Source organism: Roseovarius sp. MMSF_3359 (genome assembly GCF_030733385.1).
Classification (GTDB): Bacteria; Pseudomonadota; Alphaproteobacteria; order Rhodobacterales; family Rhodobacteraceae; genus Roseovarius.
In genome coordinates this window covers 331,972-389,042 of the sequence record NZ_JASHJC010000002.1, presented here as the reverse complement: position 1 = coordinate 389,042, position 57,071 = coordinate 331,972, and the positions used below count along the sequence as shown (strand labels likewise).

The following is a 57,071-nucleotide window of genomic DNA, read 5'->3' as shown; positions in this document are numbered from 1 at the left end:
TGAAGTGTTGGAGACGCTGACCGTTGATGCCCTGCGAGCGATGGAGGCGCAGCACCCGTATTCGATCTCACTCCTCAAGGCGTCGGTGGTCTGACCCGGCAGTTCTTTTGTCAAACGACCGACCGTCCCACGTGGCGCTGTGATTGGATCGTCTTGCGTAACGAACAGGTCTAGTTCGTCAGGACAACCCGCCCCGTCACCCGGCCTGCGTGCAGATCAGACAGCGCATCATTAATCGCATCCATCGGGCGGCATTCGACCGGCAGCGGTTTGACCTTGCCGCTCCGCACCAGGGCGATCAGGTCCTGCAATTGCGCGCGGGTGCCAACATGGCTTCCCATGACGGTCATCGCCTTCTGCGGCAGCCAGGGTTGCGGCATCTTGAAATCGCCGCCATGCAGACCGACGACCACGTATCGCCCGCCCTTGATCAACCCGTGCACGGCGAGGCGGGCGGTTTGCGGCGCGCCAACCGTATCCAGCACGTCGGTGAGCTGGCCACCAGTCAGTTCACGCAGCCTGTCGAGCGCGTCATCCGCCCGCGTGTTCAGGGTAACGGAGGCGCCGATATCGCGGGCGGCCTTGAGGTTGGCCTCGTTGATATCGGCGGCCAGGATGTTCCGGTATCCCATGGCTGCGGCGATCGCGACGGCGTTCAGGCCCAACCCGCCGACACCAAGGATCGCGAGCCAGCTTTCGGGATGGGGGGGGTCGAGCTTGCCGAGCGCATTGTAGACGGTCAGCCCGGAGCAGGCGTGAGAGGCGACGGTGGCCGGATCAAGCCCGTCGCAATCCACGAGGGCTTCGGCATTTTCCACCAGCATATGCGAGGCATAGCCGCCATCCTGCACCAGCCCGATGATCCGCATTGCCATGCAATCATTGCTGCGCCCCTCGTGGCAGGGTCGGCAGGACCCGCATCCGAGCCAGGGAAAGACCAGCATCTTTTGGCCAATCATCGATGTGTCGGCATCAGGACCGACGGCACTGACCCGCCCGACGGTTTCGTGACCTAGGGTGCGCGGCAGTTTCATGCCCCGGTCCGCCATGCGCATCACGCCCTCTTCGCCCAGGTCGAATTCCCCGTCGATAATGTGCAGATCGGAATGGCAGACCCCGGTGCAGATCACCTCAAGCAGCACCTCTTCGCCTGCGGGCGCGCGCAAAGGGGTTGTCCGTTCTTCCAGCGCGGCGCCGAATTCCACGAGGTCGTAATGGGTGCAGTTGGTCATATCCCGTGGTCCTCAGGCGGCGGGGGCAAAGGTGCGGGCGATACCGGCGGTGCCGAGCCGGCCCTGCAAGGGTTCATCCGGCAGCCAGCCGGCGAAATCCTCGCGCAGGCGCAGGAGCGCGTCGAGATCGACCCCGGTGCGCAGCCCCATGTTTTCAAGCATGTAGACCGTGTCTTCGGTGGCGATGTTGCCGGTGGCGCCGGGCGCGAAAGGGCATCCGCCGAGGCCTGCAAGCGCCGCGTCGAACTTGGTGATGCCGCAATCGAGCGCCGCCAGAACATTTGCCAGCCCCATCCCGCGCGTGTCGTGGAAATGCGCGGCCAATGGCACCTCGCCCACCTCGGCGGCGACGGCGCGAAAGAGGCGTTTCACCTGGTGCGGATTGGCATAGCCCACCGTGTCGGCGAGGGTGATTTCGGCCGCCTTGGCCTCGGCCAGCTGCGCGGCAATCGCGCAAACCTGTGCCTCCGGCACGTCGCCCTGGAGCGAGCATCCGAAGGATGTGGCAATGGCCACGGTGACACGGGTCTGCGGCGCGTTTTGCCATTGCCAGTCGAGCAAGCCACGGAAAGCTCGGATTGATGCCTCGGTGCTGCAGCGCACGTTGGATTGGTTATGCGCCTCCGAGGCCGAGAGCACGAAGTTGACGACTTGTGCGCCCGCCTGCAATGCGCGGATGCCGCCCTTGAGGTTCAATGCGAGGGTCGACGCGGTCAGGCCGGGGACAGCGTTGGCGCTCATTGTGACCTCCGCCGCATCGGCAAATTGGGGCATCAGTTTGGGTGGGACAAAGGATGTCACCTCGATCTCCTTGAAGCCCGCTGCGGCCTGCCGTGTGATCCAATTGAGTTTGGTTTGCGTGGGCATGACTGTTCCGACCAGTTGCAGGCCATCGCGCGGGCCGACCTCGCGGACTGTAACTGGCTCTGACATGCCCTATCGCCCCTCGAATTTCGGTGTGCGTTTCTCGTTGAACGCGGTCACCCCTTCGCGCCGGTCGGCGGTGGGAATGGTGCGGTTATAGGCCTCGATCTCGAACGCCAGCCCGTCGGCCAGGCCCATCTGCAACCCCTTGTGAATGGCCTGCTTGGCCTGCCGCGTGGCGATCGGCGCGTTGGCCGCGATGTTCTTGGCGGTCTCTATGGCCGCGGGCAGGAGGTCGTTCTGTGGATAGACCGCGTTCAGCAGACCCCATTCCAAGGCCTGCGCGGCGGTAAAGGGGGTGCCGGACAGGATCAGCTCCTTGGCGCGGCGTTCGCCCACCGCGCGCGCCAGCGTCTGGGTGCCGCCGGCGCCAGGGATAATGCCGATCTTCACCTCGGTCTGGGCGAATTTCGCGCCCTTGGCGGCGTAGCAGAAATCAAGTGCTGCGACCAATTCGCATCCGCCGCCATAAGCCGCGCCATTGATCGCACCGATGGTCGGCACCGGACAGCCGATGACCGCGCGGACCATGCGTTCATATACCAGATGCTGCGCACCCCAATCCGCGTCGCTCATACCGTGGCGTTCCTTGAGATCGCCCCCGGCGCAGAACGCGCGGGTGCCGGCGCCGGTCAGGACGATGGCGCGGATATCGTCTGTGTTCAGCGAGAACGCTTCGAAAAGCGTTATCAGATCCTGCGCCATCTGCGTGTTGAACGCATTCGACGCCTCGGGCCGGTTCAGCGTGACCAGCAGGACATGTGGCGCAGGGATTTCCGTCAGAAGGGTTTCGAAATCGTGGTTCATGATGTGCTCGTTCTCGGGGTCTGAGGGCGGGTTGGCCAATACAATCTAGTGAATATTTCTATCGCATCCGGGCATAGACATCAGTTGACGTCCAGGGTCGTGCGCCAGTTTCCATCGGCGCGCATGGCCGATAGGACGTCACAGACCGCATCCTGAACCGCGCCGGTTGCGCGGGTCTGGGGCCGCATCGACGAACGCGACAGGATCAGTTGCCGTTCGGCGGGTCCGGGCAGGATCCGGCGCAATTCGAGCTTGCCCTCGACCTCCAGCGCGGAGACCGATGAGACCGGCATGATCCCGTGCGACAAGCCTGAAACGGCCATGGCGACGGCGATGCCGAAACTGTCGACGGCATATTTCGGCGTCAGTTGCACCCCGGCAGCCCCGGCCAGTTTGTCAACGATCAGGCGCGGGCCAAAGGGGCGGTTGGGCATGGCCAGCGGCAACCCGGCGAGGTCCTGGACATGGATGGTGGTGCCTGCGTTCAGGATGCCGGGTGGGCTGAAGAGGACGATCTCGTCAGTGACGATATCGATTGACTGAAACTGGTAGGCGCGCGCGGGGCCATAAAGGAAGCACAGGTCGATCTCGCCCGATTGCAGCCATTCAATGAGATTGATGGAATAGGCCTCTTTCACATGCAGTGAAATACCGGGGTACTGCGTTTTCAGATGCTCGAACAGGCGAATGCTGAAGCTGTCCGGTACGGTCGGCAGCACGCCCAGCTTGACCTCGCCACTGATCTCAGCCTGAAGGGATTTGACGTCCAGCACGGACTGCTCCAACTGGTGCAGCGGCCCCGAGATACGCTCCAACAGCGCCTGGCCGGCCTCGGTCAGGACCATGCCGCGGACATGGCGGCTGAACAATTCTGCCCCGACGGTATGTTCCAGCAGCTTGATCTGCCGCGACAGCGCCGGTTGGGCAATGCGCAGCCGTTCCGACGCCCGGCTGATCGAGCCGCATTCCGCCACGCAGATGAAGGTTTTCAACTGTTTGAATTCCAACGCGACACCTTTCGCAAAACGGCATAGAAGCCATAGTATCATTTTTCTTTCTTTATAGTGAGTGCAAGATAGATTTTCGCTATCTGCCAATGGTGACGTAGAAAGGCGCAAGATTGGGGCTATCCCGGGAACTTGACGGATTACTGGTTGTCTCGCTGGAGCAGGCGGTGGCGGCGCCCTATTGTGGATTGCTTCTGGCAAACTCCGGCGCGCGGGTGATCAAGGTCGAACGGCCCGAGGGCGACTTTGCCCGCGGATATGACGCAGGCGCGGACGGCCAGAGCACGATTTTCGCCTGGCTCAACCGCGGCAAGGAATCAATCTGCCTCGATCTGAAATCACCCGAAGACATGGCGCTGATGCACGCGATGCTGGCCCGTGCGGATGTGTTCGTGTCGAACCTCGCGCCGGGGGCCGTGGCGCGGATGGGCTTGGATCATGAAACGCTGCGCGGCCCTAATCCGGGGCTCATAAGCTGCACCATCACCGGTTATGGCGAGGGCGAGGTGGCCGCCAAAAAGAAGGCCTATGATTTCCTTGTGCAGGCTGAAAGCGGTATCTGTTCGGTCACCGGCAATCCCGAGGCCCCCGCGCGTGTGGGCGTATCGCTGACCGATCTTTCTACCGGGCTCACCGCCTATTCCGCGATCCTCCGGGCGTTGATCCAGCGGGGCCGGACGGGAAAAGGAACCGCGCTCAGCCTGTCGATGTTCGACGTGATGGCCGACTGGATGAACATGCCGCTCCTGGCGCATCGCTACATGGGTGGAGCGCCGGCGCGGTCGGGTCTGCAACACAGTTTCATTGCGCCCTACGGGGCTTTTACCTGCAAGGGCGGCACGCAGGTGCTGTTATCAGTCCAAAGCAACCGGGAATGGGCGGTGTTTTGTGCGGACGTGCTGGACCAGCCAGACCTGATCGACGATCCACGGTTCCGCGACAATCCGGATCGCTATGCCAACCGCGCCGCACTTGATGCGCTGGTGAACGCCACCTTTGGCCAGTTCGATGCGACCGATATCATTGCCCGGCTGGATGCCGCCAAGATCGCCAATGCGGCGCTGAATTCGGTGGCGGACCTGTCGGATCACCCGTTTTTGCGGAATACGCAGGCGACATACAACAGCGTCGAGATCGACATGGCAGGGTTGCCGATGCCGGATAGTGACGGCGAACCTCGACAGGTGCCAGACCTTGGCGCACACTCCGATGCGATACGGCGCGAATTTGAAGCGGGAGAGCCATGAAAACCTACGATCACTATATCGGCGGGGCAAATGTGGCCCCGGCAGCGGGCGCCTATTTCGACACCGACAATCCCTATACCGGGGAAATCTGGGCGCAGGTGGCGCGCGGCACCGCAGAGGATGCGGACCGCGCGGTCCAGGCGGCCAAGGCGGCATTTGACGCTGGTGAATGGGCCGAGATGCGCCCGACAGCACGGGGCAAACTGCTGGTGCGTCTGGCCGAAATCATTGAACGCGAGGCACCGCGCCTGGGCGAGCTGGAAGTGCGCGACAATGGTAAGCTGATCGCCGAAATGGGCGCGCAGGCCAAGTACCTCGCTGAATGGTACCGCTATTTCGGGGGGCTGGCGGACAAGGTCGAAGGTGCGGTTCTGCCCTCGGACCGGCCCGGTATCTTCAACTTCACCCGCTACGAGCCACTGGGCGTGATCGCGATGATAACCGCCTGGAATTCGCCGCTGCTTTTGCTGGCGTGGAAACTCGCTCCGGCGCTGGCGGCGGGCAACACGGCGGTGGTCAAGCCGTCGGAATACACCTCTGTTTCAACACTGGAATTCATGGATCTGGTCAAGGAGGCCGGGTTTCCGGACGGGGTGGTGAACTGCATCACAGGTTTCGGTGCAGAGGTCGGGCAACCGCTGGTCGATCACCCGGACGTGGCCAAGGTCGCCTTTACCGGATCGGACATGGCCGGGCAGCGGATCTATGAAAGTGCCGCGAAAAAGATCATGCCCGTGACGCTGGAACTGGGGGGGAAATCACCCAATATCGTGTTCGACGATGCGGATTTCGAAGCGGCTGTGATGGGCGCTATCTCGGGCATCTTCGCCGCCACCGGGCAGACCTGCATCGCGGGCTCGCGGCTCTTGGTGCAACGCTCCATCCATGACCGCTTTGTGGAGCGACTGGTCGAGGTGGCAGGTGCGGCCAGGATCGGCGACCCGATGTCGATGGACACCCATGTGGGCCCCGTGACCACCGCGCCGCAATACGAAAAGATCCTGCATTACATGGATGTCGCCCGCGAAGATGGTGCCACCTGCGTGCTGGGCGGCAAACCCTATACTGGTGAGGGCGCCAAGGGTGAGAGATTTGTTGAACCCACGATCTTTACCGGCGTGACCAACGACATGCGCATCGCGCAGGAAGAGGTGTTCGGCCCTATCCTGTCGATCATTCCCTTTGACACCGAAGACGATGCGGTGGCGATCGGCAATGACATTGTCTTTGGCCTCGCTGCCGGGGTCTGGACCTCGGATATTGGTCGCGCGCTCAGGATGTCCGAGCGGCTCAAGGCGGGCACGGTCTGGGTGAACACCTACCGCGCGGTCAGTTTCATGTCGCCCTTTGGCGGCTACAAGCGGTCCGGTCAGGGGCGCGAAAGCGGGCAGCAGGCGATCAAGGATTTCATGCAGATCAAATCGGTCTGGATCGCTCATGAAACCAGTGCTGCCAATCCCTTCATCATGCGTTAGGAGCCGCCATTGAGCTATGACCTGGATCACCCGGAAATCCGCGAAGGCGTTTCGCGCCTCTGTGCCGATTTCCCCGGGACCTATTGGCAGAAATGCGACCGCGAACAGGCGTATCCGGCGGAGTTCGTAAAGGCGCTGACCGAGGGGGGTTACCTTTCGGCCTTGATCCCCGAAGCGTATGGCGGGCTGGGCCTCCCGATCTCTGCGGGCGCGGCGATCCTGGAAGAAATCCATCGCGCGGGCTGCAATGCGGCGGCCTGTCACGCGCAGATGTACACGATGGGGACGGTGCTCAGGCATGGCTCGGACGCGCAGAAATCGGCGTTCCTGCCGGGTATCGCCGAAGGGTCTCTCAGGCTGCAAGCCTTTGGCGTGACCGAACCGACCAGCGGCACCGATACAACATCCCTGCGCACCACTGCGCGGCGCGACGGCGACCGCTATATCGTCAACGGTCAGAAGATCTGGACCAGCCGGGCGGAATATTCCGACCTGCTGTTGCTGCTGGCCCGAACGACGCCGCGCGATCAGGTGGCGAAAAAGACCGACGGGCTGTCGGTCTTTCTCGTGGACATGCGGGCTGTCCGCGGCCTGACGATCCGGCCCATTCGCACGATGATGAACCATGCCACGACCGAGCTTTTCTTTGACGACATGGAAATCCCGGCCTCGTCGCTGGTGGGGGACGAGGGCAAGGGCTTTCGCTACATCCTGTCGGGGATGAATGCCGAGCGGTTGTTGATCTCGGCGGAATGTATCGGCGATGCCAAGTGGTTTATCGAAAAGGCGTCGGGTTATGCCAGTGACCGCGAAGTGTTCCAGCGCCCCATCGGCCAGAACCAGGGCATCCAGTTCCCCATCGCCCGCGCCTACAGCCAGATGCGCGCGGCGGAGTTGATGCTTCGAGAGGCGCTAAAACTCTATGAAGCGGGTGAAAATCCAGGCGAAGAAGCCAACCTGGCCAAACTTCTCAGTGCCGATGCAAGCTGGGCCGCGGCCGAGGCCTGTGTGCAGACCCATGGCGGTTTCGGTTTTGCCGAAGAATACGACGTGGAGCGCAAGTTCCGCGAGGCGCGGCTTTACCAGGTGGCGCCCATTTCGACCAACCTTGTACTCAGCTACATCGCCGAGCATGTGCTTGGCATGCCGCGATCATACTGATGCCGGTCACCGATAGACTTGTCGAGTTTATCACGGCGCGGCGTGCCCCACCCCCAGACGTGACCCGGATTGTCGATCTGTGTCTGCTGGATTGGTCCAGCGTGGCGATTGCCGGTCGGAACGAACCCGTGGCGCGCTTGGTGCGAGAAAGGGCCGCGCAGGAGGGCGGCGAGGCCGAGGCGGAGGTCTGCGGGACAACGCAACGCTTGCCCGTGCGGGCGGCGGCGCTGGTCAATGGTGTGACCTCCCATGCGTTGGACTACGATGATACGCATTTTGCCTCGCTCGGTCATCCGTCGGTGACGGTGATCCCGGCGGTCACTGCACTTGCGGACCGGACCGGCGCGTCGATGGATGAGGCCAAACAGGCTGTGCTGACCGGTGCCGAGGTGGCGATCAGGTTGGGCGTCTGGTTGGGGCGCGATCATTATCGGACGGGATTTCATGTCACCGCGACGGCAGGCGCGTTTGGTGTGACAGCGGGCGCCGCACGGCTTCTGCAATTGAACGCGGTCCAGACCCGCATGGCCCTCGGCCTCACCGCGTCGCTCGCAGGTGGCGTCAAGGCACAGTTCGGCACCATGGCCAAACCGATGCACGCAGGGCTGGCCGCGGCCGCGGGTGTGGACGCGGCGCTCTGGGCGGAGGCGGGGATTGTCGCGGCCGAGGATGGGCTGGAAAGCACCCAAGGATTTGCAGCGACCCACCATGCCACCCGCGATGACCGTGCGTTTGACGGGTTCGGCCGGGAATATCTTCTGCCCGAGGTCAGTCACAAGTTTCACGCTTGCTGCCATGGCACCCACGCCATGCTCGAGGCGTTGCGGCGCTTGCGCGATGCACACGAACTGACCCGCAAGACCGTCGATTCGATTGAGATCACCGTGCATCCGCAATACCTGGACATCTGCAACATTCCCGATCCCCGGACCGGTCTGGAGGCCAAGTTCAGCTATCGGCAACTGGCCGCCATGATGTTGAGCGGCGTGCCGACGGACAGGCTGGAAAGCTACAGCGACGACATGCTGGCCGATCCCGATCTATCGACCTGTCGCGCACAGGTGCGCGTGCGGACCGACGGATCAATGCGCGAAACCTGTGCCCGGGTGGAAGTCTGGACACATGGTGGCGATCATCTGGTTGCCGATCACGATCTGGCCGCACCTATGGGGAATGACACGCGCCTGGCGCGGTTGCTGGCCAAGTCGGCGGCACTGATTGGAGAAGCGCGCAGCCGTGAGTTGTGGTCTGACATCGTGGCGTCACCCGAAACACCCGACCGAAGCCCGGGGGCCGTTCTGCTGACCCTATGAACCCGCTTGGCCAGGCATCGCAAATCGGTATGGTTCGCATAGTTCTATTCTATTTTTTGAAAGACCGGGTCCGTGCAACCCTGTGCCCGGCTGCTGCAAGGCTGTAGGGGAAACTTTACAAATAGTTCCAACTGGAACAAGAATGGGTAGTTCCAAAAAAGACAATCCAGCCTGGTGTGCGCGCCGGGAAACGGGATTGCCAACAGAGAAAACGGGAGGATGCATATGGAAACGCATTCAAGGATCACGGCATTCGCACTGTCGCTCGCCGTGGCGGGCAGTATGGCAATGGCCGAGGAAAACTGGTCGATGGCGACGTCTTGGGGCGGTGGGCCGCCGCTGGAAACCGCCGCCAAGGGCTTTGCCGAGATGGCCGAGTTCCTGACCAACGGCGAAATCAAGATCGAGGTGTTCCCCGGCGGTACACTGGGCAGCGCGCTGAAGGTGACTGAAACCGTGTCGAGCGGCGTGGCTGAGATGGGCCACCATTGGGGTGGCTATGATTGGGGCGTGGACAAGACCACCGTCCTCTTCGGCGGCTGGACCGGCGGGCTGAACGCCGAAGAGATGCAGCACTGGATCTACGAAGGTGGCGGTCTGCAGACATGGATGGACTACCGGATGGAGAAGTTCGATGTTGTGGCTTTCCCCTGCGGTCAGTACCCGCGTGAGGTGGGCTTGCACTCCACGAAGAAGGTGCAAAGCCTCGCGGATTTCAACGGGCTGAAGCAACGTACCGCGGGCGCCTGGGCCGAGATCTCGGCCGAGCTGGGCGTGTCCACCGTGATCCTGCCCGGGGCCGAGGTCTATCCGGCGCTCGAGCGTGGCGTGATCGACGCGGTGGAATGGTCGACGCCCTATCTCAACAAGTCGGCGGGCTTCTACAAGATCGCCAAATACATCGTCCTGCCCGGGTATCATCACCCCACGACCGTTCTGGAATGTGAGGTCAACAAAGAGGCCTGGGACCGGATCGGTGAACGCAATCAGGAACTTCTGCTGCTGGCGGGCAAGCTGACCACGATGAAGGTGTATCAGGAAACCGGGCATGAAGATGCTGGCGCCTATGCCTTCTACGAGGAAAGCGGCAATGAAATCGTCGTTGTGGACGATGAGGTTCTGGTCAAGACGCAGGAATTGGCGCAAGCCTGGGCGGACAAGACCGCCGCGGCTCAACCCGACGACTGGTTCAAGAACATCCTCGCGGACCAGAGGGCTTACAAGGAGCTTTGGGCAAGCGCCCATAAGTACCGCGACAGCAAGGAACCGAACTAGTTCTTTTGATAAGGTCAGGGGGATCGACGGGTTCGCCCGCCGGTCTCTTTTGTCTGGAGAGGTGAGATGCGTTCCATCCTGATCGGCATGATCCGGATCATCGAGGCGGTGACCGTCTGGGCTGGCTGGCTGGCGGCCGTCACGACCGTACCCCTGGCGCTCTTCATGGTTTACGAGGTCGTGGCCCGCTATGCGTTCAACGCGCCGACCTTTTGGGCCTATGAACTCGCCTATATGCTGATGGGCGGTGGGCTGATGCTGGGCATCGCCTACACGATGAAGATGCGTGCTCATGTGCGGGTGGATTTTTTCTATGCCTCCTTACCAAAGCGGGGACGGGCGGCGATCGACCTGCTTGGGTACCTGGTCCTTCTGCCTATGGTGCTATGGCTGTGCGTCGGCCTTTGGGAGTACCTGATGCGGGCCTACATGAGCGGTGAGGTGTCGGGTGAAAGCGCGTGGAACCCGGTGGTCTGGCCCTTCCGGGTGACCTTCGTGGCCGGTTTCGGGCTGTTCGCGGCGCAGACATTGGCTGAAATGCTGAAATCGGGGGCGGTGTTGTTCACCGGGCAGGCCTTGGTCCCGGAGACTGCTGGGGGTCACGCCTGATGGATATCGCGCTGATGATGTTCCCGGCGCTGCTGGTGCTGATTTTCCTGGGCATCCCGGTGGCCTATTCGCTGATGGGGGTGAGCCTCGTTTTCGGGATCATGCGGTTCGGCGACAAGGCCGTGTTCCAGTTCGTGACCAAGGTGCAGGACGTCGCGGGCAACTACGTTCTGGCCGCCCTGCCGCTTTTCATCTTCATGGGCGCGATGCTGGAGAAATCCGGCATCGCCGAGCGATTGTTCGAAGCCATCCATATGTGGACGCGCCGCCTGCCGGGCGGGTTGGCGGTGGGGTCGATCCTGATGGGCGTGGTCTTTGCCGCTGCGTCGGGGGTCGTCGGGGCCACGGAAACGGTAATCGGGCTGCTGGCGATCCCGATCATGATGAGCCACAATTACGACAAGTCGCTGATCTCGGGCACGATCTGTGCGGGTGGCTCGCTCGGCACGATCATCCCACCCTCGGTGCTGGTCATCATCCTCGCGCCGGTGGCCGATGTCTCGGTCGGGGATCTTTTTGCCGGGATCATGTTCCCGGGCTTCATTATGGCAGGTCTCTTCATTCTCTACGTGTTGGTGATCTGTACCATCGACCCGTCACGCGCACCCTACAAGGCGCCGGACGGTCCGCTTCCGACGATGGGGGAGAGGATCGTCAAGACCCTTGTCGCGCTGGTGCCGCCGCTGATCCTGATTTTCGTGGTGTTGGGCACGATCCTGCTGGGCTGGGCCACGGCGACGGAGGCCGCGGCCTGCGGTGCGGTGGGGTCGGTCCTGCTGACGGCGCTTTACGGCAATTTCAGCATCCGCACGCTGCTGACCGCCCTGCGCCAAACGGTGCTGATTACGGTCATGGTGCTGACGATCCTGCTCGCCGGGAACATGTTCGCGGGGGTCTTCATCGCCTCGGGCGGTTTGGGCGCCACGAACAGCATCCTTGCGGCGGCCGAGCTTGGCCCTTGGGGAACGCTGGCGCTGATCCTGTTTATTACCTTCCTGGCGGGGTTCGTGCTGGACCTGGTTTCGGTCATCCTGATCGTTATCCCGATCGCGATCCCGATCATCAAGATCGCCGGGTTCGATCCGATCTGGTTCTGCATCCTCTTCCTGGTGATGCTGCAAACCAGTTACCTGACCCCGCCGATGGCGCCGTCAATCTTTTACCTGCGCGGCATCAGCCCACCGGAAATCACGCTTCGGCATATGTATTGGGGTGTGATCCCCTTTATCGCCATGCAACTGGTGACCCTGGCGCTGGTGCTGGCCTTCCCGCAACTGGCGCTCTGGCTGCCGTCACAATTACTGGGCGGTTTCTAGGGTCAGGTGGATACCGCCGCCTTGCGCAACAACCGGGCGAGGTCTTCGCGCTCCCGGGCCGTCAGACCCGAAAGCACATTTTCCTGCCGTTGGCGGATACGCTCGGAAATCTGGGCATGCAACGCCCGGCCCGATTGTGTGATCGTCAGGCGTGCCTGGCGCCCGTCGGACGGATCGGGCGCGCGTTCGATATGGCCCACCGCCAGCATCCGGTGCACCGCCCGGCTGATCGAATTTCGGGGCCGGCCGGTCAGGCGGGAGACGTCCTGCGCGGTCAGCACCGGATAATGCGACAGGCACAGGAGCAGCATGTATTCTGGCCGTGCGATGCCCAGGTCACGTTTGACCGCGTCATAGGCCGGGACAATGATTGAACTGGTCAGGAACGACAGCAGCGCAGCATCGCGGAACTCGACACGGGCTAGAAAATCCTCGGGTTCGGGTCTCGGTCGGTTTTGCTTGTTCATGCGGTTCGCTTCTTGTCAGGGCATCGGACAGGTCCCGGAGCCGCAGGGTAAAAGTTTCTCTTGAAGATGAAAAGAACTCGAGTCAATATTGTTCCAAATGGAACAATAAGCGCGATATGACTGACAGGGTAAAACTGACGATCCCCGACCTTGCGGCAAGGAAGGCCGCGGGTGAACGGCTGGTGATGGTGGCCGTGGGCGAGGCGATGACCGCAGCCTGGGCCGAACGGGCGGGCGTCGATATCATCGGGGTTGGCGACAGCCTGGGGATGACGCTGCACGGGCATGAAAACACGCTGGCGATGACCGTGGACCAGATGATCGACCATTGCCGCGCGGTGCGCCGCGGGGCGCCCAACACCTTCTGCCTCGTGTCGATGCCTTACGGTTCCTACGCGACGCCGGACATGGCGGTGCTCAACGCAATTCGCCTGATGAAGGAAGGCGGGGCCGAGGCGGTCAAGCTGCAGGGCGGGCGCGAGATGTCTCATATCATCAAGGCCGTGGCCGATGCCGGCGTCCCGGTGATGAGCCATGTCGGCCTCTTGCCGCACCGGGTGCATCTGGCGGGCGGTTTCAAGATGCAGGGCCGCACCGCAGACGGGGCCATGACCATCATCGACAACGCCCGCGCCATCGAAGAAGCCGGGGCCATCGGGCTTGAGATCGAAGCGATGCCTTACGAGGTTGGCAAAGCGGTGGACGAGGCTGTCGGCATCTTCACCTTTTCCATCGGTGCGGGCGCGGCAGGCACCTGCCAGCTTCTGAACGGCTATGACCTGATCGGCGCGTTCGACACGTTCAAACCCAAGTTTGCCAAGCGTTATGGCAATGTCGCCGAAGTTGCCACCAGGGCCTTCGCCGACTTCGCCGCCGATGTGCGCGCGGGCAGTTTTCCCGATGCCGATCATTCGTACCAGATGAAACCCGAAGAGGCCGACGCCCTCAGGCGGCGCCTTGCAGAGGAGGAATGACATGGACGGTCAGGACCAGACCAGGAACGGCCAGCGCATCCCGAACGGCATGCTGCAGGACAATTACCCCCGCAACATGTGGTGGTGCGCTGCCCGCGCCAATGAGGTGACGACCAAACCGCTGGCGCGCTGGCTCTTGGAAACGCCGGTAGTGCTCTATCGGCTGGAAGATGGCACACCCGCCGCACTTTACGACCGCTGCCCGCATCGCTGGGCGCCGCTGAGCGAGGGGCATGTCACCGGGGACAAGATCATCTGCCCCTATCACGGGATGGAGTTCAACACCGGCGGGCACTGTACCAAGGCCCCCACCCAGACGATGATGCCGAAGACCGCGCAAATCCCCGCCTTTGTCGTACGCGAAGCAGGCGCGTTCATCTGGATCTGGATGGGCGATCAGGAGGCCATCGATTGCGACCCACCCGATGTCGCCTATCAGACCGATCCGGGCTGGTCGTTCATTACCGGCTATTACGAGGTGGCGGCCAACTGGGTGTTGATCCGCGAAAACGTGCTGGACCTCACCCATATCGCGTTCCTGCACAAGAACACGTTCAAGCAGGATGATTGGATCACGGCACCCGATACCTACATGGAGGGGGAAACCGTCTGTTACGAGCAGGAATTTGACCTGGCCCCGCTGTCGCCACTCTTTTGTGCCGGTATGGGCCTGCCAGAGGACAAGCCGATCAAGCGGGTGCAAAAGGGCCGGATGCCGACGCTGGCGATCTCTTTTTCTGACTGGAACGTGCATGATCCAAACCCCGATGCCGGTGCGCGATCGGATTTCATCATGCGCGGCTGCCATATCGTCACGCCCGCGCAACGCGGCAAAACCCACTATTTCTGGGGCGCGGCCTTTGACGTGCCTGAACTGAGCGAAGATGTGGCCACCAAGACCAAGGCCAGCGTCACCGCCGCCTTTGACGAGGACAAGCACCTGCTGGAGCGGATGCAGGCGCAGATCGAGGCAGATCCGCGCGGGCTCGACTTTCTTGAAGTCACGCTGGGCGCCGATGGTGCGGGCATCAAGGTGCGCCAGATCCTCAACAAGAAACTGGCCGCCGAAGGGCGGTCTTTGACCTAAGGGAGATCAAGATGACACCGGAAGACATTCTGAAAGAACCTGCCCGCGTGCTGACGCAGGCGCAGCGGGAGAAGTATTTCGAAGATGGTTTCGTGAGCGTCGAAGAGCTGGTGCCCGCAGATGTGCTGGCTGAGCTGCAACGGGTCACGGCAGAGTTTCAGGACAAAAGCCGCGCGGTCAGCGCGTCGGACGATACCTTCGATATCGGCCCGGGCCACAGCGCCGATGACCCCGTCCTGCGCCGCCTGAAAAGCCCCGATATTCAACACGATGCCTATTGGAATTTTTCGACCGGCCTGATGGCCGATGTGGCCGCCGACCTGGTGGGGCCGAACGTGGTGTTCCATCACTCGAAACTGAACTTCAAATGGTTCGATGCCTCGGACACGGTGAAATGGCACCAGGATATCCAGTTTTTCCCGCATACCAATTACAACGTCCTGACCATCGGCTGCTACCTTACCGATACGGACATGTCCAATGGCCCGCTTGCGGCACTGAAGGGGTCACATAACGAAGACCTGTACAATCAGTACGATGCCGACGGGAACTGGACCGGGATGCTCTCGGACGAAGATGCGGCGGGCGTCGATACGGGCCGCGTGGAATACATGACCGGCAAGGCGGGCAGCATCACCGTGCACAACGCCCGCACGCTCCATTACTCGCCCGCTTCGAAAAACCCGGTCCCGCGGCCGCTCTTGCTGAACTGCTACACATCCTCGGATGCGAAGCCCTACACCGCTCATCCGCAACCGACGCGCAACACCTACAAGGTGGTTCGGGGCGCGCACGTGATCTGGGCCGAACATGACCCGCGCCCCTGTCAGATCCCGCCCAACTGGTCGGGTGGCTACACCTCGATCTACGCGGCGCAATCGGGCGAGGACAAGACGGCGGGCGGCATGATGTGAGCCTTCGCGAAACGGCATGGGTGGCAGAGCCATATGATATTTGGCGGGCTGCCCGGGAAGGTGCATGACAATGCCATGAACCACCAAACACGAGATTTTGCGATGCGTGATATCACTACGACGATGCCGCTGACCGTGCGGATGCGGCGGTCACCCTTCTGGGCGCGCAGCCATGCCGCCGGGGCGCAGGGGTATATCGTTTACAACAACATGCTGATCGCCACCGGTTTCGCGTGCGGCGAAGAGGATTACCGCCATCTCAAATCCGCCGTGCAGCTCTGGGATGTGGGTTGCGAACGCCAGATCGAGATCAGCGGGCCGGACGCCGCCAGGCTGGTGCAGATGTCGACCCCGCGCGACATCTCGAAGATGGTGGATGACCAGTGCTTTTATATTCCGACCGTGGATCGCCGGGGGTACATGACCAACGACCCGGTTCTGCTGCGCCTCGACGAGGACCGGTATTGGGTCTCGATCGCCGACAGTGACCTGATCCTTTACTACAAGGGGCTGGCCGCAGGTCTTGGCCTCGACGTGTCAGTCCACGAGCCGCAGGTGGCGCCTCTGGGCATTCAAGGGCCAAAAGCCGACGAACTGGCCGCCCGGATCTGGGGTGCGCAGGTCAAGGATATCCGGTTTTTCCGTCACGCCCGCGTCGACGTGAACGGCACGCCCATGGTGCTGGCGCGGTCGGGATATTCGGTGCAGGGTGGGTATGAGCTTTATTTCGAAGGGGAAACAGGTGGCGATATCCTGTGGGATCAACTGATGGAAGCGGGGCGAGACCTTGACGTGTGCGCCGGGTGCCCGTGTCAGGCAGAACGGGTCGAGGCGGGGCTTTTGTCGTATCTGAGCGATATCACCCCGGACATGACACCCTTTGAGGCGGGTCTTGGTCGGTTTTGCGACATGGAGCGCGATCCGGGATGCCTCGGATGGGATGCCTTGCAGGCAAAGCAAACCCCGACACGTCAGATACGCCCGATCGAAATTGCCGGTGATCCGCTGCCACCGCAGGGCACTTTCTGGCCGGTCGAGGCGGAAGGTCAGCGCGTGGGGCGGATTTCCTCATCCTGCCGCGCCTACGACTTTGATTGTAATGCCGCGATCGGCCTGATTGATGCGTCCCATTGGGAGCCTGGCACGGCGGTGCAGGTTCATACTCCGGCTGGTATGCGCGAGGCTGAAATCAAGGAAAAATTCTGGGGAAAGTTTTGATGTCTGACCGTATGTTTCGCCCAAGGCGCAGTTTCATTTTCACGCCTGGTCTGCGGCCTGAGATGTTTCCCAAGGCTTTGGCGAGTGGGGCGGATATTGTTTGTGTTGAGTTGGAGGATGGGATTGCGCCGAAGGACAAGGCGGCGGCACGGCGCAGTGCCTTGGCGTTGTTCGAGCAGCCGCAGGCGGAGGATGGGGTGGAGCGGATTGTGCGGATCAACTCGATGCGCGAGCGGTTCGGGATCGAGGATGTGAATGCGGTGCTGGCCACGCAGACGCCGCCGCCGGCGCTGATGATGCCCAAGGTGCGCACGCCCGATGAGGTGGTGATGCTCGACCAGCTTCTGACCGAGGCGGGCCATGCGACGCGGCTGCATGTCATCATCGAGACCAACGAGGGGCTGGAGGCGGCGTTCGAGATCGCGCGCTGTTCGCCGCGGATCGACGCGATGTTCTTCGGCGGGGTCGACATGGCCGCCGAGCTCAGGTGCCAGAACAGTTTTGACGCGATGATCTATGCGCGCTCCCGCGTGGTGCATGCCTCGGCGGCGGCGGGGCTTGATGTGATCGACGTGCCGTTCCTGGACCTCGACGACCCCGAAGGCATGCGGATCGAGGCGGAGAAGGTGCGCGACCTGGGTTTTGCCGGCAAGGGTTCGGTGCATCCCAAGCAGATCGCCGCGCTGAACGCCGTCTTCACCCCGAGCGAGGCGCAGATTGCCCGCGCCCGCCGGATCATCGCCGCGTTCGAGGCGGCGGATACCGGCCTTGTGGTGATCGACGGCAAACTGATCGAAAAACCGGTTCTGCGCGACATGTACCGCATCGTTGCCATTGCCGACCGGATGGGAGGTGAGCAATGACGGATTGTTGCGGACCGGGCTATGCGAGCCCGCAGGCGGCGATTGAGGCGCCGCGGGAAAAGCTGCTTTATACGATCGCGATCTATACCGGGACGGGCATCCAGAAGCCCGATTACCTGGCCACCGTGGATGTGGACCCCGACAGCCCGACCTATGGCCAGGTCATTCACCGGCTGGAGATGCCGGGGATCGGGGATGAGCTGCACCATATGGGCTGGAACGCCTGTTCGTCGTGCCATGATGACAGTTCGATGAGCCGCAGATACCTGATCCTGCCGGGGGTGCGGTCGAATAACCTGCATATCGTCGATACCGCCACCGACCCGCGTGCGCCACGGCTGCACAAGGTGATCGAGGGTGCCGAGATCAAGGCCAAGGCCGACCTAAGCGGCCCGCATACGGTGCATTGCCTGGGCAGCGAAATCATCATCTCTTTCCTCGGCAATGCCAAGGGCGAGGCGCCCGGCGGCTACCTGCATCTCGACAAGGCGTTCAACATCGTCGGCCGGTGGGAGAGCTCGATGGGCGAGATCAAGTTCGGCTATGACTTCTGGTACCAGCCGCGCCACAACGTGATGGTTAGTTCCGAATGGGCCGCGCCCAACACCTTCATGCCGGGGTTTGACCTGGAGGAGGTGGGGCACCTCAAATACGGCCGCGAGCTGCACTTCTGGGACTTCGAGAAGCGCGAACCGGTCGAGAGCTTTTACCTGGGCGAAGACGGGCTCATCCCGCTGGAGGTCAAGTTCCACCATGACCCGGACAGTACGCACGGGTTCTGCGGCGCGGCGCTGAGTTCGAACGTCATCCATTGGTGGAAAGACGACGGTGGTAAATGGCAATGGGAAAAGGTGGTCGATGTCGAGAACGAGATGCATCCCGAATGGCCGATCCCGCTGCCGGGGGTGATGTCGGCGATCCTGATCTCGATGGATGACAGGTATCTCTACCTCAACAACTGGCTGCACGGGGACATGCGGCAATATGATATCACCGACCCGCATAACCCGGTGCTGACGGGGCAGGTCTTCATGGGCGGGCTTCTGGGCAAGGCGCCGGTGGTGAACGGGGTCGAGATGGCCGGCGGGCCGCAGATGTTCCAACTGAGCCTCGACGGGCGCAGGCTCTATGTGACGACCTCGCTCTTCTCCACCTGGGACAACCAGTTCTATCCGGAGATCCGCGAGAAAGGCGGGGTGATGGTGATGATTGATTGCGACCCGGAAAACGGCGGGATGAAGATCAACGAGGATTTTATCGTGGATTTTGGCCAGGAGCCGGGCGGCCCGGCGCGGTGTCACGAAATGCGCTATCCCGGCGGCGATTGCACATCGGATATCTGGCTGTGACGCCCGTGTGTTTTGCAAACCTTCCGCCCGGCAGTGCCGGGCAGCCCCCGACCGCCCCCATGGGCGGGGGCGTCTCCCCCGCCCGCGACCGGGGAATGCCCTGTGTGGGAAAGGGGTGGCGATGACAACCCACACCGTCACCATCGCCAATCGCGGCAATGCCACCTACGTGGTCGATGCCCGCCGTCCGTTGCTCGATGCGCTGCGCGACCAGGGGGTCGATCTGCCCTATGGCTGCAAATATGGCGGCTGCATCACCTGCGCGGCCAGGCTGACCGCCGGTGAGGTCAATCAGCGCCGCCAGGTCGCGCTCAACAACCGCCAGATCGCCAACGGCTACGTGATCCTCTGCGTTGCGCGGGCCATCTCCGATATCACCCTCGAGATCGGCGTGGAAAGCCACGGGGACCTCTACCGCAATCCGTTCCTCGACCCTTTGAAACCCCATGAGCTCAAGGCGGATATCGCCACGCCCAAGCCCTCAGGCCGCGCCGCGGCAGGGCAAGGAAAGAAAGCACAAGACAATGCCTGAAGCAGATATCGACCGCCTCTATGATTACGACCCGAAATACCTGGCCGACATCCTGAGTTCGGTGCGGTCCATCGCCATGGTGGGCGCCAGCGGCGACAAGACCAAGTTCAGCTATGGCGTGCTGCGGCAACTGAGCGAAATCGGTTATGACATCCTGCCGGTGAACCCCAATCCGAAACTGACCGAAATCCGCGGGTTGAAAGTCTATCACAGCCTGGAAGAGATCGACAAACCGGTCGACATGGTCGACGTCTTCCGCCCCAGCGAAGAACTCTACGGCATCACCGAAAAAGCCATCGCCATCGGCGCCCGCGTCCTCTGGGGCCAAATCGGCGTCTACGACGACAAAGCAGCCAAACTGGCCGAGGACGCCGGCCTCAAAGTCGTCATGAACCGATGCCCCAAAATCGAACTCTTCAGACCATTCTGGAAACCAAGACTGGATTTGAAAATATGAGCGAACGCTCAAAGCATATCTGCGGTTGGGCAGGTGATCGGACCGCTGGGTAATGTCACGCGATCATCTTGGCCGGCATCGAAAAACGAAAAACCCCGCCGAAACAGGCGGGGCATTTCTTTCTTCACAAAAGTGACGGCGGTTCAGCCTTGGCGGGCTTTGAACCGGCGTTGGGTTTTGTTGATCACGTAAACGCGGCCTTTGCGGCGCACGACGCGGCAATCACGGTGCCGGCTCTTGAGCGAGCGAAGCGAGTTGCGAACCTTCATGGTCCTCTCCTTAATGTCGCGGCGCGGGCCAGCGCCTGGGGTTGCGGGTGCGCCACCGGGGTGACGCAACGAATATGGTGGGCGATACAAGGATCGAACTTGTGACCCCTTCGATGTCAACGAAGTGCTCTACCGCTGAGCTAATCGCCCGTTAAACCCACGCGTCAGGTGCCCCCAATAAATAGGGGCGCGGAATCCCGCGCCGGTTCGGAGGTGTCTATAAAAGGAGTCGGGTGAGGGATCAAGGGCTTTTAGAATGCCAATTTGCCTCTATGATAATCTGCAACAGGAGGGAAGATGCCCAAAGTTGCCTATCAGTTGATCCACCCCGAGCGGCGCACCACCAGCGTGGTCTTCGCCTCGCCCCATAGCGGGCGGGATTATCCCTGGCATTTCATCCGGCGCACCAACCTGAACGAGCATACCGTGCGCAGCTCGGAAGATGCATTTGTCGACCAACTCTATGATTGCGCGCCACAATTCGGCGCGCCGTTTCTCAAGGCCGGTGCGCCGCGGGCCTTTGTTGACCTGAACCGGAGCCGAGATGAGCTTGATCCGGCGTTGATCGAAGGGGCGCAGCGGCAGGGCCATAACCCGCGTGTGGCGTCGGGTCTGGGGGTGGTGCCGCGGGTCGTGGCCAATGGCAAGGCGATCTATTCCGGCAAGATTACCATGGCCGAGGCCGAGCGACGGATCGACCAGTACTGGCGCCCGTATCATGAGGCGCTGGAAGCGCAGCTGGATCAGGCGCATCTGATGTTTGGCGAGGCGATTCTGATTGATTGCCATTCGATGCCCCATGAGGCGATGGACACGGTGGCGCGGTCGGGCATTCGTCGCCCCGAGGTTGTCTTGGGCGACAGGTTCGGAGCTGCTGCCGAGGAGAGCGTCGTGGACCGGATCGAGGCGGCATTTGTCCGCGCGGGATTGGCGGTGACCCGCAACACTCCCTTTGCCGGCGCCTATATCACGCAACATTACGGCCGCCCGATGCGACGCCGTCACGCGGTCCAGATCGAGATTGATCGTGCACTTTACATGAATGAACAACTGATCCGGCCGAACAGCAGTTTCGAGAGTTTCCGCACACTGTTGCAAGGGGTCGTGGCCGAGATCGCAGATATTGGCCGGCCTGCCGAGAAGTCTCTGGCGGCTGAATAGCCTTTTCCCGAGCACGTGAGGCACAACGGATGCCCAAAGGCACGACGGGCCTGATACCTACTGCGCGTAGAACTGAAAATGTTCGCTTTGAACCCAAAGCAGCCAAGGGCCAATATGCTTGGAGTTTGTAGCAAAAGGTATAAGTTGGCACCGAAATGGACAAACGGCTCGTAAAGATCAGCAAGTACCTGGCCAAAGTTCTCCGTCACAACCCAGAGAGAATAGGCCTAATGCTGGACGCCCAGGGTTGGGCGAAAGTCGACGACATCATCCGGTTATCGAACAACATGATGACGCGCGATGAAATCGAAGATGTCGTCGCCATGAATGACAAAAGAAGATACGCCCTATCCGAAGACGGTCAGTTTATTCGAGCAAATCAAGGACACTCCATTGCCGTTGACCTGCAACTCAATCCGGTAGCACCTCCAGAAATTCTGTACCACGGGACGGCTTCAAAGAACTTGGAGAGTATCCGGGAAACCGGCCTTGTAAGAATGAGCCGCCAGTATGTGCATCTATCTTCTGACCACAACACGGCAATCAAGGTGGGCGGCCGCCATGGTAAGCCAATGGTCCTGTCGATGTATGCTGGCAGAATGCAAGAAGCCGGGCATGCATTTTATCTTTCGGCCAACGGTGTCTGGCTTACCGAAATTGTGCCGGCCAACTTCATTGAGTTACCCAGCAAACGTTCAGTGTAGAAAGACCGCTTGGTCAGCACTGCTCCCAATTGCAGCTTAGAGTGCACTTTGGACGTTCAGAATTTCTAACCGCGCGGAATCAAGGCGCGTAGCGCCGCCGCGCGATCGCCAGACCGCCCGCAAGGGCTGGCGATTGGGAGAGGTTGCGCACCGATCAGAGGTCTTCCGGACTTGGCAAAGATAAAGTGTGCCTAAGAACGGTTGATCGCCATCCCGCGGTCTGGCCATCGCGCGGCTCGTGCATGGATGTCCGCTTCGTCCGCTTAGCGGTGATTTGATGTTGGACGGTAGTGTTGTTCCTCTTTGATATGTCGACATGCATTCGCTCCGAGCGAACAATTGGCCAGATCCGAACCATCACGACATTACCAAATCCCTGGAGGCCGACACTAGCGCAGGGATCGCCCCTTGAGGATCGCGTCGGGGCCGAATTTCTGGCGGATGCTGTCGGTGGCGCGTTCGGCTTTACTGCGCTGGTTGGCCTGCGGATCCAGCAGGTCGCCGGAACGGTCGGCGCCGTCCTCGGGGATCAGGTCGGAGATGCCCACGCCGATCAGGCGAAACGGTGCCTCGCCCTCGACCTGGTCAAAGAGGTTGCGCGCGGTGCGATAGATCGTGTCGGCCATTTGCGTCGGATCGCGCAGCGAAAGGCGGCGGGTGATCTGCGAGTGATCGGCGCGCTTAAGCTTCAGCGTGACAACCCGCCCTGCGATCCCCTTGGCCTTGGCGCGGTCCGATACTTTTTCCGAGAGCCGCCAGATATGGCCATCGAGAATTTCGGCATCGCCGGTATCCTCAAAGAACGTCGTCTCGCTGGAGATCGACTTGACTGGCGCGTGGGCCGAGACGCGGCGTCTGTCCTGTCCGCGGGCGAGATGCCAGAGCCGGTCGCCCATCGACCCGAACCGCGCGATCAGGTCTTCGCGCTCCCACCGCAGCAAGTCAGCGAAGGTGCGGATGCCCGCCTTGTCGAGCGAGCTGCGCGTGGCCTGACCCACGCCCCAGATCAGGCTGACTGGCTTGTCGCGCAAAAACGCAGCGGTCTCGGCCTGGCCGATTACCGAAAACCCATGCGGTTTGTCGAGGTCCGAGGCCACCTTGGCCAGGAACTTGTTATGCGACAGGCCAATCGAGCCGGTGAGGCCAAGCTCGGTCTTCATCCGTCGCACAAGACCGGCCAGCATCACCGCAGGCGGCACACCGTGCAGGCGTTCCGTCCCGGTGAGGTCGATAAACGCCTCATCGAGCGAGAGCGGTTCGATCACAGGCGTCAATTCGTCCATCATCGCGCGGATGGCGCGGGACGTGTCGGCATAGACATTCATCCGGGGCTTCAAAACGACCGCATCGGGGCAGAGTTTGAGGGCCTGGAACATCGGCATGGCGGAGCGGACGCCGCGAATGCGCGCGATATAGCAGGCGGTCGAGACCACGCCGCGCCGTCCGCCGCCGATAATCAGCGGCTTGTCGGCGAGTTCTGGGTTGTCGCGTTTCTCGACACTGGCGTAGAAGGCATCGCAATCCATATGCGCGATGGTTAGGTCAAAGAGTTCGTCATGCGCCGTGATCCGCGGGCTGCGGCAGGCGGGGCAGCGCGGTCCGGCATCGAACTGGGTCAGGCAATCGCGGCAAAGGGCAGGCATGGGACGGGACCAATGAGTGAGAGTGCAAGTGTATCACCGGCAGAGACCGAGCGCAGCCGTTTTCACGGTGCCAAGCTGGCCTTGTTTATCGGTGACGATCTGGCGGTGATCCTGCGCGATGAGCGGCGGGATATTCCCTGGCCCGGGCATTGGGACCTGCCCGGTGGCGGGCGCGAAGGGCAGGAGAGCCCAGAGGCCTGCGCCCTGCGGGAGTTGCGCGAGGAGTTGGGGTTGCAGCTTGCGGTGTGTGATCTGCACTACGCGCGCGCCTATCATCGGGACGGGCATGTCTTCTGGTTCTTCGTGGCGCGGATGCCGGCGGTTCTGGTCGATGACGTGATCTTTGGGGCCGAAGGGCAGTTGTGGAAACTGATGCCCGCGGCGGAGTACCTGTCGCACACAAAGGCTGTGCCGCAGTTTCAGACGCGGTTGCGGGATTATCTCGATATCTGCGGTTGAGCCGCCTTAACGGTTCGGGTGCAGCGCCTGCGGTGAGGCGATTTCCGACAGGATGCTTTGTGCAGCCACACGTGGATCGTCGGCGCGGTGGATCGGGCGGCCGACAACGACGTGATCGGCCCCGTCGGCAATCGCCTGCGCCGGGGTTGCCACCCGTTTCTGATCGCCGAGATCGGCACCTGCGGGCCGCACCCCGGGCGTCACGATCAGCCGGTCCGCCGCATTGGGCAGCGCGCGGATCATCGCGGCCTCTTGCGGTGAGGCGATGACGCCATCGGCACCTGCGTCAAAGGCGCGTCCGGCGCGTTCCGCGACGATATCCGGAATGTCACCTGCGCGGATCAGACCGGCATCAAGGTCGGCGCGGTCCAGCGAGGTGAGGATCGTGACCGCAAGGATCTTGAGGTCCTTGCCCGCGGCCCCTTCCTTGGCGGCGCGGACCACGTGCGGATCGCCATGCACGGTCAGGAAATCGAGATCGAACTGCGCCAGCCCGCGCACGGCGCTTTCGATCGTTGCGCCAATGTCGAAGAGCTTCATGTCGAGGAAAATGCGCTTGCCATGCTCCTGCTTAAGCTCATTGGCCAGCGCCAGCCCGCCCCCGGTCAGCATCCCGAGCCCGATCTTGTAGAAGGACACGCTGTCGCCCAGCTTCTCGGTCAGTTGCAGCCCCTCAAGGGCGTTCGGCACATCAAGGGCAACGATCAGGCGGTCATCGGACATAGGGTGGCCCCTTTGCAGCAGGATTTCGGCCCTTTTCGCGGCAGCATCCCGCCCCGTCAAGCACCTATCGCCATGGGGCGTGACCATCGGAGCGGCCGGGTGTTCACGAAGTCCTCACGAAGCGATCAACCACTGGCACAGGAATGTCAGGAGACGTGTTTTCCGAAGTCCTTGAAGACAAGGCAGGTTGCCCCCAGCCGCCGGACTTCTCCGGCGGTGTTACATGGAGAGGAGTTTGTTTATGAAAGTTCCAAAGATATCGGGTCGCGGGATCGTCGCCTCGGTGGTGGCCAGCGTTTCCTTCGCGGCTGCCGCCCAGGCCACGACGCTTGAGATCACGATCACAAATACCGCCCAGATCGGCGGCTTTGCCATCACGCCGGTCTATTCCGCGTTCCACGATGGCAATTTCGATGCCTTCGACGCCGGTAGTGCGGCAAGCGCGGGTGTCGAACTGATCGCGGAAACCGGCAGCCCCGGTGGCCTGCCGGCAGAACGGTTGGCGGTGTCGCCTGATTCCGTCGCGACGGTTGTGGCGGCTCCGGGCAGCGGTCCACCCACCATCGACCCGGGCGAAACGACCACGGCCACGATTGATGTGGACGGCTCGATCAACCGCTACTTCACATTCCTGTCAATGCTGGTGCCGTCCAATGACACCTTCCTCGGTAATGATGATCCGCTGGCCTATTCGCTCTTTGACGATTTCGGCAATTTCAGCGGTGAGCGGGTGATTGACGTGACCGCATCGCTCCTTTGGGACGCGGGGACAGAGGTGAACGATCCGCTGGGTGGTCCGGCCTTCGTGGCGATGCAGGACGCGGCGGATGGCGTTGCGGAAAACGGCGTTGTCCACGGTGTCGAATCCTTCGCGGCTTTTGCGGGGGTCGAGACACCGCTTGGCATCCTTGATGGCAACCTGATCGACTTCGGCAACGATCTCAGTCAATTTTCGGTTGCGACGATCACGATCCGTGAAGTGTCGGGCGTGGTGCCGCTGCCGGCTGCGGGTCTCTTTGGTCTGAGCGGGTTGCTTGGTCTGGGTGGCCTCAGCGTGTTGCGCAGACGTAAGAAGGGCAGCCAGTCTGCCTGATCTGGTCCCGCCATGATGAAAGAACGGCCCGCGTCAGGCGGGCCGTTTGCGTCTTGACTGAAAAGTGGCTCGGGTAGGGTTATGCGGCCAGCGCGCGCAGCATCCGCATCATCAGGGGCGTTTCGCGCAGTTGCGGTGCAGGGCGATTGACGGTCTGCACCGGTGCGACGGCTTTGCGCATCCGCAGGGCGGGTGACGCCGATTTGTGCGCGCGATGTGCCTTTTCCACCAGTCCGCGGGCGATCAGGGCAAATTCGGCCTGTAACGGCGCCACGAGGTGGGTCGGATATTCATAGGTTTCACCGCGATCGTGAACGCGGATGATCGCCTCGAACGCGCTGCGCTCGGGATTGTAGCGGACGTCGGAAAGCTGAAGTTTATCAGTACGCATAAAAAACTTCCTTCTGCTCGAGCCTCTGATGGGCCTGTGGATAACTATGGGGATAACTATGACAGGATCATGAAGTTCCAAGAGGCTTCACGAAAATGTTTGAGGCTGCAATTTTTTGTCGCATCGGGCGGTTGAAGATAACGGACCCGTTACCCATTTAGATCATAAGGTTCCCGACCGGCATATGCCTATCGAAGGGTGTGCCATCCGGGGTAACGCTTGCAGTAAGGAGAAGGCCCATGGACTTGTCGAAGTTCACGGAGCGGTCGCGCGGTTTCATTCAGGCCGCCCAGACGATCGCCATGCGGGAAAGCCATCAGAAACTGGCACCCGAACATATACTCAAAGCATTGATGGATGACACCGAGGGGTTGGCGAGCAACCTCATCAAACGCGCGGGCGGAGCGCCCGATCGCGTGGTCGAGGCGCTCGATGCCGCGATGCGGAAGATCCCGCAGGTGAGCGGCGATGCCGGTCAGACCTATATGGATCAGCAGACCGGCAAGGTGTTGGACGAGGCCGAGAAGCTCGCCACCAAGGCCAAGGACAGCTTTGTCCCGGTCGAGCGGATGCTGACCGCGCTGGCCATCGTGAAATCGCCTGCCAAGGACGCGCTGGAGGCCGGTGCGGTTTCGGCCCAGAAGCTCAACGAGGCGATCAACGATATCCGCAAAGGGCGCAAGGCCGACAGTGCCAGCGCCGAGGATACCTATGAGGCGCTTGAGAAATATGCTCATGACCTGACCCGTGCGGCCGAAGAGGGCAAGATCGACCCGATCATCGGCCGCGATGATGAAATCCGCCGCGCCATGCAGGTATTGAGCCGCCGGACCAAGAACAACCCTGTTCTCATCGGCGAGCCGGGCGTGGGCAAGACCGCGATTGCCGAAGGGCTGGCCCTGCGTATCGTGAATGGTGATGTGCCGGAAAGCCTGGCCAACAAGCGGCTCTTGTCGCTGGACATGGGGGCGCTGATCGCCGGTGCGAAGTATCGCGGCGAGTTTGAGGAACGGCTGAAAGCGGTCCTGAACGAGGTAACGTCGGCTGCCGGAGAGATCATCCTTTTCATCGACGAGATGCATGTGCTGGTGGGTGCCGGTAAGGGCGATGGCGCGATGGACGCGGCCAACCTCATCAAACCGGCCTTGGCACGGGGCGAATTGCACTGCGTTGGGGCGACCACGCTGGACGAATACCGCAAGCACGTGGAGAAAGACGCGGCGCTGGCGCGGCGGTTTCAGCCGGTGCTGGTCGAGGAACCGACCGTCGAGGATACGATTTCGATCCTGCGGGGCATCAAGGAGAAATACGAGCTGCACCACGGGGTGCGGGTGAGTGATTCCGCGCTGGTGGCGGCGGCGACGCTGTCGCATCGGTATATCACCGACCGGTTCCTGCCGGACAAGGCCATCGACCTGATGGACGAGGCCGCGAGCCGGTTGCGGATGGAAGTGGACAGCAAGCCCGAGGAATTGGACGCGCTGGACCGTGAGATCCTGCAAAAGCAGATCGAAGCCGAAGCTTTGCGTCGTGAGGATGACGCGGCGTCGAAAGATCGGTTGGAGAAGCTGGAAAAAGAGCTATCGGATCTACAGGAACGCTCAAGCGAGATGACCGCGCAATGGCAGTCGGAACGTGACAAGCTGGCCTCGGCCCGTGACCTCAAGGAGCAGTTGGACCGCGCCCGCGCGGAGCTGGAGATTGCCAAGCGAGAGGGGGATCTGGCCAAGGCGGGGGAGCTGTCTTATGGCGTCATTCCGGGGCTGGAAAAGCAGTTGACCGAGGCCGAGCAGGCCGAGGAAGACGGTGTGATGGTCGAGGAGGCCGTGCGGCCCGAACAGATCGCGCAGGTGGTCGAACGCTGGACCGGTATTCCGACGGCCAAGATGCTGGAGGGCGAGCGCGAGAAGCTGCTGGGTATGGAAGACGGGCTGCACAAGCGCGTCATCGGGCAGAACGCCGCCGTGAAGGCCGTGGCCAATGCTGTGCGGCGCGCGCGCGCGGGGCTCAATGATGAGAACCGACCGCTGGGTTCGTTTCTGTTCCTGGGGCCGACCGGCGTGGGCAAGACCGAATTGACCAAGGCGGTGGCCGAGTTCCTGTTCGATGATGACGCCGCGATGGTACGGATCGATATGAGCGAATTCATGGAGAAACATGCGGTTGCGCGTCTGATCGGTGCCCCTCCGGGCTATGTCGGTTATGACGAAGGCGGTGTGCTGACCGAAGCGGTGCGGCGCAGGCCTTATCAGGTCGTGCTGTTCGACGAGGTCGAGAAGGCGCATCCGGATGTCTTCAACGTGCTGTTGCAGGTGCTGGATGACGGTGTGCTGACCGATGGTCAGGGGCGCACGGTCGACTTCAAGCAGACGCTGATCGTGTTGACCTCGAACCTTGGGGCGCAGGCGCTCAGCCAGTTGCCGGAAGGCGCCGATGCCTCGGACGCCAAGCGCGATGTGATGGACGCGGTGCGGGCGCATTTCCGCCCCGAGTTCCTCAACCGTCTGGATGAGACGATCATCTTTGACCGGCTGGCGCGGGCGGATATGGACGGCATCGTCGACATCCAACTATCGCGTTTGGCGAAACGTCTGGCGGCGCGGAATATCTCGTTGGAGTTGGACGACGCCGCACGGCAATGGCTTGCCGATGAAGGCTATGACCCGGTCTTTGGCGCGCGCCCGTTGAAGCGTGTGATACAGCGCGCGGTGCAGGATCCGTTGGCCGAGATGTTGCTGGCCGGTGAGGTGCTGGACGGCGCGGTGGTGCCGGTCACCGCAGGCCCGGAAGGGCTTCTGATCGGCGATCGTGTCGGCACCTCGGGGCGCCAACCGCCAGAAGATGCAGTTGTACATTAACTGATGGAGGCACCCCGCGATCCTCTTCGCGGGGTGTTCTCGTTAAGGGTTGTCAAAGGGAGTGCGCTTGCGCGCACGCTCGATATCTCGTCCTTGACCTCCGGTCGCGTCCTCGGGGGCGCGGTGGCGAATGTGACGCGCAGAACAACCCGGATCGGCGGGGTGGCAGCGTTGCAAGACGGTTGCGGTTAGCGAAACAATAACCGAGGACCAAGACGGTTGTTGCGTGGATTTGGCCACGGCGCCTATACTGCGGTTGGCAGTTCTTGCTGTCCCATGAACAAGAAACAAAGAACGAGCAATGGCAGATCAGGCACCTGCACAGGAAGACGGCCAGGGGGTTCCCCGTTGGCTTGATGACATTCGTCCCGGTGGCAATGGCGAGGGGTTTCTGGAGAAGCGTCTGCGTCACAGCCTACTTTTCGTGCGCCGCCCGGTGAACCGATTGCTGGTGACATTCGACAACCTGTCGAATGTCGGCGATACGTCGGTGGAGCGGGAGCCATGGGCCTTCAAGTTTGCACGGGACGAGAACATCTCGCATCTGGGTATCATGGCGCATGTGAGCGACTGGTATCGCGATCCTGACCTGATTGCGCGCATGCGGAAGCTGAAGCGGGACGGGTTTTTCGATGGCTATGATAGGGTGGTGTTTGCCGGTGTGTCGATGGGCGGATATGCGGCGATTGCCTATGGCTCGATCGTGCCGGGCGCCCATGTGGTCTCGGTCAATCCGCAAAGCACGCTCAATCCCGATCTGGTTCCGTGGGAGACGCGGTATGAGAACGGACGGCGGCAGGATTGGTCCTTGCCCTTGGGCGATGCCGCCAAGCTGACCACGAAACTGGGCCGGGTTAACATCTTCTACGATCCGTATCACGCGCTTGATCATCAGCATGTCGGGCGGTTTCGCGGCAAGAACATCCAGGTGTTCAATTGCTGGTTTTCCAATCACAAGACGGCGGTTTTCCTGCGCAAGATTGATGCGCTGAAACCGGTCATGCGGCATTGCATCTTTGACGAATTGACTGCGCCTGCGTTCTACAAGCTCTATCGCGGGCGGCGGAACCTGCCATGGTATCGTGGGTCCTTGTCGTCGTATTTTCGCGATCTGGGACGGGACGGTTTGGCGGATCGGGTTGACGTGGCTTTTCGGCACCGGCTGCGGGACAAGGCGCCTGAACCGGCGGACCCGGGCACGGCCAAGCCGCCGGCGGCCCCGGCGATTTCCACGACCCCGGTCAATATCGAGCGGCGCAATACCGGGCGTTCTGCGATCATCACGACGATGAAGAACGAAGGCCCGTTCATGTTGGAATGGGTCGCCTATCACCGTGCCATCGGTTTCACGGATTTCCTGATCTACACCAACCATTGCGATGACGGGACCGACAAGATCGCGATGCGGCTTGAAGAGTTGGGCATGGTCAAACATGTCGAGAACCGGTTCAAGGCCGGGGCCAGTCCGCAGCGGGTGGCGTTGCGGCGTGCGCTGAAGCAGGAGGTATACCTGAATTGCGATTGGGTGATCTGTGCCGATTGCGACGAGTTTCTCAACATTCGTGCGGGTGGTGGCAAACTGGACGATCTGTTCGAAGCCACCGGTGAGGCCGACGCGATTTCCTTTTGCTGGAAACTTTTCGGATGCGGCGAGCAGGTCACATATGAAGACAAGTTGATCACCGAGCGTTTTACCTGGTGTGCGCCGGAGGGGTACCGGGGCAAGTATCGCGCGCTTGGATTGAAGACCATGTTCCGCCCCTCTGCCAATATCCGGAAATTCGGCGTGCACCGGCCGAAATTCGATGACCGTCCCGCGGGGTTCGTGTGGAAGGACGCCGGAGGTCAGGTGATGCCCGAGAAGTATTTCGAAGCGGGTTGGTCGGCGCATCAGGAGTTCAGCCATGAGCACGCGCGTCTGCATCACTACGCGGTTCGATCGGTGGACAGTTTCCTGGTCAAGCGGGACCGCGGCAGGACGAACCATGTGGGCGACGATCAGGGGGTAGCCTATTGGGCGGACATGAACCTCAACATGGAGCAGGATGAAAGCCTTCTGCCATCGGTCAAGGCCACCCGGGCTGAGGTCAAGAAGATGATGGCAGACCCCGAGATTGCGCGGCTGCACGAAGCGGCCTGCGCGTGGCACCAGGCAAAGGTTGACAAGCTGAAGTCGGACAAGGATTGGCTGGCGCTGCACGCTCTTCTGAAAAAGATCAATCGACCGGGTGAGCAACCTGTGACACGCGATCAGTTGATGCAGGATCTGGCAGTCGGATGAGCCGCCCGACACTGGTGTTGCATGGCGGGTTTCACAAGACCGCCACCAGCCATATCCAGTCGCTTCTGGCCCGCAATGCCAAGATGCTGGAACGGTCGGGGGTGCAATATCTGCATCATCGCGACACGCGCAAGCAGCTGACCGTGCCGGTGCAATGCAATGTCTATACCTCGGTCGGGATGGACTGGGACCCCAAGATCAGTGATGTGGAGCTCGCCGAGATGACCAGCGTGTTCTTCGACGAGGTATTGGATACCAAGGCCGGGCGCATCATCCTGTCGGACGAGAACATGGCCGGTCATTGCGGCCATTGCGTCAAACGCGGTGTCCTTTATCGCTGGCGGCGGAAGCTGATCGAGACCTTCTCGGCGCAGTTTCCCTATCCGGTGAGCGAGGTCTACCTGGGCGTCCGAAACTATGCGGATTTCTTTGCCTCGGCCTATGTCGAATATCTGCGCTCCGTGCAGGAGCGGTGGTTCATTGATGAGCCGGTTTTCCGCCGCAATGTGCTGGAAAACATGCCGAGCTGGCACAATGTGCTGAAATCCATTGTCACCCTGTTCCCGGAGGCGCGGGTCACCGTCTGGAAATACGAAGATTTTCGCGCGCTGGACACGGAGATCCTCGGCCTGCTTTGCGGCCCCGATATTGATGTGTCCAAGCTGAAGGAACCCAAGGACAAGAACAAGCGGCCTACCGCGTCGGGCCGGGCAGTGGCCGAACTTCTGAAACTGATCCATGAGCGCGGTGCGGCGCACGCGCTGGATGAACGGGTGGCGCTGCAGGAAAGATACCCGCGCGGCAAGAAATACGGCGGCTATGACCCCTGGACCGCGCAGGAGCGGGCGCATCTGACACATGTATATGAGCGCGACATTGATGACATTCGGGCCAACCCGGCCATTCACCTTCTTGAACCCGGTGGGTCATGAGCGGGCAGGGGCGTTTGGCTGCAACACTTGGCGCAGGCCAATGCCGTTCGGCCGCCGAATTTCTTGCGTGGTGCGGGGCCGGCCCCTACAAATCCGGAAAAAACACCCGTCGGGCGCGGGATGCGCGCCGCGGACAGAAGAACGAGGGTCGAGATGGGCAGGGATTATGAGATCGGCATGCTGTGGGTCGAGGGGCCTCTGAGCTATGTCGAGGTGCTATGCGCGCAGTCGTTCCTCGACGCCGGGCATCACGTCAAACTCTATCACTACGAGGATGTGCAAAACGTCCCCGACGGGGTTGAACTGGTCCATGGTGACAGCGTCCTCAAGATTGACCGGTTTATTCAGCATGGCAAGACCGGTAGCTTCGCGCTTTTTTCCGACGTCTTTCGCTATCACCTGCTGCAGCAGAATGACCGGATGATCTGGGCCGATCTTGATGCCTATTGCGTCAAGAAGTTCGAAACCGAGACCGGGCATTTCTTTGGCTGGGAAAGCGCGCGTCATATCAATGGCGGTGTGTTGGGCCTGCCGCAGGACAGCGAGGCGCTTGGCCATCTGATGGAGATGACCAAGGATGAATACGCGATCCCCGAATGGCTGTCCGAGAAGGAAAAGGCCAAGCTGCGGGCGGCGCAGGAGGCGGGCAAGCCGGTGCATGTCGGCGGCATGTCGTGGGGCGTCTGGGGGCCGCATGCGGTGACGCATTTCCTGCAAAAGACCGGCGAGGCGAAATATGCATTGCCAATCGAAGGGCTATATCCCGTAGGCTTCCGGCAGCGGCGGCAATTGATGCAGCCGAAATTGAAATCGAAGATCGAAGAGGTGGTGACGCAGGATACCTATTCGATCCATTTCTATGGCCGCCGGGTGCGGGAGATTTTGTCGGAATGGGGCGGCGTGCCTTACGAGGGCAGTTACATGGATATGCTTTTGAAGAAGCACAAGATCGACACCGAAGCGGCGCCGGTGTTGTCGCGCGAGGAGAAAGCAGCGTTGAAAGCAACCGAGCAGAAGGTCAAATCGACTCCGCCTGTCGCCACCGGCAAGGGCGGCGAGAACATGACCGACCTGGCCGACCGGTATGGTTCGGACAAGGGATCGACCAAGCACCGCTACACGGAGCTTTACCACATGCTCTTTCACCCCTACCGGGGGCGTAAGATCACCTTCCTGGAAATGGGCCTGCTGATCGGCGGGCCGGAACACGGCATCGACAAGGACCGCAAGACCGATGATGTGCCGTCGATCCGCATGTGGCTTGAGTATTTCAAGAAGGCGCATATTCACGGGCTGGACGTGTCGGATTTCAGCTGGTTCAAACATGACCGCTTCACCTTCCATCGCTGCGACATGGATGATCGGTCCGAAATCGCCCGTGCCATCGCGGAAATCAGCCCTGCGCCCACGATCGTCGTGGATGACGCGAGCCATGCAAGTCATCATCAGCAGAACGCTTTCCTCGAGATCTTCCCGCGGCTCGAGTCTGGCGGCCTTTATGTGATTGAAGATCTGCGGTGGCAGCCGAAACCCTATGAAAAGCCGGGGATCACCAAGACCGCGGCGCTGTTCCGGACTTGGCTCGACAATCGCGAATTCGAGCATTCCGACCCTGCCATCGCGGCGGAGTTCAATGCGATGAGCGATCAGATTTCCGGCTGCATCATCGAGCCGGTCAAATTTCAGAAGGGTCGCAAGGATCAGGTGGCAGTGATCCATAAACGCTAGGCATGAAAAAGGGCGCGACATTGCGCGCCCTTCTGCTGGATTGGATTACTCCGGGATGATGACCGCGTCGATTACGTGGATCACGCCGTTCGAGGCTTCGATATCCGCGCTTACAACATTGGCGCCGTTCACGGTCACGCCATCTTCGGTCATGATGGTCAGGTCGCCACCTTGCGCGGTGGTTGCCGTCATGTTGTTCGACAGATCACCAGACATCACCTTACCCGGCACCACGTGATACGTCAGGATCGAGGCAAGCTGATCCTTGTTCTCGGGCTTCAGAAGCGATTCAACCGTGCCATCGGGCAGGGCCGCAAAAGCCTCATCCGTGGGGGCGAATACGGTGTAGGGACCTTCGCCTTTCAGCGTATCCACCAGATCGGCGGCTTTGGCCGCGGCAACCAGCGTTTCAAAGTCACCCGCGCCGACGGCCGTATCAACGATATCCTTGCCGGCGCTACCGGCGAAGGCGGGACCACTGATGAGGGCGGCGGCGGTCAGGGCGAGGTAGGTTCTACGAAACATTCTGATTTCCTTTCATTATGTTTGGACAATGCCCGTGCGGACACATGCGGCGGTTACGACGAGGTGATCGGATTGGATCTCCGGCGTTTTCCGCCGATGCGATTTGACAAAATGGCCGCGCCGCCTAAGCCGCGCCCTTTTGAGATTTCAAATGACAAAGATGTTATTGACCGTTTCAAAACGGCCTGGAAATTGCCGGGTTGCGGCGCTTGTCGTGCCGGTGCTTCCGGCGCAAGATGACCGTGATCGGCGATGGTGACCGAAGGGGATGCAAAGAAATGACCTATGCGATGAACGTGCTGCAGGTAATGGCGCTTCTCTTCGTTCTGGTGCTTGGCGTCATCGTGATCCTGGTGGTGGCCTTCTTCATCCTCGACAAGACGCAAAAGGGCGATGCGATCCGGCGGAACTATCCGGTGATCGGGCGGTTTCGCGGGCTCTTCACCAAACTTGGCGAGTTCTTTCGCCAGTATTTCTTTGCCATGGACCGCGAGGAGATGCCGTTCAACCGCGCGCAGCGGGATTGGGTTGCCCATGCGGCCAAGGGTGAAAGTAACACATTGGCGTTCGGATCGACCCGCAATCTGGGTATTCCCGGCACGCCGATTTTCGTGAACGCGGCCTTCCCGCCGCTGGACGATCAGTTTGCCGCGACCGAACCGATGGTGATCGGCCCGACGGCGGCGGTGCCTTATAGCGCCAAGTCGATCTTCAACATCTCGGGCATGAGTTTCGGCGCGATTTCGAAACCGGCGGTCGAGGCGCTGAGCCGTGGTGCGGCAAAAGCCGGGGTCTGGCTCAACACCGGGGAAGGGGGGCTTTCGCCTTACCACCTGAAAGGTGGCTGCGATATTGTCTTTCAAATTGGTACCGCCAAATACGGTGTGCGCGACCGTGATGGCAGGCTTGATGACGAGAAGCTGCGGCAGGTCGGGGAGAACCCGATGGTCAAGATGTTTGAGTTGAAGCTGGCGCAGGGGGCGAAGCCGGGCAAAGGCGGCATCCTGCCTGGTGACAAGGTCACCCCCGAGATTGCCGAGATCCGCGGGATAGATGTCGGGCAATCCAGTATTTCGCCCAATCGCCACTTGGACGTGCATGATTTCAACGACCTGCTCGACATGATCTGCCACATCCGCGAAGTCACGGGCAAACCGGCGGGGTTCAAGACCGTGGTCGGTGCGTCCGAGACGTGGGAAGAGCTCTTTACCTTGATTGCCGAGCGCGGATCGGACTGCGCGCCGGATTTCATTACCCTTGATGGCGGCGAGGGGGGGACCGGCGCCGCGCCGATGCCGCTCATGGATCTGGTGGGCATGCCGATCCGCGAGGCATTGCCCCGGATTGTCGATCTGCGCGATCAATATGGGCTGAAGGACCGCATCCGGATCATCGCGGCGGGCAAGCTGGTCAATCCCGGCGATGTTGCCTGGGCGATCTGCGCGGGGGCGGATATCGTGACGTCGGCGCGCGGTTTCATGTTTGCCCTGGGCTGTATCCAGGCGCTGAAATGCAACAAGAACACCTGCCCCACCGGGATTACCACTCATGATCCGCATCTGCAGGCCGGTCTGGTGGTCGAGGACAAGTTCGAAAAGGTCGCGCATTACGCCAAGTCGATCATCAAGGAGGTTGAGACGATTGCCCATTCGGTGGGCGTGTCGGAACCCCGGCAGATGCGGCGGCGGCATGTGCGGATCGTGCAGCAGGATGGTACGTCGGTCCCGATGAACCAGATCCGGCCCAGCCATGATACCGGGGCTGCCTGATGGCGTTGTTCGGCGGGGTGGTTCGCGCGGTGATCTTCGACTGTGACGGCGTGTTGGTGGAAAGCGAGAGCATCACGAACAGGCTCTTGCGCGATGATCTGGCGACGCGCGGTCTTGATCTGCCGCTGAGCGAGGTGATGTCGATTGCCTGGGGCGGCACGATGGAAGGTGTTGCCGCCGAAGCCACGCGGCGCGGCGCAGACCTGCCGCCGGACTGGGTCGACCTCTTCTATGTCAAGATGTTCGCGGCCCTCGACGCGGAGGTCGAGGCCATTCCCGGTGTTGCGGATCTGCTGGACGGTCTGCACCGGGCGGGGATCGCCTGCGCCGTGGGGTCGAACGGACCGCTGGCCAAGATGGATATCACGCTGCGGCGCACAGGGCTTTGGAATTGGCTCGCGCCGCATGTCTACTCCGCCCGCGAATTGGCCAATCCGAAACCGGCGCCTGACATATATATACATGCCGCGGATCGCCTTGATGTTTCGCCCGATCATTGCGTCGTGGTCGAAGACAGCGCGTCGGGCGCGCGCGCCGCGAAGGCCGCCGGTATGCGCTGCATCGGGTTTGCGGCGGCGGGGCAGGATGACGTGTTGGCGCCCCATTGCGATGCGCTGGCATGGGACATGGCAGCGGTGGGCAGGTTGCTGGGCGTCTGACGCCCGCTTGTTTCAGGTATCTGAACTCATTGTGAGCAGTATTGTTTTGCCCCCGCAAACCCATGAGCTTTAGACACGGAAACGATAGAGTTTGTGGAAAGGACCCGCTGCGTATGGCTTATCGCTGGAAGAACACGCTGAAAGAAAGTGACGTGACATCCGAGGCGGTGTTTCTCGACCGGCGTCGTTTGATGGCGGGCATGGCCGGAAGTATCGCCGCGGGCGCGTTGGCAGCACCCGCCGCTGCGATGGGGCCTTCGGCAACCGCGGAGATGGGCGAGCCCAACAGTTGGGAAGACATCACCAGCTACAACAACTTCTATGAGTTTGGCACCGGCAAGGGTGATCCGGCGCGATACGCGCATCTGCTGACCACCAAGCCTTGGAGCGTGAAGATCGACGGGTTGGTCGACAACCCCGGCGACTACGCCTTTGAGGACATCATGGCCAAGATGACGATCGAGGAGCGGATCTATCGGTTCCGCTGTGTCGAACGCTGGGCGATGATCGTGCCATGGAACGGATTTGAACTGGCCGACCTTCTGGCGCTGGCCGGGGTGCAGAGTGATGCGAAATACGTCGCTTTCGAGACCGCGCTGCGTCCTGACGAAATGCCGGGGGTCAGCCAGCCGGTGATCGACTGGCCTTATGTCGAGGGTTTGCGGCTGGACGAAGCAATGCACCCGCTGACCTTCGTGGCGACCGGTATCTATGGCAAGGACATCCCGAACCAGAACGGCGCGCCGCTGCGCCTGGTGGTGCCGTGGAAGTATGGCTACAAGTCGATCAAATCCATCGTCCGCATCACCCTGACCGATCGGGAGCCGCCCACCGCCTGGAACAAGTACAGCGCGCGGGAGTATGGCTTCTATTCGAATGTGAACCCGAACCGGGCGCATCCGCGCTGGTCGCAGGAATATGAGCAGCTTCTGGGCCAGGGGCTTTTTGCCGAGAAGATCCCGACGCGGATGTTCAACGGCTACGAGGAAGAAGTCGCGAGCCTTTATGAAGGCATGGACCTCATCGAGTATCATTGAGCCATATTGCGGATCTGTCCTAAGCTGACGCTGACATGAGTATCTCAGCCACGATCAATGGCCCGGTCCGGGCCGTGCCGACTTGGCCCATTTATCTCGGCAGCCTTGCTTATGCGGGCTGGCTTCTGTGGCTCGGTATCGACGGGCGGTTGGGGCCAAACCCGGTTGAGGCGCTGGAACATGCCTTGGGCGAAGCCGGGCTTTACGTTCTGATCGCCGGGCTGGCGATCACGCCCCTGCGCCGGCTCACTGGCATCAACCTTCTCAAGTTTCGCCGCGCCGTCGGTCTGTGCGGCTTCTTCTTTGTCACGCTGCACCTGATGACCTGGGCCGTGCTGGATGTGCAGGCGCTCGACCGGGTCTGGGCGGATATCCTGAAGCGCCCCTATATAACGGTGGGCATGGTGGCCTTTGTCCTGATGATCCCGCTGGCGCTTACCTCCAACTACTGGTCGGTCCGGCGGATGGGAGGTTCCTGGCGGACGCTGCACAAACTGACCTATGTCGCGGTGCTGCTCGGGGGCGTGCATTACCTGATGCTTGTCAAAGGCTGGCAGATCCGGCCGATGATCTTCGTGGCGATCATCATCACGCTTTTGCTGTTGCGGCTGCTCAAGCGTCCGCGGGCGGCGAGGTCCTAGGACAGGCCGACCTCTCCGCGGCCCGGTATTGCAGTCGCAACCGCCGACTCGCGCTGAATCGGCTCTTTCGACTCGGATGAATCGCCTTTCGCTGCCCGATTTCGGGCGATTCACGGATTCGATGCGAGATTCTTGGCCGAGACTCAGGTGATTTTGGCGAGATTCATGGGGTGAGTCTGCCCTCACTTGGGGATAACCCGGTGGAAAACCCAATATATGGGGGTTTCGGCTCGGCGGACATGGCAAGAAAATTGCGCGGAAATGGCGTGTGTTGAAATTTTTGGGACGTAAGTCGTTATTTTCACGGGAAAAAACAGAAATACGAAAAAAAGATGACGTTTATCGAAAAAAGGGGTTGCGGGGGCCAGCGGCAATCCGTAAATACCCCCTCACCGGCGGCGCTGAGGCGCACAACGGAACGCCAGACGGAATGAGCGGGACACACTCGCAAGGGACGCCAGGCAAAAAACACTGAGGTAACTGACGCAGGTTGCGCCAAAAAGATTATGGCGCTTCGTGTTGATTTTGTCTCTACGCTCTTTGAAATCGATAGTATCTGAAGAGATATGTGGGCGGTTTGGTTCATTCGATGAACAAACAACTGCACATATATCGCGCTACTAGACTTCGGTCGATTATGTAGTGTCAGCTTCACTGTTTGGACGGTTTCCGGTTTCTTATGAAACCAGAAGCACAACAAACAGTTCGATCCGGTCATGCCGGCCGGATCAATATGTGCAGAGGTTCGAACGTCAAGGTTAAGCTGGTAACAGCTTTTCAACTTGAGAGTTTGATCCTGGCTCAGAACGAACGCTGGCGGCAGGCCTAACACATGCAAGTCGAGCGCACCTTCGGGTGAGCGGCGGACGGGTTAGTAACGCGTGGGAACGTGCCCTTCTCTACGGAATAGCCATTGGAAACGATGAGTAATACCGTATACGCCCTTCGGGGGAAAGATTTATCGGAGAAGGATCGGCCCGCGTTAGATTAGATAGTTGGTGGGGTAACGGCCTACCAAGTCTACGATTTATAGCTGGTTTTAGAGGATGATCAGCAACACTGGGACTGAGACACGGCCCAGACTCCTACGGGAGGCAGCAGTGGGGAATCTTAGACAATGGGCGCAAGCCTGATCTAGCCATGCCGCGTGAGTGATGAAGGCCTTAGGGTCGTAAAGCTCTTTCGCCAGGGATGATAATGACAGTACCTGGTAAAGAAACCCCGGCTAACTCCGTGCCAGCAGCCGCGGTAATACGGAGGGGGTTAGCGTTGTTCGGAATTACTGGGCGTAAAGCGTACGTAGGCGGATTAGAAAGTTAGGGGTGAAATCCCGGGGCTCAACCCCGGAACTGCCTCTAAAACTACTAGTCTAGAGTTCGAGAGAGGTGAGTGGAACTCCGAGTGTAGAGGTGAAATTCGTAGATATTCGGAAGAACACCAGTGGCGAAGGCGGCTCACTGGCTCGATACTGACGCTGAGGTACGAAAGTGTGGGGAGCAAACAGGATTAGATACCCTGGTAGTCCACACCGTAAACGATGAATGCCAGTCGTCGGGCAGTATACTGTTCGGTGACACACCTAACGGATTAAGCATTCCGCCTGGGGAGTACGGTCGCAAGATTAAAACTCAAAGGAATTGACGGGGGCCCGCACAAGCGGTGGAGCATGTGGTTTAATTCGAAGCAACGCGCAGAACCTTACCAACCCTTGACATCCTGATCGCGGTTACCGGAGACGGTTTCCTTCAGTTCGGCTGGATCAGTGACAGGTGCTGCATGGCTGTCGTCAGCTCGTGTCGTGAGATGTTCGGTTAAGTCCGGCAACGAGCGCAACCCACATCCCTAGTTGCCAGCAGTTCGGCTGGGCACTCTATGGAAACTGCCCGTGATAAGCGGGAGGAAGGTGTGGATGACGTCAAGTCCTCATGGCCCTTACGGGTTGGGCTACACACGTGCTACAATGGTGTCTACAGTGGGTTAATCCCCAAAAGACATCTCAGTTCGGATTGGGGTCTGCAACTCGACCCCATGAAGTCGGAATCGCTAGTAATCGCGTAACAGCATGACGCGGTGAATACGTTCCCGGGCCTTGTACACACCGCCCGTCACACCATGGGAGTTGGGTTTACCCGAAGGCCGTGCGCCAACCTTTCGAGGGGGCAGCGGACCACGGTGAGCTCAGCGACTGGGGTGAAGTCGTAACAAGGTAGCCGTAGGGGAACCTGCGGCTGGATCACCTCCTTTCTAAGGATGTTCCTAGCATCACAGAGCTTGCTCTTGATCGTGGAACACTTAGCAGAAGATTGGCAATCAAAGCCGATCACATCCGTTGGATTTGCCTGGCAAATACCAACGTGGGCCGGACCGTCCTCATATCTCTTCAGGAATTGATTTCAGGCCCTACCGGCCTGTCTGGGTCGGTAGCTCAGGTGGTTAGAGCGCACGCCTGATAAGCGTGAGGTCGGAGGTTCAAGTCCTCCTCGACCCACCAACGTTCACATTTGCGGAGCAAATTGAACGGGCGGCAGTTGATTTTCGCAGAAAATCGACGAGAGCCATCATGAACCACCGGGCGCGCCGCAAGTTTTGCACGCAAAACTCGCTTACCGCGTTCGTCGAATTTGCGCAGCAAATTCAACTGGGGCCTTAGCTCAGCTGGGAGAGCGCCTGATTTGCATTCAGGAGGTCAGCGGTTCGATCCCGCTAGGCTCCACCAATTCCAATCAGATCATCAAGCATTCGCGTGAATGTTTGATCGTCCGATTGGACGAATTGACATCGTATAGAGAGATACAAAATATCAACACTGTTTGATGCCCGTAAGTACGCGGCGCATCTCAGTTTGGTTCCACCTTCGGGTGGAAGGCATCAGAATAGGCTGCTTCCTCAACCTACCTGGTGTATCCCGGGCTGAAACGAACAGAGTTGTCCAAGTCAAGTACACTAACCCGAGTGTTCCGCAAGGAATGCTCATTGTCCGCTTCACCGACATGAAGCGGGCGGGAAAGTATGCTTTTGGTTCAGAATAAGGATGACAGTTTCTTACCAGCTTCTGTTATCGCGCAGGACGCAAGTCTTGCTTTTTCTGGATCAAATCAAGCGCGAGAAGGGCGTTTGGTGAATGCCTTGGCAGTAAGAGGCGATGAAAGACGTGATACTCTGCGATAAGCCATGGGGAGCTGAGAATAAGCTTTGATCCATGGATTTCTGAATGGGGCAACCCACCTGACAGTTTGTTATAATTGCCTTACGGCAGCTTATAACTTGCTGAAACAGGTACTTAAGGACTGAATACATAGGTCTTTAAGAGCAAACCCGGAGAACTGAAACATCTAAGTACCCGGAGGAAAGGAAATCAATTGATACTCCCCTAGTAGCGGCGAGCGAACGGGGACCAGCCGAGCCATGATTGTGAATAGAACGTGTTGGGAAGCACGGCCATAGTGGGTGACAGCCCCGTATATGAAGCATGATTGGACGTATTAAGTAGGGCGGAACACGTGAAATTCTGTCTGAAGATCGGAGGACCACCTTCGAAGGCTAAGTACTCCTTACTGACCGATAGCGAACCAGTACCGTGAGGGAAAGGTGAAAAGCACCCCGACGAGGGGAGTGAAACAGTACCTGAAACCGAACGCCTACAATCAGTCGGAGCTTGACTGGACTCTAATGACAATCCAGAACGTGACTCAATGAATCACGGATGGAGCAACACGTGTCAGACCTAGCTTTTATTACCGATGGAACAGCTGCAGTCGTCTTCCTGGTCGCAGGATTGATAGATGCAGGTGTCAATCACTGCCCGAATGAGGGCTGCTTCGCCAAGAACGAAGTACAGGCCTATAACAGCTTGTCGGTCGGAAACACGTATTTTCAGGACGGTGAGGTTGGAGAAGAATTCTACTTCCGCCGCGAAACGGCCCATGCAGATGGTCCTTTCCAGCGGGTGTGGGGCATCTCTGCTTCTACTGACGGCGAGTTGTGGGCCGGTGTGGGTCATGCCTACACGATCACAAATCGTAAGCAGAACCTGTTCCTGCAACTCAACGCCATGACCGGCCTCTATGAAGAGGGCAGCGGCGTTGACCTGGGCGGACCGATCGAATTCAGATCGGGTCTGTCGGTCGGATATCAGAACAAGGCGGGCGTTCGCATGAGCCTGAGCATCGACCATCGGTCGAACCTCGGGATCTACAGCGACAACCCGGGTCTCGAAACCGTCCAATTCCGGGTCTCAATCCCCACGAAATAACCCCGCAAAGGTTGTCATTAGTGTCCAGTCTTGTGACGGCGTACCTTTTGTATAATGGGTCATCGACTTGGTCTATCTAGCAAGCTTAAGCCGTTAGGTGTAGGCGCAGCGAAAGCGAGTCTTAATAGGGCGAATGAGTTAGATGGATCAGACCCGAAACCGAGTGATCTAGGCATGGCCAGGTTGAAGGTAAGGTAACACTTACTGGAGGACCGAACCCACATCTGTTGAAAAAGATCGGGATGAGCTGTGCCTAGGGGTGAAAGGCCAATCAAACTCGGAGATAGCTGGTTCTCTGCGAAATCTATTTAGGTAGAGCGTCATCCGAATACCCTCGGGGGTAGAGCACTGGATGGGTAATGGGGCCCCACAGGCTTACTGATCCTAACCAAACTCCGAATACCGAGGAGTACTAGATGGCAGACACACTGCGGATGCTAACGTCCGTAGTGGAGAGGGAAACAACCCTGACCTACAGCTAAGGCCCCCAATTCATGGCTAAGTGGGAAAGCAGGTGGGACGACCAAAACAACCAGGAGGTTGGCTTAGAAGCAGCCATCCTTTAAAGATAGCGTAACAGCTCACTGGTCTAAATAAGTTATCCTGCGGCGAAGATGTAACGGGGCTCAAGCCATGAGCCGAAGCTTAGGATGCCGTAAGGCATGGTAGCAGAGCGTAGTGTGACATAGTCTCATTCCTCCTTAGCGGGATCCGTCCCGCATTGGAGGAGAGAGGCTTTCGATGAAGCCGGCGCGTGAGCGATCCGGTGGAGAGATCACTAGTGAGAATGATGACATGAGTAGCGACAAAGAGTGTGAGAGACACTCTCGCCGAAAGTCCAAGGGTTCCTGCTTAAAGCTAATCTGAGCAGGGTAAGCCGACCCCTAAGTCGAGGCCGAAAGGCGTAGACGATGGGAATCAGGTTAATATTCCTGAGCCAGATGGAAGTGACGGATCGTGAAGGTTGTTCACCCTTATCGGATTGGGTGGGCCGCTAATCGGTTCCTGGAAATAGCTCCATCATCAGATCGTACCCTAAACCAACACAGGTGGACTGGTAGAGCATACCAAGGCGCTTGAGAGAACGATGTTGAAGGAACTCGGCAAAATACCTCCGTAAGTTCGCGAGAAGGAGGCCCAGTTTCTACGCAAGTATTGGCTGGGGGCACAAACCAGGGGGTGGCGACTGTTTACTAAAAACACAGGGCTCTGCGAAGTCGCAAGACGACGTATAGGGTCTGACGCCTGCCCGGTGCCTGAAGGTTAAAAGGAGAGGTGAGAGCCTTGAATTGAAGCCCAGGTAAACGGCGGCCGTAACTATAACGGTCCTAAGGTAGCGAAATTCCTTGTCGGGTAAGTTCCGACCTGCACGAATGGCGTAACGACTTCCCCGCTGTCTCCAACATCGACTCAGCGAAATTGAATTACCTGTCAAGATGCAGGTTTCCCGCGGTTAGACGGAAAGACCCCGTGCACCTTTACTACAGCTTCACACTGGCATTAGGCCGAACATGTGCAGGATAGGTGGTGGGCTTTGAAGCAGGAACGCTAGTTTCTGTGGAGCCTCCCTTGAGATACCACCCTTGTTCTGCTTGATGTCTAACCGCGGACCGTTATCCGGTTCCGGGACCCTGTGTGGCGGGTAGTTTGACTGGGGCGGTCGCCTCCTAAAGCGTAACGGAGGCGCGCGAAGGTTGGCTCAGAGCGGTCGGAAATCGCTCGTTGAGTGCAATGGCAGAAGCCAGCCTGACTGCGAGACTGACAAGTCGAGCAGAGTCGAAAGACGGCCATAGTGATCCGGTGGTCCCGAGTGGAAGGGCCATCGCTCAACGGATAAAAGGTACGCCGGGGATAACAGGCTGATACTGCCCAAGAGTCCATATCGACGGCAGTGTTTGGCACCTCGATGTCGGCTCATCTCATCCTGGGGCTGGAGCAGGTCCCAAGGGTACGGCTGTTCGCCGTTTAAAGAGGTACGTGAGCTGGGTTTAGAACGTCGTGAGACAGTTCGGTCCCTATCTGCCGTGGGTGTAGGATACTTGAGAGGAGTTGCCCCTAGTACGAGAGGACCGGGGTGAACGATCCACTGGTGGACCTGTTGTCGTGCCAACGGCAGTGCAGGGTAGCTATGATCGGACAGGATAACCGCTGAAGGCATCTAAGCGGGAAGCCCCCCTCAAAACAAGGTATCCCTGAGGACCGTGGTAGACCACCACGTCGATAGGCCGGAGATGTAAGCGCAGCAATGCGTTCAGTTGACCGGTACTAATTGTCCGATAGGCTTGATTTGATCCAGTAGAAGCGAGACTTTCGCGCGCTCAAGTAGCGTAGCGGTAGCGCACTAAACTGATCGAAAGCATACACTTAAACAGCGTACGCGACTTGGAATTAAGGGTTTTTCTTGGTTTGGTGGTCATAGCAAGAGCAAAACACCCGGTCCCATCCCGAACCCGGCCGTTAAGTGCCTTAGCGCCGATGGTACTGCGTCTTAAGGCGTGGGAGAGTAGGTCGCCGCCAAACCTAGTAAGACCCTTGAAATTCGTATCTCTCTAACGATGACGCCCCATATCTTTGCTGAACTGGGGCGCGCAATTGGCGCGGGATGGAGCAGCCCGGTAGCTCGTCAGGCTCATAACCTGAAGGTCGTAGGTTCAAATCCTACTCCCGCAACCAAAACACCGCCCTCCGGGGCGGTTTTTTGTTGGCCAGCACGCGTGTCGGTCTGCAAATTCTTTCTGCGACTTCAATAATTGACCTGTCCGATTTGAGCCCAACACAACCATCTGAAACCACTTGAACTTTTGATGAGGTGTTTAGAGTGTAAACGCATGCAGGCTTGAACCAATCGGAATGGGACATGAACAGATCTTCCATCCAGAGAATTTTTCTCGAAGCAAAGGCCTCTTTGGAATTGGCACGTACTGATGCCCCAATTTTCCTTGATGTGCTAAATTTCATGAAAACGCAGAATTTCTCTGCCGAAAATATTAGCGAGATCCACGGACGTGTTCCTGCGCACAAGGAATTGCTTCGTTCCGCCATTTCCAAGGTGCCGGACAACCCGTTTTTGAACCTGAAATCCGCATTGCTGGCTGGCTATGAACATTTGCATTGGCGGGTTGATGACAGCGGCTTTTATGCAAAAGGCGCTGATGTCGGCCATGGATATAGAAGTGGAAACATGCACGCCTTGCTGATTGGACCCGAGGATTGCCCGTTTCAGGCAGATGACTTTCTTCTGGGGTTCTTCCTCTTGGCGCCGAATACTCTTTACCGGGACCACAACCACCTAGCTCCCGAAATTTACATCCCATTGACCGGCCCAAGCGGCTGGCGGTTTGAGCAAGGCGCATGGGAGGATCATTTTCCAGGCGAGATGATCTACAATGCCCCTGGTGTCGTTCACGCGACAAGGGTCTACGAAACACCATTCTTTGCGCTGTTTGCCTGGTCGCAGGATGTTGAGTCAGCCTGCAATGTTGTTTTTGCCGACGACTGGGAGAGTATTGAGACAGAGCTTCTGAGGTAACTGAAGCAAAATGAACGCGATGGCCTATGTCCGACTTTCGGGCGCTTTGGAACTGACAAGCCTCAAAACACACCCATGCTCAACCCGGCGGCCAAGGCGAGGCCAAGCTCACGGCACCTCTCTAATTCATCGTCAGGAATAGTCTTCTTAGCCAGAATCTGTTCCGGCGTTTGCGCGTGGGTGCAGATGACGATTGGCTCCTGCACGGGCTTGAGGCGCCAACCCTGGGCGATGCGGGCAATCTGGCGGACAGCGTTTTCGCCGTCCGACCCGGCGCAGACCATCTGCGCATAGGGACGTCCTTCGATCCGGCCCAGAACGGGATAGTAGCAACGGTCGAAGAAATCCTTCATGACCCCGGCAATGGCGGCCAGGTTTTCCGGGGTGCAGAAGATATAGCCGTCGGCGCCGAGAAGGTCGTTTGGCTCCGCCTTGTCAGCGGTCAATAACGTCGTTTCGGTTTCATCGCGCGCCGCTGAATAGGCCGCTTCGGCCATTTGTTGGCTGCCGCCAGTTTTGGAGTGGTACACGATCAAGAGTCTTGCCATTGCGGAGAGCTTAGGGGGGTTTTCGCCGACTGACCATAGTGACCGCCCTCCCGGTACCATCACCCCATTGGCCCCATCGCGGAACTGAGGCATGATCGGGGGATGGCAGATTTGGAGCAGAAAATTGCGCAAGGGCGCGGGGATAAACCCGCGGATATTGTGCTGCGGGGCGGTCAGGTTTTTGATCTTGTCACCGGAGAGATGATTGCCGGCGATGTGGCGATCTGTGGCGATAGCATCGTCGGTATCGCCGCGTCCTATGACGGCTGTGAAATTATCGACGTGACGGGCTTGACGTTGGTTCCGGGCTTCATCGACACGCATCTGCATATCGAAAGCTCTCTTGTCACACCCTTTGAGTTTGACCGCTGCGTCGCCCCCCGGGGGATCACCACGGCGATTTGCGATCCGCATGAGATAGCCAATGTGATCGGTGTCGAGGGCATCCGGTATTTTCAGAAGGCCAGCGAGCAGACGGTGATGGATATCCGGGTGCAGCTTTCCTCCTGCGTGCCGTCGACGGAGATGGAAACATCCGGCGCGCGAATTGATGCCGGGGAATTGTCCGCGTTGATGGGCCATCCTTCGGCGATCGGGTTGGCGGAATTCATGAACTATCCCGGGGTTATTCACCGGGACCCCGCGGCGATGGCCAAGCTGCGCTTGTTTGGGGGCGGGCATGTTGATGGTCATTGCCCGCAGCTTTCGGGACGTGACCTCAACGCTTACATTGCTGCGGGCATCCATACCGAGCATGAGGCGACAACCGCCGAAGAGGCGCGCGAGAAGTTGCAGAAGGGCATGCGTGTCCTGATCCGCGAAGGATCGGTCAGCAAGGATCTGGAGGCGTTGCAGCCGCTATTGACCGAGCGCACGTCGCCCTACATGTGCCTCTGCACAGACGACCGCAACCCGCTTGATATCGCGGAACACGGCCATCTGGACTACATGATCCGCACCTTGATCGCGCTTGGGACACCTCCTCTGGCGGCGTATCGTGCGGCGTCGCTTTCCGCGGCGGAGGCGTTTGGCCTGAAGGATCGCGGTCAGATCGCGCCAGGAAAGCGCGCCGATATCGTGGCCCTCGGCTCGCTTGAGGCGTGTGATGCGCGGCTTGTCCTCTGCGCGGGGCGGGCGGTCGATGACACCGCCTTTGCCGCCCGCGACAGCTTGCCCCCGATTGGGCGCAACTCTGTCAAGGCGCCCGCGGTGTCCGCCACGGATTTTCGCACCACTGGCAATCGCGAAGCGACCGATGTGATCGGGATCATCGAAGGCAAGATCATAACCGAGCATCTGCACGAGGAGATTGCCATCGTCGATGGCGACAAGCCGCCCGATCCATCGCGCGACCTCGTGCGGATCGCCGTGATCGAGCGGCATGGCAGGAATGGCAACATCGCCACCGGGTTCGTGCGCGGATTTGGCATGCGGGGTGGGGCGATCGCCTCGACCGTTTGTCATGACCACCACAACATCGCCTGCGTGGGGGTGGGCTACGACGATATGGCGCTGGCGGCAAACCGGCTGAGCGAGATCGAGGGTGGGTTTGTGGTGACGGCAGATGGCAAGGTGCGTGCGGAATTGGCGCTGCCGGTGGCGGGGTTGATGACCCTTGAACCATTTGAAGCAGTTCGTGATCGCCTGATCGCGTTGCGTGATGCGGCGCGGGAATTGGGCGTGGTGTTGGAAGAGCCGTTCCTGCAACTGGCGTTTCTGGCCTTGCCGGTCATACCGGCGCTCAAGATCACCGATCGCGGTTTGGTCGATGTCGAAAAGTTCGAGGTTATTCCCTAGAGCTTCATGATCGGGCAATCGGTAGCTTGAAACCGAGCCGGGGTGATTTCGAGCTGTGTACATAAGGCAGCGCGCAAAAGAAAAAGGCACGCCCAATTCTGGACGTGCCTTCATTCAAGTATTCAGGCTTGAGCCACTACATCTTGCACTCGTCCACATAGACATTGGCGTGATTTTCCAATGCTTTGCCGGTGATCTTGTTGGTGTAGACGTCGCCTTCCTTGATAACCTCGCGGACATAGATCGTTTGCACCGGATGATGGTTGGCGGCGAATTCGAAATCACCCCGGGTGGAGGCGAAATCGGCCTCCAGGAGGGCGGCGCGGAACGCATCGGCATCGGCGACATCAGCCTTGGCCATTGCGCTCAGGAGCAGGTTGGCGGTGTCATAGCCCTGGCTTGCATAGAGCGACGGCAGGCGGCCATATTCGGCCTGGAACGCTTCGACGAACGCGGCATTGGCCTCGTTGTCGATATCCTTGTTCCACTGGCTGGTGTTCTTCACGCCCATGGCCGCATCGCCCACGGCCTGCAGAATGCCTTGATCGAAGCTGAACGCGGGACCGACGACCGGCAGGTCAAGGCCGCTGTCGGCAAGCTGCTTGAGGAAGGAAATCCCCATGCCACCCGGCAGGAAGAAGAAGATGCTGTCAGCGTCACTGGCGCGGATCTGCGCGATCTCGCTGGCGTAATCCTTCTGACCCAGCTTGGTGAAAATCTCACCGGCCAATTCGCCTTCATATAGGCGCTTGTAGCCGGTCAGCGCGTCCACACCGGCGGGATAGTTCGGCGCCAAGATGAATGTCTTCTTGAACCCCGCGGAATTGGCGTAACCACCCGCCGCCTCGTGCAGGTTGTCGTTCTGCCAGGCGACGTTGAAGTAGTTCGGATGACAGCCCTTGCCCGCCAACGCAGAAGGTCCGGCATTGGGCGATAGATAGAACTTGCCCTGCGCAGTGGCTGCGGGGACAACCGCCATGGCAAGGTTGGACCAGATGATCCCGGTCAGCACATCGACCTTTTCGGACTGGATCATCTTGTCGGCAAGCTGTACGGCGATCTCGGGCTTGCGCTGATCGTCCTCGACCACGATTTCGAGATTATCGTTCCCGGCCATCTTGGCCGCCAGCATGAAGCCGTCACGCACGTCGATGCCAAGGCCCGCACCGCCGCCCGAAAGCGTGGTGATCATGCCGACCTTGACCTTACCGTCGGCGGCCAATGCGCCCGTGCCAAGCGCGGCCATGCAGGTCGCTGCAATCAGTGATTTCAGTTTCATATTCCCTCTCCCTTGATACTCAGAACGCTTTGAAGGTCAGCGTCGTCTCTGTCCGCTCGATCCCGTCTATATCGAGCAGTTTTTCGTTGATGAAATGGCCCACATCCTCGCTGTCCTCGATATAGAGCTTCAGCAGCAGGTCAAACGGCCCGGATGTGGAGTAAAGTTCGGAATGGATTTCGCGCAGGGCGATTTGCTCGGCGACCGCATAGGACGTTCCCGGTTTGCAGCGGATATTGACGAATACGCAGCGCATCTTGATCCTCCCGTTTCTTTGGTCGCCATTAAGACCAAAATCGCGACGGAAGGAAAGGGCTTAGACGGTCAGGTGCCGTGCCCGCGCGCCGCGCTCGATGGCGGCGGCATGCAGCCGGTCGATGTTCAGCTCATAGCGGATTTCTTCGAGAATACGCAGTTCGCTTTCATCAAGCGTGCCATCGGCGGCGGCCACGTCACAGGCCAGCGCATAGGCGGTCTCGAAAAGGTGCTCGGGCAGGTTGTCGCGCACAAGGCCAAACAGCGCATCAAGCCCGTCTTCGACACTGAAGAGGTCGAACACCATCTGCGAGGTTACACGCATCCGGTCCACGTCATAGCCTGCGAAAACCGGCAGGTTATTGACGGCAACCTCGATCTTGACCAGTTCGGCGGTGCGGATGTCTTCATCCGAGGCGGAAACCGCGATCATGACGGCCACCAGACAGTCCTGGGGGGTCAGCGGATGCTGGATTTGATCGTTCATCGGGTGTCCTTTGCAATGCGGCGTTGCAGCACAGAATATTGACTGTCCGCCCGGTGAGCAATAGGAAGCGCACACCCTCGGGCGCGACGAATGCGCCGGGAAAACCGGAGACCATCCCATGTCTGATTTGCGCGATGCGGCAATGCAATCGAAAGCCTGGCCTTTTGAAGAAGCGCGCCGCATTCTCAAACGCTATCAGAAGGCACCGCCTGAGAAGGGATATGTGCTTTTCGAGACGGGCTATGGCCCCTCGGGCCTGCCACACATTGGCACCTTTGGCGAGGTGGCACGGACCACGATGGTCAAGCGCGCCTTTGAGGAGATCAGCGATATTCCGACCAAGCTGATCTGTTTCTCGGACGACCTGGACGGGATGCGCAAGGTGCCCGGCAATGTCCCCGACCCCGCGCAGCTTGAACCTTACCTGCAGATGCCGCTCACGTCGGTGCCGGATCCCTTTGGCACGCATGACAGTTTTGGCGATCATAACAACGCGATGCTGCGGCGGTTCCTCGATACGTTCGGGTTTGAATATGAGTTCTATTCGGCGCGTGAATTCTATCATTCCGGGCAGTTTGACGAGATCCTGAAACGGGCGGTGGAGCGGTATGACGAGATCATGGCGATCATGCTCAAGAGCTTGCGCGATGAACGGGCGGCGACCTACTCCATCTTCCTGCCGCTGCATCCTGAAACCGGGCGGGTGCTATATGTGCCGCTGAAGAAGGTTTGCGCCGAGACCTACACGATCACCTTCGATGACGAGGATGGCAAGGAATGGACCGTGCCGGTGACGGGCGGCAATGTGAAGCTGCAATGGAAGCCGGATTTCGGGGCGCGTTGGGCCGCGCTTGGCGTCGATTTCGAGATGTATGGCAAGGAACACGCCACTAACGAGAAAATCTATGACGCGATCTGCCGGGCGCTTGGCGGTCGTGCGCCGGAGCATTTCTCGTATGAGCTTTTCCTCGATGAAAACGGGCAGAAGATTTCGAAATCATCGGGCAATGGCGTCAGCATCGACGAATGGCTGACCTATGCGTCGACCGAAAGCCTCTCGTATTTCATGTACCAGAAACCGAAGACCGCCAAGCGGATGCATTTCGACGTCATCCCCAAGGCGGTGGACGAATATCACCAGCAATTGCGCGCCTATCCCGATCAGGATGCCAAGGCGCAGCTCAACAACCCGGTCTGGCATATCCACGGCGGCGATGTGCCCGAAAGCCATATGGTCGTGCCGTTTTCGATGCTTCTGAACCTTGCGTCGGTATCAAGCGCCGAGGACAAGGATCAGCTTTGGGGCTTTATCCAGCGATATGCGCCCGAGGCCAGCCCCGAGACCAACCCCGACATGGATCAGGCCGCGGGGTTTGCCGTGCGGTATTTCAATGATTTCGTGAAACCGGCCAAGACCTATCGCCTGCCCACCGACCTGGAGCGTCAGGCGCTGGAGGATTTGCGCGGGCAATTGGCGGCGTGGCAGGGCGGTTTGGACGCCGAAGAATTGCAGAGCATCGTCTTTGCCTGTGGCCGCGAACGGTTCGACCCGCTGCGCGACTGGTTCAAGGCGCTTTACGAGGTGCTGTTGGGCGCAAGCCAGGGGCCGCGTTTCGGCGGTTTCATCGCGCTTTACGGTGTCGAGGAAACCATCCGCTTGATCGACGACGGCCTGGCGGACAGGCTCGTCAATGGTGACGGTTAACAGAAAATAAATCCGGGCCTGATAGGCGCGTAGAAAAATTCCCCTGTCTTGACCCGCACCAAGCAGTGCAAGGTCCGGGCAGACCAACATGGAGAGAAGAAATGATCAAGACTTCCAAGACGATGCCCCTGCTGGCCTGTGCCGCTTTGCTGGCGCTGACCGGCTGTATCGACCCCAAGGATTACGAGACGACGCCGGTGAAGGTTGAGACCTCCAAGGGAGTTGTTGTCTGCCAGCTTTACAAGAAGCGGCAGGTGATCTGGGACGAGGCGGTTTCCATCCCGCCGGGCATGACCATCAAGGAAGGCGATCAGATCTGCATTAACGAAGGTCTGCGCCGCCTCAAGAGCTGACGCGCGGTTTTCGGCGGGTCGCGCAGGGATTTGCGCCAGATCAAGTCTCTCTGCCCGGGTCCATGAGAGGATCGGGGCAGGAGGTTTGTGATGAGATATCTTATTCCGCTGCTACTGTTTGTGGGGGTCGTTGCCTGCGTGCAGGTGTCGATGCCCGAGGCGCCCGAGGGTCAGGTCTTGTACGCCGAGAACTGTGCGCAATGCCACGGACCGAGCGGCAAGGGCGATGGCCCCTGGGCCGCCTCCATGCGGCCGCGCCCGGCGAACCTGACGCAGCTTTCGGATGATGGCGTGTTCCCGCGCGCCCGGGTTCTTTCGGTGATTGACGGCTATGACCGCACGGGCCTGCCCGGCCATGAGATGCCAGAATTCGGGTTGCTTCTGCGTGGCGACACGGTGCCTGTCGATGTGGGTGATGGTGTGCTGACGCCAACGCCTCGTCCGCTGGCCGCCTTGCTGGCCTATCTCGAAAGCATTCAGGGTTAGCTGCCGCCGCGCCGCAATTCCACGATGGATTTGCCCAGGCGGAACGGTGCGGCGAAACTGACCAGGCAGAGCGCGATGATTTGCAGCGCGAGGATATGGGAATTGGCCTGTAGAAACTCCCATTCCTCCTTCAGTTTTCCAACATGCCGTATCAGGTCGGAATAACTCTGCGCGATGATCTGGAAATCTGCGGCGAGTGCCGGGCGGCGCGGGCGCAGGTCTTCGAGCGCGGGCCTGGTGGTGTCGTCGAGCGGTGCGAAGGCCAGGAACTGCGCCGCGTCAAAATTCTCGACCTTCTCGACCATCATGTCGATGTCGTCTTTGTTGCCCTCGCCGCGGACGATGAAGTTCAAGCCACGCAGTGGGGCCACTTCGTTCGATACAGCAATGAAAAGAGGCAATTCGGCGTTTTCCGCGGTCGAGGCAGAAAGAAAATCGACCTTGTCGCACAGGATTATGACCGCCGTATCGGTCGGTTTCTGACAATGGGTCAGGCGAAACCGCCCCGCATCGCGATCAAAGGCCGCCGTGGCGGCATAGGCGATGTCGATCTGCCGGTCGATCCGGCCGCTATCGGTCTTGTAGATCCCGGCCAGCCCCGCCACCAGCGCCCCGAACCCGCCCAGCACAACCCAGATCAGATCGGCAAGAAGCCAGGCCCGATGCCCCGGTGGCTTGCGCGAGATAAGAAGCGTGCCAAACATCCCGGCCGCCGCGAAGCCGAAAAGCAGGAGAAATTGGTTTTCAATCATGAACATGGAAGGGCCTGATCCTGAGCGGTTGCAGGTTAGGACGGGCGGTATGGAGGGGCAAGTCACATCGGTGTTTGGGCGCGGCAGGGAGTTGTGATAGCCTGCCGGAACAAATTTATTGGGGACGACCATGAAGATTGTAAAAGTTTCAATGATTTCACTTGCTGCTATCCTGATGATAGGTGCCTGCGCAGATCAAAACGACCCGCTGGGCGCCCATCGTGCGGGGGCATTTGACGGCGGAGACTGATCCGCGTCGTCAGCTGCAAATTCCGTTCAACTTTGCGTCTTTCCAGGGGATGAGGATCTTGTCCGGGATCTTCAGGTCCTGCATCGGCATGGTCTCGGAGATCAATGACTCCAGCCTTTGGGTCCGGCTGCCTTCCGGGTCCAGGGCGGCGCAGCACACGAATTCCTCGACGATGCTGGCCTGCTGTTCATAGCCGAAATCCAGGAAACTCGCCTTGGTATTGATGTCATAGAGATACGGATCGGCCCCGCCCTTGTGTTCGCGCGCGGCGCGAAAGGGGCTGTAACCTGTTTTGGCGCGGTTCTGCCATTGCCAGACATGGGTGATCTCATGGGCAAAAAGCATGGTAGTCAACAGGTCGAGCCGTTCCGGGTAGTTCTGCATGAAATCATCAAGGTACCAGTCACGCGCGTAAAACACCTTGTTGTGCAACACCATCGCAACCGGGGTCACGGTCACGAGGTCTTCGGTGGGCTCCGGCAGGATCAATTCGCGACAGGCAAGGCGCGGGCGTTTGGGCCGCTGGAAGGTGAAGGATCCAACCGGCGAGCCGCGAATGGCCCGTATCCGCGATGTGTCGATCGTGTCGCCGTGAAGCTGCGTGGCAAAATTCTTCTCGGCGGGCGTCAGGGGGCGGCCGCAAGCGGCGAGGACGAAAATCAGGAAAATCAACACGCGCATGGGCGGCAGGTTAGCAACAGATTGCGCGCCGGGCGAGGGGGAAAGAACAGATGCCGCGCGCCTCAGCGTTCCGCGGCCAACTCTGCCAGGATCTCGTGGGTATGCTGTCCGCGCGTCGGCGCCTCGGGGATTTCCTTGCGCCTGCCGTCGAAGCGAGGCGCCGGGGCGGGTTGCAAGGCGCCATGGGTTGTTTCCCAGGTTTCCCGTGCGGCCATATGCGGCTCCTGCGCTGCTTCTTGCGGCGACAGGACCTGCGCCACGCAGGCATCGGACCCGGCAAAAAGGGCTTCCCAGTGGGCGGCGGGACAGGTGGCGAAGATCTGCGACAGCTTTTCTGTCTGTGTGGGCCATTGGTTGCTGTCGAATTGCTCGGTGAAGACCGGATCGTCGGCAAGGCCCATGAGGCGCAAAAAGAGCGTGTAGAACTTGGGTTCCAGGCATTGAACACTGAGGTGGCGGCCATCGGCGCAGGTGTAGCAGCGTGACCAATGCGGCCCGTCTAGAAGGCTTTGACCGCGTGTCATGCTGAGGTTACCCGAGGGCTGCATCGCCATCAGCAGCGTCATCATATGGGCCGAACCGTCGACGATTGCCGCATCGACAACCGTTCCCTTGCCGGTGCGCGCGGCGTTGAGCAGCCCGGCCAGCATCCCCGCCACCAGATAGAGCGCGCCGCCGCCGATATCACCCACCAATGTGGCCGGGGCGAGCGGCGGTGTGTCGGGCAGGGAGGTGTACCAATACGCCCCGGAGGTGGCGATGTAGTTGTAGTCATGCCCGGCGGTCCCGGCGCGGGGGCCGTCCTGCCCCCATCCGGTCATGCGGCCATAGACAAGCCGGGGATTGTCCGCATGGCAGACCTCCGGGCCGAGGCCAAGGCGCTCCATCACCCCGGGGCGGAACCCTTCGATCAGCCCGTCGGCGCGGGCGATGAGCTTGCGGGCAGTCGTGAGGTCGTCAGGGTCCTTGAGATCAAGCGTGATCGACCGTTTGCCCCGGTCCAGAAGGCTTGGATCGCCGGTGATATCGGGGGCGGGGCCGGGGCGGTGGATGACCGTCACCTCCGCGCCGAGATCCGCCAGCATCATCGCGGCGAAGGGTCCGGGCCCCAGCCCTTCGATTTCGACAATCCGAATGCCCTGCAACATGATCTGCCCTCTCGTTTCCGAGGCACCTTAGGGGTCGGACGAGACCGGCGAAACCCTTGATCAGAAGCGGCGATGCGCCTCGGTGTTGGCCAGGGCGCGCAGTTTCTTCTGCCGTTCCCGCACAAAGACGAAAAGCCCCGACCCCAGGATCAAAAGGATACCTGTGGTCACGGCCATGTCCGGCAATTCGCGCCAGATGATCCAGCCCCAGAACACCGCCAGCGGGAGGCCCAGATATTCGAACGGCGCGATGATCGCCGCGTCCGCCTGCCGGTAAGCCTGCGCCAGAGTATAGCCGATGATCCCGGCGTTGATCCCGAGCAGGAGGAAAAGATAGATGTCGCGTCCCTCCGGCCAGACCCAGGCGCGCAGCAGGAAGACGAGGCTTTCACTTTCCAGCCCTTCGGCATATCGCCCGTCCCCCGCCACGATCCAGAAGCCGATGCTGA

At 60.0% G+C, this 57,071-nt stretch carries 51 protein-coding genes, 4 tRNA genes and 3 rRNA genes (2 of these 58 only partly in view); 39 read left to right on the top strand and 19 right to left on the bottom strand.

Translation table 11 applies throughout. From position 1 onward, the window contains the following. On the top strand, positions 1-94 hold the 3' end of the coding sequence (locus tag RBB29_RS04780) for an ABC transporter ATP-binding protein (RefSeq protein WP_306113032.1). It extends 653 nt beyond the left edge of the window; 94 of the gene's 747 nt are visible here — the last part of the coding sequence; the start codon falls outside the window, past its left edge; its stop codon occupies positions 92-94. A gap of 76 nt (positions 95-170) precedes the next feature. Here the strand turns inward: RBB29_RS04780 and RBB29_RS04775 are convergent, their stop codons facing one another. The 4 genes from RBB29_RS04775 to RBB29_RS04760 all read right to left on the bottom strand — a co-directional run bounded on the left by RBB29_RS04775 (position 171) and on the right by RBB29_RS04760 (position 4,012). Continuing rightward, positions 171-1,232 carry an alcohol dehydrogenase gene (locus tag RBB29_RS04775; protein WP_306113031.1) on the bottom strand — a complete coding sequence of 354 codons (1,062 nt, stop codon included), beginning with the start codon at positions 1,230-1,232 and terminating at the stop codon, positions 171-173. A 12-nt stretch (positions 1,233-1,244) separates the two neighbouring features. Then, complete coding sequence (locus tag RBB29_RS04770; RefSeq protein ID WP_306113030.1) at positions 1,245-2,165, bottom strand: hydroxymethylglutaryl-CoA lyase; 921 nt, start codon at positions 2,163-2,165, stop codon at positions 1,245-1,247. A 3-nt stretch (positions 2,166-2,168) separates the two neighbouring features. Then, on the bottom strand, positions 2,169-2,963 hold the full coding sequence (locus RBB29_RS04765; protein ID WP_306113029.1) for an enoyl-CoA hydratase/isomerase family protein: 795 nt from the start codon (positions 2,961-2,963) through the stop codon (positions 2,169-2,171). 80 nt (positions 2,964-3,043) lie between these two features. Then, complete coding sequence (locus tag RBB29_RS04760) at positions 3,044-4,012, bottom strand: LysR family transcriptional regulator (protein ID WP_306113028.1); 969 nt, start codon at positions 4,010-4,012, stop codon at positions 3,044-3,046. Between the two features lie 71 nt (positions 4,013-4,083). Here RBB29_RS04760 and RBB29_RS04755 point away from each other — a divergent pair, with 71 nt between their 5' ends. From RBB29_RS04755 to RBB29_RS04725, 7 genes are all read left to right on the top strand, one after another. After that, entirely contained in the window at positions 4,084-5,217 is a 1,134-nt protein-coding gene (locus tag RBB29_RS04755; protein WP_306113027.1) for a CaiB/BaiF CoA-transferase family protein, read from the top strand. Then, complete coding sequence (locus RBB29_RS04750; protein ID WP_306113026.1) at positions 5,214-6,692, top strand: aldehyde dehydrogenase; 1,479 nt, start codon at positions 5,214-5,216, stop codon at positions 6,690-6,692. Before RBB29_RS04755 ends, RBB29_RS04750 begins: the two co-directional genes overlap by 4 nt. Positions 6,693-6,701: 9 nt before the next feature. After that, entirely contained in the window at positions 6,702-7,853 is a 1,152-nt protein-coding gene (locus RBB29_RS04745) for an acyl-CoA dehydrogenase family protein (protein WP_306113025.1), read from the top strand. Further along, positions 7,853-9,166, top strand: coding sequence for an MmgE/PrpD family protein (locus RBB29_RS04740; protein WP_306113024.1), 1,314 nt, complete (start codon positions 7,853-7,855; stop codon positions 9,164-9,166). Before RBB29_RS04745 ends, RBB29_RS04740 begins: the two co-directional genes overlap by 1 nt. Positions 9,167-9,391: 225 nt before the next feature. Further along, positions 9,392-10,441: a TRAP transporter substrate-binding protein DctP gene (dctP, locus tag RBB29_RS04735; RefSeq protein ID WP_306113023.1), complete on the top strand. Its 1,050-nt coding sequence runs from the start codon at positions 9,392-9,394 to the stop codon at positions 10,439-10,441. Between the two features lie 66 nt (positions 10,442-10,507). Continuing rightward, a complete protein-coding gene (locus tag RBB29_RS04730) occupies positions 10,508-11,050 on the top strand; it encodes a TRAP transporter small permease subunit (RefSeq protein ID WP_306113022.1) in 543 nt (180 codons plus the stop codon). Next, positions 11,050-12,366 (top strand): TRAP transporter large permease subunit, encoded by a 1,317-nt coding sequence (locus RBB29_RS04725; protein WP_306113021.1) that lies wholly within the window; start codon positions 11,050-11,052, stop codon positions 12,364-12,366. The genes RBB29_RS04730 and RBB29_RS04725 overlap by 1 nt, the downstream gene beginning before the upstream one ends. Positions 12,367-12,368: 2 nt before the next feature. On the opposite strand, the gene RBB29_RS04720 is transcribed toward RBB29_RS04725, so the two are convergent. Further along, positions 12,369-12,833 carry a MarR family winged helix-turn-helix transcriptional regulator gene (locus RBB29_RS04720; RefSeq protein ID WP_306113020.1) on the bottom strand — a complete coding sequence of 155 codons (465 nt, stop codon included), beginning with the start codon at positions 12,831-12,833 and terminating at the stop codon, positions 12,369-12,371. Between the two features lie 116 nt (positions 12,834-12,949). Here RBB29_RS04720 and panB point away from each other — a divergent pair, with 116 nt between their 5' ends. From panB to RBB29_RS04680, 8 genes are all read left to right on the top strand, one after another. Beyond that, positions 12,950-13,807, top strand: coding sequence for a 3-methyl-2-oxobutanoate hydroxymethyltransferase (gene panB / locus RBB29_RS04715; protein WP_306113019.1), 858 nt, complete (start codon positions 12,950-12,952; stop codon positions 13,805-13,807). A gap of 1 nt (position 13,808) precedes the next feature. Further along, entirely contained in the window at positions 13,809-14,894 is a 1,086-nt protein-coding gene (locus tag RBB29_RS04710; protein ID WP_306113018.1) for an aromatic ring-hydroxylating dioxygenase subunit alpha, read from the top strand. A gap of 11 nt (positions 14,895-14,905) precedes the next feature. Continuing rightward, positions 14,906-15,808: a phytanoyl-CoA dioxygenase family protein gene (locus RBB29_RS04705; RefSeq protein ID WP_306113017.1), complete on the top strand. Its 903-nt coding sequence runs from the start codon at positions 14,906-14,908 to the stop codon at positions 15,806-15,808. Between the two features lie 102 nt (positions 15,809-15,910). Next, complete coding sequence (locus tag RBB29_RS04700) at positions 15,911-17,026, top strand: dimethylsulfoniopropionate demethylase (protein ID WP_306113016.1); 1,116 nt, start codon at positions 15,911-15,913, stop codon at positions 17,024-17,026. Further along, complete coding sequence (locus RBB29_RS04695) at positions 17,026-17,889, top strand: CoA ester lyase (RefSeq protein ID WP_306113015.1); 864 nt, start codon at positions 17,026-17,028, stop codon at positions 17,887-17,889. The genes RBB29_RS04700 and RBB29_RS04695 overlap by 1 nt, the downstream gene beginning before the upstream one ends. Next, complete coding sequence (locus RBB29_RS04690; RefSeq protein WP_306113014.1) at positions 17,886-19,238, top strand: selenium-binding family protein; 1,353 nt, start codon at positions 17,886-17,888, stop codon at positions 19,236-19,238. Before RBB29_RS04695 ends, RBB29_RS04690 begins: the two co-directional genes overlap by 4 nt. Positions 19,239-19,359: 121 nt before the next feature. Further along, entirely contained in the window at positions 19,360-19,770 is a 411-nt protein-coding gene (locus RBB29_RS04685) for a 2Fe-2S iron-sulfur cluster-binding protein (protein WP_306113013.1), read from the top strand. Next, positions 19,763-20,227, top strand: a complete 465-nt coding sequence (locus RBB29_RS04680; protein ID WP_306113012.1) for a CoA-binding protein — start codon at positions 19,763-19,765, stop codon at positions 20,225-20,227. Before RBB29_RS04685 ends, RBB29_RS04680 begins: the two co-directional genes overlap by 8 nt. Positions 20,228-20,370: 143 nt before the next feature. Here RBB29_RS04680 and ykgO read toward each other — a convergent pair whose 3' ends face one another. Further along, complete coding sequence (ykgO, locus tag RBB29_RS04675) at positions 20,371-20,496, bottom strand: type B 50S ribosomal protein L36 (protein ID WP_028287243.1); 126 nt, start codon at positions 20,494-20,496, stop codon at positions 20,371-20,373. A gap of 75 nt (positions 20,497-20,571) precedes the next feature. Beyond that, positions 20,572-20,646, bottom strand: a tRNA-Val gene (locus RBB29_RS04670). 147 nt (positions 20,647-20,793) lie between these two features. On the opposite strand from RBB29_RS04670, the gene RBB29_RS04665 reads away from it, so the two are divergent. Both RBB29_RS04665 and RBB29_RS04660 read left to right on the top strand, forming a co-directional pair. Beyond that, positions 20,794-21,657 carry an N-formylglutamate amidohydrolase gene (locus RBB29_RS04665; RefSeq protein WP_306113011.1) on the top strand — a complete coding sequence of 288 codons (864 nt, stop codon included), beginning with the start codon at positions 20,794-20,796 and terminating at the stop codon, positions 21,655-21,657. A 155-nt stretch (positions 21,658-21,812) separates the two neighbouring features. Next, positions 21,813-22,361 carry an RNA 2'-phosphotransferase gene (locus RBB29_RS04660; RefSeq protein ID WP_306113010.1) on the top strand — a complete coding sequence of 183 codons (549 nt, stop codon included), beginning with the start codon at positions 21,813-21,815 and terminating at the stop codon, positions 22,359-22,361. Positions 22,362-22,750: 389 nt separating this feature from the next. Here RBB29_RS04660 and RBB29_RS04655 read toward each other — a convergent pair whose 3' ends face one another. Further along, positions 22,751-24,004 carry a DNA polymerase IV gene (locus RBB29_RS04655; protein ID WP_306113009.1) on the bottom strand — a complete coding sequence of 418 codons (1,254 nt, stop codon included), beginning with the start codon at positions 24,002-24,004 and terminating at the stop codon, positions 22,751-22,753. A gap of 12 nt (positions 24,005-24,016) precedes the next feature. Here RBB29_RS04655 and RBB29_RS04650 point away from each other — a divergent pair, with 12 nt between their 5' ends. Continuing rightward, complete coding sequence (locus RBB29_RS04650) at positions 24,017-24,463, top strand: NUDIX hydrolase (protein WP_306113008.1); 447 nt, start codon at positions 24,017-24,019, stop codon at positions 24,461-24,463. Between the two features lie 6 nt (positions 24,464-24,469). On the opposite strand, the gene pyrF is transcribed toward RBB29_RS04650, so the two are convergent. Beyond that, entirely contained in the window at positions 24,470-25,186 is a 717-nt protein-coding gene (gene pyrF, locus RBB29_RS04645; RefSeq protein ID WP_306113007.1) for an orotidine-5'-phosphate decarboxylase, read from the bottom strand. Between the two features lie 241 nt (positions 25,187-25,427). On the opposite strand from pyrF, the gene RBB29_RS04640 reads away from it, so the two are divergent. After that, positions 25,428-26,279, top strand: a complete 852-nt coding sequence (locus RBB29_RS04640; RefSeq protein WP_306113006.1) for a spondin domain-containing protein — start codon at positions 25,428-25,430, stop codon at positions 26,277-26,279. A 79-nt stretch (positions 26,280-26,358) separates the two neighbouring features. Here the strand turns inward: RBB29_RS04640 and RBB29_RS04635 are convergent, their stop codons facing one another. Further along, positions 26,359-26,670, bottom strand: coding sequence for a hypothetical protein (locus RBB29_RS04635; RefSeq protein ID WP_306113005.1), 312 nt, complete (start codon positions 26,668-26,670; stop codon positions 26,359-26,361). A 239-nt stretch (positions 26,671-26,909) separates the two neighbouring features. Between RBB29_RS04635 and clpB the strand changes: the two genes are divergently transcribed. The 4 genes from clpB to RBB29_RS04615 all read left to right on the top strand — a co-directional run bounded on the left by clpB (position 26,910) and on the right by RBB29_RS04615 (position 34,469). After that, positions 26,910-29,528, top strand: a complete 2,619-nt coding sequence (clpB, locus tag RBB29_RS04630; protein ID WP_306113004.1) for an ATP-dependent chaperone ClpB — start codon at positions 26,910-26,912, stop codon at positions 29,526-29,528. A gap of 301 nt (positions 29,529-29,829) precedes the next feature. Beyond that, positions 29,830-31,809, top strand: a complete 1,980-nt coding sequence (locus tag RBB29_RS04625) for a glycosyltransferase family 2 protein (protein ID WP_306113003.1) — start codon at positions 29,830-29,832, stop codon at positions 31,807-31,809. Continuing rightward, positions 31,806-32,741: a hypothetical protein gene (locus RBB29_RS04620; RefSeq protein WP_306113002.1), complete on the top strand. Its 936-nt coding sequence runs from the start codon at positions 31,806-31,808 to the stop codon at positions 32,739-32,741. The genes RBB29_RS04625 and RBB29_RS04620 overlap by 4 nt, the downstream gene beginning before the upstream one ends. A gap of 153 nt (positions 32,742-32,894) precedes the next feature. After that, positions 32,895-34,469 (top strand): hypothetical protein, encoded by a 1,575-nt coding sequence (locus RBB29_RS04615; protein WP_306113001.1) that lies wholly within the window; start codon positions 32,895-32,897, stop codon positions 34,467-34,469. A 45-nt stretch (positions 34,470-34,514) separates the two neighbouring features. Here RBB29_RS04615 and RBB29_RS04610 read toward each other — a convergent pair whose 3' ends face one another. After that, positions 34,515-34,994, bottom strand: coding sequence for a fasciclin domain-containing protein (locus tag RBB29_RS04610; protein WP_306113000.1), 480 nt, complete (start codon positions 34,992-34,994; stop codon positions 34,515-34,517). Positions 34,995-35,272: 278 nt separating this feature from the next. Between RBB29_RS04610 and RBB29_RS04605 the strand changes: the two genes are divergently transcribed. The 11 genes from RBB29_RS04605 to RBB29_RS04555 all read left to right on the top strand — a co-directional run bounded on the left by RBB29_RS04605 (position 35,273) and on the right by RBB29_RS04555 (position 46,881). Beyond that, positions 35,273-36,763 carry an FMN-binding glutamate synthase family protein gene (locus tag RBB29_RS04605; RefSeq protein ID WP_306112999.1) on the top strand — a complete coding sequence of 497 codons (1,491 nt, stop codon included), beginning with the start codon at positions 35,273-35,275 and terminating at the stop codon, positions 36,761-36,763. Then, positions 36,763-37,422, top strand: a complete 660-nt coding sequence (locus tag RBB29_RS04600; protein ID WP_306112998.1) for an HAD family phosphatase — start codon at positions 36,763-36,765, stop codon at positions 37,420-37,422. Before RBB29_RS04605 ends, RBB29_RS04600 begins: the two co-directional genes overlap by 1 nt. 113 nt (positions 37,423-37,535) lie before the next feature. Beyond that, entirely contained in the window at positions 37,536-38,459 is a 924-nt protein-coding gene (gene msrP / locus RBB29_RS04595) for a protein-methionine-sulfoxide reductase catalytic subunit MsrP (RefSeq protein ID WP_306112997.1), read from the top strand. A gap of 35 nt (positions 38,460-38,494) precedes the next feature. Next, a complete protein-coding gene (msrQ, locus tag RBB29_RS04590) occupies positions 38,495-39,100 on the top strand; it encodes a protein-methionine-sulfoxide reductase heme-binding subunit MsrQ (protein ID WP_306112996.1) in 606 nt (201 codons plus the stop codon). Positions 39,101-39,878: 778 nt separating this feature from the next. Beyond that, positions 39,879-41,344: ribosomal RNA gene (locus RBB29_RS04585) — 16S ribosomal RNA — on the top strand. A 170-nt stretch (positions 41,345-41,514) separates the two neighbouring features. Next, positions 41,515-41,591: transfer RNA gene (locus RBB29_RS04580), tRNA-Ile, on the top strand. A 149-nt stretch (positions 41,592-41,740) separates the two neighbouring features. Continuing rightward, positions 41,741-41,816, top strand: a tRNA-Ala gene (locus RBB29_RS04575). A gap of 377 nt (positions 41,817-42,193) precedes the next feature. After that, a 23S ribosomal RNA gene (locus RBB29_RS04570) occupies positions 42,194-45,642 on the top strand. A gap of 115 nt (positions 45,643-45,757) precedes the next feature. Next, a 5S ribosomal RNA gene (rrf, locus tag RBB29_RS04565) occupies positions 45,758-45,872 on the top strand. The 16S, 23S and 5S rRNA genes sit together here with 3 tRNA genes alongside, the layout of an rRNA operon. A 76-nt stretch (positions 45,873-45,948) precedes the next feature. Beyond that, a tRNA-Met gene (locus RBB29_RS04560) sits at positions 45,949-46,025 on the top strand. A 184-nt stretch (positions 46,026-46,209) separates the two neighbouring features. Then, positions 46,210-46,881, top strand: coding sequence for a dimethylsulfonioproprionate lyase family protein (locus RBB29_RS04555; RefSeq protein ID WP_306112995.1), 672 nt, complete (start codon positions 46,210-46,212; stop codon positions 46,879-46,881). Between the two features lie 62 nt (positions 46,882-46,943). On the opposite strand, the gene RBB29_RS04550 is transcribed toward RBB29_RS04555, so the two are convergent. Then, positions 46,944-47,429: a flavodoxin family protein gene (locus RBB29_RS04550; RefSeq protein WP_306112994.1), complete on the bottom strand. Its 486-nt coding sequence runs from the start codon at positions 47,427-47,429 to the stop codon at positions 46,944-46,946. A 102-nt stretch (positions 47,430-47,531) separates the two neighbouring features. Here RBB29_RS04550 and ade point away from each other — a divergent pair, with 102 nt between their 5' ends. Next, positions 47,532-49,226, top strand: a complete 1,695-nt coding sequence (gene ade / locus RBB29_RS04545; RefSeq protein ID WP_306112993.1) for an adenine deaminase — start codon at positions 47,532-47,534, stop codon at positions 49,224-49,226. 136 nt (positions 49,227-49,362) lie between these two features. Here ade and RBB29_RS04540 read toward each other — a convergent pair whose 3' ends face one another. From RBB29_RS04540 to RBB29_RS04530, 3 genes are read right to left on the bottom strand one after another with little or no spacing between them, the layout of a single operon-like run. Then, the gene (locus RBB29_RS04540; RefSeq protein WP_306112992.1) at positions 49,363-50,505 is read right to left on the bottom strand and encodes an ABC transporter substrate-binding protein; all 1,143 of its coding nucleotides are present in this window, start codon (positions 50,503-50,505) and stop codon (positions 49,363-49,365) included. 19 nt (positions 50,506-50,524) lie between these two features. Then, positions 50,525-50,761, bottom strand: a complete 237-nt coding sequence (locus tag RBB29_RS04535) for an Lrp/AsnC family transcriptional regulator (protein ID WP_306112991.1) — start codon at positions 50,759-50,761, stop codon at positions 50,525-50,527. Positions 50,762-50,821: 60 nt separating this feature from the next. Next, positions 50,822-51,247 (bottom strand): tellurite resistance TerB family protein, encoded by a 426-nt coding sequence (locus tag RBB29_RS04530; protein WP_306112990.1) that lies wholly within the window; start codon positions 51,245-51,247, stop codon positions 50,822-50,824. A gap of 118 nt (positions 51,248-51,365) precedes the next feature. Here RBB29_RS04530 and RBB29_RS04525 point away from each other — a divergent pair, with 118 nt between their 5' ends. The 3 genes from RBB29_RS04525 to RBB29_RS04515 all read left to right on the top strand — a co-directional run bounded on the left by RBB29_RS04525 (position 51,366) and on the right by RBB29_RS04515 (position 53,791). Further along, on the top strand, positions 51,366-52,952 hold the full coding sequence (locus RBB29_RS04525) for a lysine--tRNA ligase (RefSeq protein ID WP_306112989.1): 1,587 nt from the start codon (positions 51,366-51,368) through the stop codon (positions 52,950-52,952). A gap of 101 nt (positions 52,953-53,053) precedes the next feature. Beyond that, positions 53,054-53,305 carry a hypothetical protein gene (locus tag RBB29_RS04520; RefSeq protein ID WP_306112988.1) on the top strand — a complete coding sequence of 84 codons (252 nt, stop codon included), beginning with the start codon at positions 53,054-53,056 and terminating at the stop codon, positions 53,303-53,305. A gap of 90 nt (positions 53,306-53,395) precedes the next feature. Further along, on the top strand, positions 53,396-53,791 hold the full coding sequence (locus RBB29_RS04515) for a cytochrome c (RefSeq protein WP_306112987.1): 396 nt from the start codon (positions 53,396-53,398) through the stop codon (positions 53,789-53,791). Here RBB29_RS04515 and RBB29_RS04510 read toward each other — a convergent pair. The 4 genes from RBB29_RS04510 to RBB29_RS04495 all read right to left on the bottom strand — a co-directional run. Next, entirely contained in the window at positions 53,788-54,549 is a 762-nt protein-coding gene (locus RBB29_RS04510) for a hypothetical protein (protein WP_306112986.1), read from the bottom strand. The genes RBB29_RS04515 and RBB29_RS04510 overlap by 4 nt on opposite strands. Positions 54,550-54,802: 253 nt before the next feature. Further along, the gene (locus RBB29_RS04505) at positions 54,803-55,474 is read right to left on the bottom strand and encodes a hypothetical protein (RefSeq protein ID WP_306112985.1); all 672 of its coding nucleotides are present in this window, start codon (positions 55,472-55,474) and stop codon (positions 54,803-54,805) included. A gap of 62 nt (positions 55,475-55,536) precedes the next feature. Further along, the gene (locus RBB29_RS04500) at positions 55,537-56,622 is read right to left on the bottom strand and encodes a CaiB/BaiF CoA-transferase family protein (RefSeq protein ID WP_306112984.1); all 1,086 of its coding nucleotides are present in this window, start codon (positions 56,620-56,622) and stop codon (positions 55,537-55,539) included. Between the two features lie 60 nt (positions 56,623-56,682). Continuing rightward, a protein-coding gene (locus RBB29_RS04495; protein ID WP_306112983.1) for a DMT family transporter crosses the window boundary here: on the bottom strand, positions 56,683-57,071 show its 3' end. 598 nt of this gene lie beyond the right edge of the window; only the last 389 of its 987 coding nucleotides appear in the window; the start codon falls outside the window, past its right edge — the gene reads right to left on this strand; its stop codon occupies positions 56,683-56,685.

Coding starts and splice junctions, on each gene's coding strand:
- RBB29_RS04775 (WP_306113031.1), bottom strand. CDS start 1,232: ATGACCAACTGCACCCATTACGACCTCGTGGAATTCGGCGCCGCGCTG.
- RBB29_RS04770 (WP_306113030.1), bottom strand. CDS start 2,165: ATGTCAGAGCCAGTTACAGTCCGCGAGGTCGGCCCGCGCGATGGCCTG.
- RBB29_RS04765 (WP_306113029.1), bottom strand. CDS start 2,963: ATGAACCACGATTTCGAAACCCTTCTGACGGAAATCCCTGCGCCACAT.
- RBB29_RS04760 (WP_306113028.1), bottom strand. CDS start 4,012: ATGATACTATGGCTTCTATGCCGTTTTGCGAAAGGTGTCGCGTTGGAA.
- RBB29_RS04750 (WP_306113026.1), top strand. CDS start 5,214: ATGAAAACCTACGATCACTATATCGGCGGGGCAAATGTGGCCCCGGCA.
- RBB29_RS04740 (WP_306113024.1), top strand. CDS start 7,853: ATGCCGGTCACCGATAGACTTGTCGAGTTTATCACGGCGCGGCGTGCC.
- dctP (WP_306113023.1), top strand. CDS start 9,392: ATGGAAACGCATTCAAGGATCACGGCATTCGCACTGTCGCTCGCCGTG.
- RBB29_RS04730 (WP_306113022.1), top strand. CDS start 10,508: ATGCGTTCCATCCTGATCGGCATGATCCGGATCATCGAGGCGGTGACC.
- RBB29_RS04725 (WP_306113021.1), top strand. CDS start 11,050: ATGGATATCGCGCTGATGATGTTCCCGGCGCTGCTGGTGCTGATTTTC.
- RBB29_RS04720 (WP_306113020.1), bottom strand. CDS start 12,833: ATGAACAAGCAAAACCGACCGAGACCCGAACCCGAGGATTTTCTAGCC.
- panB (WP_306113019.1), top strand. CDS start 12,950: ATGACTGACAGGGTAAAACTGACGATCCCCGACCTTGCGGCAAGGAAG.
- RBB29_RS04710 (WP_306113018.1), top strand. CDS start 13,809: ATGGACGGTCAGGACCAGACCAGGAACGGCCAGCGCATCCCGAACGGC.
- RBB29_RS04705 (WP_306113017.1), top strand. CDS start 14,906: ATGACACCGGAAGACATTCTGAAAGAACCTGCCCGCGTGCTGACGCAG.
- RBB29_RS04700 (WP_306113016.1), top strand. CDS start 15,911: ATGCGTGATATCACTACGACGATGCCGCTGACCGTGCGGATGCGGCGG.
- RBB29_RS04695 (WP_306113015.1), top strand. CDS start 17,026: ATGTCTGACCGTATGTTTCGCCCAAGGCGCAGTTTCATTTTCACGCCT.
- RBB29_RS04690 (WP_306113014.1), top strand. CDS start 17,886: ATGACGGATTGTTGCGGACCGGGCTATGCGAGCCCGCAGGCGGCGATT.
- RBB29_RS04685 (WP_306113013.1), top strand. CDS start 19,360: ATGACAACCCACACCGTCACCATCGCCAATCGCGGCAATGCCACCTAC.
- RBB29_RS04680 (WP_306113012.1), top strand. CDS start 19,763: ATGCCTGAAGCAGATATCGACCGCCTCTATGATTACGACCCGAAATAC.
- ykgO (WP_028287243.1), bottom strand. CDS start 20,496: ATGAAGGTTCGCAACTCGCTTCGCTCGCTCAAGAGCCGGCACCGTGAT.
- RBB29_RS04665 (WP_306113011.1), top strand. CDS start 20,794: ATGCCCAAAGTTGCCTATCAGTTGATCCACCCCGAGCGGCGCACCACC.
- RBB29_RS04660 (WP_306113010.1), top strand. CDS start 21,813: ATGGACAAACGGCTCGTAAAGATCAGCAAGTACCTGGCCAAAGTTCTC.
- RBB29_RS04655 (WP_306113009.1), bottom strand. CDS start 24,004: ATGCCTGCCCTTTGCCGCGATTGCCTGACCCAGTTCGATGCCGGACCG.
- RBB29_RS04650 (WP_306113008.1), top strand. CDS start 24,017: ATGAGTGAGAGTGCAAGTGTATCACCGGCAGAGACCGAGCGCAGCCGT.
- pyrF (WP_306113007.1), bottom strand. CDS start 25,186: ATGTCCGATGACCGCCTGATCGTTGCCCTTGATGTGCCGAACGCCCTT.
- RBB29_RS04640 (WP_306113006.1), top strand. CDS start 25,428: ATGAAAGTTCCAAAGATATCGGGTCGCGGGATCGTCGCCTCGGTGGTG.
- RBB29_RS04635 (WP_306113005.1), bottom strand. CDS start 26,670: ATGCGTACTGATAAACTTCAGCTTTCCGACGTCCGCTACAATCCCGAG.
- clpB (WP_306113004.1), top strand. CDS start 26,910: ATGGACTTGTCGAAGTTCACGGAGCGGTCGCGCGGTTTCATTCAGGCC.
- RBB29_RS04625 (WP_306113003.1), top strand. CDS start 29,830: ATGGCAGATCAGGCACCTGCACAGGAAGACGGCCAGGGGGTTCCCCGT.
- RBB29_RS04620 (WP_306113002.1), top strand. CDS start 31,806: ATGAGCCGCCCGACACTGGTGTTGCATGGCGGGTTTCACAAGACCGCC.
- RBB29_RS04615 (WP_306113001.1), top strand. CDS start 32,895: ATGGGCAGGGATTATGAGATCGGCATGCTGTGGGTCGAGGGGCCTCTG.
- RBB29_RS04610 (WP_306113000.1), bottom strand. CDS start 34,994: ATGTTTCGTAGAACCTACCTCGCCCTGACCGCCGCCGCCCTCATCAGT.
- RBB29_RS04605 (WP_306112999.1), top strand. CDS start 35,273: ATGACCTATGCGATGAACGTGCTGCAGGTAATGGCGCTTCTCTTCGTT.
- RBB29_RS04600 (WP_306112998.1), top strand. CDS start 36,763: ATGGCGTTGTTCGGCGGGGTGGTTCGCGCGGTGATCTTCGACTGTGAC.
- msrP (WP_306112997.1), top strand. CDS start 37,536: ATGGCTTATCGCTGGAAGAACACGCTGAAAGAAAGTGACGTGACATCC.
- msrQ (WP_306112996.1), top strand. CDS start 38,495: ATGAGTATCTCAGCCACGATCAATGGCCCGGTCCGGGCCGTGCCGACT.
- RBB29_RS04555 (WP_306112995.1), top strand. CDS start 46,210: ATGAACAGATCTTCCATCCAGAGAATTTTTCTCGAAGCAAAGGCCTCT.
- RBB29_RS04550 (WP_306112994.1), bottom strand. CDS start 47,429: ATGGCAAGACTCTTGATCGTGTACCACTCCAAAACTGGCGGCAGCCAA.
- ade (WP_306112993.1), top strand. CDS start 47,532: ATGGCAGATTTGGAGCAGAAAATTGCGCAAGGGCGCGGGGATAAACCC.
- RBB29_RS04540 (WP_306112992.1), bottom strand. CDS start 50,505: ATGAAACTGAAATCACTGATTGCAGCGACCTGCATGGCCGCGCTTGGC.
- RBB29_RS04535 (WP_306112991.1), bottom strand. CDS start 50,761: ATGCGCTGCGTATTCGTCAATATCCGCTGCAAACCGGGAACGTCCTAT.
- RBB29_RS04530 (WP_306112990.1), bottom strand. CDS start 51,247: ATGAACGATCAAATCCAGCATCCGCTGACCCCCCAGGACTGTCTGGTG.
- RBB29_RS04525 (WP_306112989.1), top strand. CDS start 51,366: ATGTCTGATTTGCGCGATGCGGCAATGCAATCGAAAGCCTGGCCTTTT.
- RBB29_RS04520 (WP_306112988.1), top strand. CDS start 53,054: ATGATCAAGACTTCCAAGACGATGCCCCTGCTGGCCTGTGCCGCTTTG.
- RBB29_RS04515 (WP_306112987.1), top strand. CDS start 53,396: ATGAGATATCTTATTCCGCTGCTACTGTTTGTGGGGGTCGTTGCCTGC.
- RBB29_RS04510 (WP_306112986.1), bottom strand. CDS start 54,549: ATGTTCATGATTGAAAACCAATTTCTCCTGCTTTTCGGCTTCGCGGCG.
- RBB29_RS04505 (WP_306112985.1), bottom strand. CDS start 55,474: ATGCGCGTGTTGATTTTCCTGATTTTCGTCCTCGCCGCTTGCGGCCGC.
- RBB29_RS04500 (WP_306112984.1), bottom strand. CDS start 56,622: ATGTTGCAGGGCATTCGGATTGTCGAAATCGAAGGGCTGGGGCCCGGA.